This window comes from Streptomyces sp. NPDC048192 (assembly GCF_043202415.1).
Lineage (GTDB): Bacteria > Actinomycetota > Actinomycetes > Streptomycetales > Streptomycetaceae > Streptomyces.
Map to the genome: position 1 here is coordinate 1 of NZ_JBIDAL010000005.1, position 56,470 is coordinate 56,470.

General features: G+C 72.5%; 47 protein-coding genes and 2 pseudogenes (1 of these 49 cut by a window edge). 21 read left to right on the top strand and 28 right to left on the bottom strand.

Annotated elements, in window-relative coordinates; genetic code table 11:
* Window positions 1-399: 399 nt before the first annotated feature.
* Complete coding sequence (locus ACGFZN_RS10810) at window positions 400-1,407, bottom strand: stage II sporulation protein M (RefSeq protein WP_393858123.1); 1,008 nt, start codon at window positions 1,405-1,407, stop codon at window positions 400-402.
* Between the two features lie 143 nt (window positions 1,408-1,550).
* Between ACGFZN_RS10810 and ACGFZN_RS10815 the strand changes: the two genes are divergently transcribed.
* The gene (locus ACGFZN_RS10815) at window positions 1,551-2,570 is read left to right on the top strand and encodes an RDD family protein (protein ID WP_393858124.1); all 1,020 of its coding nucleotides are present in this window, start codon (window positions 1,551-1,553) and stop codon (window positions 2,568-2,570) included.
* 51 nt (window positions 2,571-2,621) lie between these two features.
* On the opposite strand, the gene ACGFZN_RS10820 is transcribed toward ACGFZN_RS10815, so the two are convergent.
* Window positions 2,622-3,236, bottom strand: a complete 615-nt coding sequence (locus tag ACGFZN_RS10820) for a hypothetical protein (protein WP_393858125.1) — start codon at window positions 3,234-3,236, stop codon at window positions 2,622-2,624.
* 201 nt (window positions 3,237-3,437) lie between these two features.
* Window positions 3,438-4,895 carry an adenosylhomocysteinase gene (gene ahcY / locus ACGFZN_RS10825; RefSeq protein ID WP_393858126.1) on the bottom strand — a complete coding sequence of 486 codons (1,458 nt, stop codon included), beginning with the start codon at window positions 4,893-4,895 and terminating at the stop codon, window positions 3,438-3,440.
* 360 nt (window positions 4,896-5,255) lie between these two features.
* On the opposite strand from ahcY, the gene lepB reads away from it, so the two are divergent.
* Entirely contained in the window at window positions 5,256-5,957 is a 702-nt protein-coding gene (lepB, locus tag ACGFZN_RS10830) for a signal peptidase I (RefSeq protein ID WP_393858127.1), read from the top strand.
* Between the two features lie 16 nt (window positions 5,958-5,973).
* On the opposite strand, the gene ACGFZN_RS10835 is transcribed toward lepB, so the two are convergent.
* The 6 genes from ACGFZN_RS10835 to ACGFZN_RS10860 form a co-directional block, all read right to left on the bottom strand.
* Entirely contained in the window at window positions 5,974-6,954 is a 981-nt protein-coding gene (locus ACGFZN_RS10835; protein ID WP_393858128.1) for a cation diffusion facilitator family transporter, read from the bottom strand.
* A 228-nt stretch (window positions 6,955-7,182) separates the two neighbouring features.
* Window positions 7,183-8,334, bottom strand: coding sequence for a mannose-6-phosphate isomerase, class I (gene manA, locus ACGFZN_RS10840; protein ID WP_393858129.1), 1,152 nt, complete (start codon window positions 8,332-8,334; stop codon window positions 7,183-7,185).
* 95 nt (window positions 8,335-8,429) lie between these two features.
* Window positions 8,430-9,557 carry an SIS domain-containing protein gene (locus ACGFZN_RS10845; RefSeq protein ID WP_393858130.1) on the bottom strand — a complete coding sequence of 376 codons (1,128 nt, stop codon included), beginning with the start codon at window positions 9,555-9,557 and terminating at the stop codon, window positions 8,430-8,432.
* A 67-nt stretch (window positions 9,558-9,624) separates the two neighbouring features.
* Window positions 9,625-9,795, bottom strand: a complete 171-nt coding sequence (locus tag ACGFZN_RS10850) for a Trm112 family protein (RefSeq protein ID WP_330339607.1) — start codon at window positions 9,793-9,795, stop codon at window positions 9,625-9,627.
* Window positions 9,796-10,291: 496 nt separating this feature from the next.
* Window positions 10,292-11,656 carry a phosphomannomutase/phosphoglucomutase gene (locus ACGFZN_RS10855; protein ID WP_393858131.1) on the bottom strand — a complete coding sequence of 455 codons (1,365 nt, stop codon included), beginning with the start codon at window positions 11,654-11,656 and terminating at the stop codon, window positions 10,292-10,294.
* A 150-nt stretch (window positions 11,657-11,806) separates the two neighbouring features.
* The gene (locus tag ACGFZN_RS10860; RefSeq protein WP_393858132.1) at window positions 11,807-12,229 is read right to left on the bottom strand and encodes a DUF3499 domain-containing protein; all 423 of its coding nucleotides are present in this window, start codon (window positions 12,227-12,229) and stop codon (window positions 11,807-11,809) included.
* 432 nt (window positions 12,230-12,661) lie between these two features.
* Between ACGFZN_RS10860 and ACGFZN_RS10865 the strand changes: the two genes are divergently transcribed.
* On the top strand, window positions 12,662-13,114 hold the full coding sequence (locus tag ACGFZN_RS10865; protein WP_330342906.1) for a metallopeptidase family protein: 453 nt from the start codon (window positions 12,662-12,664) through the stop codon (window positions 13,112-13,114).
* Between the two features lie 133 nt (window positions 13,115-13,247).
* On the opposite strand, the gene ACGFZN_RS10870 is transcribed toward ACGFZN_RS10865, so the two are convergent.
* From ACGFZN_RS10870 to ACGFZN_RS10880, 3 genes are all read right to left on the bottom strand, one after another.
* Window positions 13,248-14,774, bottom strand: a complete 1,527-nt coding sequence (locus ACGFZN_RS10870) for a DUF5719 family protein (protein ID WP_393858133.1) — start codon at window positions 14,772-14,774, stop codon at window positions 13,248-13,250.
* Window positions 14,771-18,484 carry a glycosyltransferase gene (locus ACGFZN_RS10875; protein WP_393858134.1) on the bottom strand — a complete coding sequence of 1,238 codons (3,714 nt, stop codon included), beginning with the start codon at window positions 18,482-18,484 and terminating at the stop codon, window positions 14,771-14,773. The genes ACGFZN_RS10870 and ACGFZN_RS10875 overlap by 4 nt, the downstream gene beginning before the upstream one ends.
* Window positions 18,485-18,677: 193 nt before the next feature.
* The gene (locus tag ACGFZN_RS10880) at window positions 18,678-18,941 is read right to left on the bottom strand and encodes a WhiB family transcriptional regulator (RefSeq protein ID WP_003975777.1); all 264 of its coding nucleotides are present in this window, start codon (window positions 18,939-18,941) and stop codon (window positions 18,678-18,680) included.
* A 608-nt stretch (window positions 18,942-19,549) separates the two neighbouring features.
* Between ACGFZN_RS10880 and ACGFZN_RS10885 the strand changes: the two genes are divergently transcribed.
* From ACGFZN_RS10885 to ACGFZN_RS10900, 4 genes are all read left to right on the top strand, one after another.
* A complete protein-coding gene (locus tag ACGFZN_RS10885) occupies window positions 19,550-20,044 on the top strand; it encodes a cysteine dioxygenase (RefSeq protein WP_393858135.1) in 495 nt (164 codons plus the stop codon).
* 34 nt (window positions 20,045-20,078) lie between these two features.
* Entirely contained in the window at window positions 20,079-21,038 is a 960-nt protein-coding gene (gene cofD, locus ACGFZN_RS10890; RefSeq protein ID WP_393858136.1) for a 2-phospho-L-lactate transferase, read from the top strand.
* A gap of 116 nt (window positions 21,039-21,154) precedes the next feature.
* Window positions 21,155-22,480, top strand: coding sequence for a coenzyme F420-0:L-glutamate ligase (locus ACGFZN_RS10895; protein ID WP_393858562.1), 1,326 nt, complete (start codon window positions 21,155-21,157; stop codon window positions 22,478-22,480).
* A gap of 89 nt (window positions 22,481-22,569) precedes the next feature.
* On the top strand, window positions 22,570-23,592 hold the full coding sequence (locus tag ACGFZN_RS10900; protein WP_393858137.1) for a DNA-3-methyladenine glycosylase family protein: 1,023 nt from the start codon (window positions 22,570-22,572) through the stop codon (window positions 23,590-23,592).
* Between the two features lie 109 nt (window positions 23,593-23,701).
* Here the strand turns inward: ACGFZN_RS10900 and ACGFZN_RS10905 are convergent, their stop codons facing one another.
* Together ACGFZN_RS10905 and ACGFZN_RS10910 are read right to left on the bottom strand one after the other, a co-directional pair.
* Entirely contained in the window at window positions 23,702-24,784 is a 1,083-nt protein-coding gene (locus tag ACGFZN_RS10905; RefSeq protein ID WP_393858138.1) for a sugar phosphate nucleotidyltransferase, read from the bottom strand.
* Window positions 24,785-24,970: 186 nt separating this feature from the next.
* Window positions 24,971-26,382, bottom strand: a pseudogene (locus tag ACGFZN_RS10910) (peptidoglycan recognition protein).
* Window positions 26,383-26,519: 137 nt separating this feature from the next.
* On the opposite strand from ACGFZN_RS10910, the gene ACGFZN_RS10915 reads away from it, so the two are divergent.
* The 4 genes from ACGFZN_RS10915 (at window position 26,520) to ACGFZN_RS10930 (ending at window position 32,313) form a co-directional block, all read left to right on the top strand.
* Complete coding sequence (locus ACGFZN_RS10915; protein WP_393858139.1) at window positions 26,520-27,275, top strand: TIGR03089 family protein; 756 nt, start codon at window positions 26,520-26,522, stop codon at window positions 27,273-27,275.
* Between the two features lie 136 nt (window positions 27,276-27,411).
* A complete protein-coding gene (locus ACGFZN_RS10920) occupies window positions 27,412-28,602 on the top strand; it encodes an LCP family protein (RefSeq protein WP_393858140.1) in 1,191 nt (396 codons plus the stop codon).
* 230 nt (window positions 28,603-28,832) lie between these two features.
* Window positions 28,833-30,584 carry an LCP family protein gene (locus tag ACGFZN_RS10925; protein ID WP_393858141.1) on the top strand — a complete coding sequence of 584 codons (1,752 nt, stop codon included), beginning with the start codon at window positions 28,833-28,835 and terminating at the stop codon, window positions 30,582-30,584.
* A gap of 82 nt (window positions 30,585-30,666) precedes the next feature.
* Window positions 30,667-32,313 (top strand): LCP family protein, encoded by a 1,647-nt coding sequence (locus tag ACGFZN_RS10930; protein WP_393858142.1) that lies wholly within the window; start codon window positions 30,667-30,669, stop codon window positions 32,311-32,313.
* Between the two features lie 36 nt (window positions 32,314-32,349).
* On the opposite strand, the gene ACGFZN_RS10935 is transcribed toward ACGFZN_RS10930, so the two are convergent.
* Window positions 32,350-33,378, bottom strand: a complete 1,029-nt coding sequence (locus ACGFZN_RS10935) for a glycosyltransferase family 2 protein (RefSeq protein ID WP_393858143.1) — start codon at window positions 33,376-33,378, stop codon at window positions 32,350-32,352.
* Window positions 33,379-33,626: 248 nt separating this feature from the next.
* Between ACGFZN_RS10935 and ACGFZN_RS10940 the strand changes: the two genes are divergently transcribed.
* Complete coding sequence (locus ACGFZN_RS10940) at window positions 33,627-35,012, top strand: LCP family protein (protein WP_393858563.1); 1,386 nt, start codon at window positions 33,627-33,629, stop codon at window positions 35,010-35,012.
* Between the two features lie 208 nt (window positions 35,013-35,220).
* Here ACGFZN_RS10940 and ACGFZN_RS10945 read toward each other — a convergent pair whose 3' ends face one another.
* Window positions 35,221-35,781 carry an acyl-CoA thioesterase gene (locus ACGFZN_RS10945; RefSeq protein ID WP_393858144.1) on the bottom strand — a complete coding sequence of 187 codons (561 nt, stop codon included), beginning with the start codon at window positions 35,779-35,781 and terminating at the stop codon, window positions 35,221-35,223.
* 119 nt (window positions 35,782-35,900) lie between these two features.
* On the opposite strand from ACGFZN_RS10945, the gene ACGFZN_RS10950 reads away from it, so the two are divergent.
* Window positions 35,901-37,229 (top strand): LCP family protein, encoded by a 1,329-nt coding sequence (locus tag ACGFZN_RS10950; RefSeq protein WP_393858145.1) that lies wholly within the window; start codon window positions 35,901-35,903, stop codon window positions 37,227-37,229.
* Window positions 37,230-37,296: 67 nt separating this feature from the next.
* On the opposite strand, the gene ACGFZN_RS10955 is transcribed toward ACGFZN_RS10950, so the two are convergent.
* Together ACGFZN_RS10955 and ACGFZN_RS10960 are read right to left on the bottom strand one after the other, a co-directional pair.
* Complete coding sequence (locus ACGFZN_RS10955) at window positions 37,297-37,659, bottom strand: four-helix bundle copper-binding protein (protein WP_393858146.1); 363 nt, start codon at window positions 37,657-37,659, stop codon at window positions 37,297-37,299.
* 163 nt (window positions 37,660-37,822) lie between these two features.
* The gene (locus ACGFZN_RS10960; protein WP_393858147.1) at window positions 37,823-38,980 is read right to left on the bottom strand and encodes an acyl-CoA dehydrogenase family protein; all 1,158 of its coding nucleotides are present in this window, start codon (window positions 38,978-38,980) and stop codon (window positions 37,823-37,825) included.
* 179 nt (window positions 38,981-39,159) lie between these two features.
* On the opposite strand from ACGFZN_RS10960, the gene ACGFZN_RS10965 reads away from it, so the two are divergent.
* Complete coding sequence (locus ACGFZN_RS10965) at window positions 39,160-40,503, top strand: UDP-glucose dehydrogenase family protein (RefSeq protein WP_393858148.1); 1,344 nt, start codon at window positions 39,160-39,162, stop codon at window positions 40,501-40,503.
* Between the two features lie 138 nt (window positions 40,504-40,641).
* Here ACGFZN_RS10965 and ACGFZN_RS10970 read toward each other — a convergent pair whose 3' ends face one another.
* Window positions 40,642-41,148 (bottom strand): CGNR zinc finger domain-containing protein, encoded by a 507-nt coding sequence (locus tag ACGFZN_RS10970; RefSeq protein ID WP_393858149.1) that lies wholly within the window; start codon window positions 41,146-41,148, stop codon window positions 40,642-40,644.
* 83 nt (window positions 41,149-41,231) lie between these two features.
* Here ACGFZN_RS10970 and ACGFZN_RS10975 point away from each other — a divergent pair, with 83 nt between their 5' ends.
* Together ACGFZN_RS10975 and ACGFZN_RS10980 are read left to right on the top strand one after the other, a co-directional pair.
* Entirely contained in the window at window positions 41,232-41,603 is a 372-nt protein-coding gene (locus tag ACGFZN_RS10975; RefSeq protein WP_393858150.1) for a VOC family protein, read from the top strand.
* A gap of 22 nt (window positions 41,604-41,625) precedes the next feature.
* Window positions 41,626-42,021 carry a VOC family protein gene (locus ACGFZN_RS10980; RefSeq protein WP_393858151.1) on the top strand — a complete coding sequence of 132 codons (396 nt, stop codon included), beginning with the start codon at window positions 41,626-41,628 and terminating at the stop codon, window positions 42,019-42,021.
* A 21-nt stretch (window positions 42,022-42,042) separates the two neighbouring features.
* On the opposite strand, the gene ACGFZN_RS10985 is transcribed toward ACGFZN_RS10980, so the two are convergent.
* Window positions 42,043-43,155: a dipeptidase gene (locus ACGFZN_RS10985; RefSeq protein ID WP_393858152.1), complete on the bottom strand. Its 1,113-nt coding sequence runs from the start codon at window positions 43,153-43,155 to the stop codon at window positions 42,043-42,045.
* A 266-nt stretch (window positions 43,156-43,421) separates the two neighbouring features.
* Here ACGFZN_RS10985 and ACGFZN_RS10990 point away from each other — a divergent pair.
* Window positions 43,422-43,646: pseudogene (locus ACGFZN_RS10990) on the top strand (alkene reductase); the annotation flags it as partial.
* On the opposite strand, the gene ACGFZN_RS10995 reads toward ACGFZN_RS10990, so the two are convergent.
* The 3 genes from ACGFZN_RS10995 to ACGFZN_RS11005 are packed head-to-tail and all read right to left on the bottom strand — an operon-like array spanning window position 43,595 to window position 46,436.
* Window positions 43,595-44,773, bottom strand: coding sequence for a dipeptidase (locus tag ACGFZN_RS10995; RefSeq protein WP_393858153.1), 1,179 nt, complete (start codon window positions 44,771-44,773; stop codon window positions 43,595-43,597). The pseudogene ACGFZN_RS10990 and the gene ACGFZN_RS10995 sit on opposite strands and share 52 nt — an antisense overlap.
* A gap of 5 nt (window positions 44,774-44,778) precedes the next feature.
* Window positions 44,779-45,300 carry a 5-(carboxyamino)imidazole ribonucleotide mutase gene (gene purE, locus ACGFZN_RS11000; protein WP_393858154.1) on the bottom strand — a complete coding sequence of 174 codons (522 nt, stop codon included), beginning with the start codon at window positions 45,298-45,300 and terminating at the stop codon, window positions 44,779-44,781.
* Window positions 45,297-46,436 carry a 5-(carboxyamino)imidazole ribonucleotide synthase gene (locus ACGFZN_RS11005; protein ID WP_393858155.1) on the bottom strand — a complete coding sequence of 380 codons (1,140 nt, stop codon included), beginning with the start codon at window positions 46,434-46,436 and terminating at the stop codon, window positions 45,297-45,299. The genes purE and ACGFZN_RS11005 overlap by 4 nt, the downstream gene beginning before the upstream one ends.
* Before the next feature lie 182 nt (window positions 46,437-46,618).
* Here ACGFZN_RS11005 and ACGFZN_RS11010 point away from each other — a divergent pair, with 182 nt between their 5' ends.
* Complete coding sequence (locus tag ACGFZN_RS11010) at window positions 46,619-47,119, top strand: GtrA family protein (RefSeq protein WP_393858156.1); 501 nt, start codon at window positions 46,619-46,621, stop codon at window positions 47,117-47,119.
* 10 nt (window positions 47,120-47,129) lie between these two features.
* Here the strand turns inward: ACGFZN_RS11010 and ACGFZN_RS11015 are convergent, their stop codons facing one another.
* A complete protein-coding gene (locus ACGFZN_RS11015) occupies window positions 47,130-48,404 on the bottom strand; it encodes an ATP-binding protein (RefSeq protein ID WP_393858157.1) in 1,275 nt (424 codons plus the stop codon).
* Window positions 48,405-48,455: 51 nt separating this feature from the next.
* Complete coding sequence (locus tag ACGFZN_RS11020) at window positions 48,456-49,133, bottom strand: response regulator transcription factor (protein WP_020940464.1); 678 nt, start codon at window positions 49,131-49,133, stop codon at window positions 48,456-48,458.
* Window positions 49,134-49,667: 534 nt separating this feature from the next.
* Between ACGFZN_RS11020 and ACGFZN_RS11025 the strand changes: the two genes are divergently transcribed.
* On the top strand, window positions 49,668-51,173 hold the full coding sequence (locus ACGFZN_RS11025) for a peptide MFS transporter (protein ID WP_393858158.1): 1,506 nt from the start codon (window positions 49,668-49,670) through the stop codon (window positions 51,171-51,173).
* 112 nt (window positions 51,174-51,285) lie between these two features.
* Here the strand turns inward: ACGFZN_RS11025 and serS are convergent, their stop codons facing one another.
* From serS to ACGFZN_RS11040, 3 genes are all read right to left on the bottom strand, one after another.
* A complete protein-coding gene (serS, locus tag ACGFZN_RS11030; protein WP_393858159.1) occupies window positions 51,286-52,569 on the bottom strand; it encodes a serine--tRNA ligase in 1,284 nt (427 codons plus the stop codon).
* A 424-nt stretch (window positions 52,570-52,993) separates the two neighbouring features.
* Window positions 52,994-53,563 carry an ATP-binding protein gene (locus ACGFZN_RS11035; RefSeq protein WP_393858160.1) on the bottom strand — a complete coding sequence of 190 codons (570 nt, stop codon included), beginning with the start codon at window positions 53,561-53,563 and terminating at the stop codon, window positions 52,994-52,996.
* A gap of 563 nt (window positions 53,564-54,126) precedes the next feature.
* Entirely contained in the window at window positions 54,127-54,504 is a 378-nt protein-coding gene (locus tag ACGFZN_RS11040; protein WP_393858161.1) for an STAS domain-containing protein, read from the bottom strand.
* A 244-nt stretch (window positions 54,505-54,748) separates the two neighbouring features.
* Here ACGFZN_RS11040 and ACGFZN_RS11045 point away from each other — a divergent pair, with 244 nt between their 5' ends.
* Together ACGFZN_RS11045 and ACGFZN_RS11050 are read left to right on the top strand one after the other, a co-directional pair.
* A complete protein-coding gene (locus tag ACGFZN_RS11045; RefSeq protein ID WP_393858564.1) occupies window positions 54,749-55,645 on the top strand; it encodes an RNA polymerase sigma factor SigF in 897 nt (298 codons plus the stop codon).
* Window positions 55,646-55,949: 304 nt separating this feature from the next.
* Window positions 55,950-56,470: the beginning of an RICIN domain-containing protein gene (locus ACGFZN_RS11050; protein WP_393858162.1), read on the top strand. 1,045 nt of this gene lie beyond the right edge of the window; the window shows 521 of its 1,566 coding nt (coding positions 1-521); its start codon is at window positions 55,950-55,952; its stop codon lies off the right edge, out of view.

A 56,470-nucleotide genomic window follows, 5' to 3' on the forward strand; every position in this document is an offset into this window, starting at 1 on the left:
TGTTGAGTTCTCAAGGAACGGTCGCTTCCTTCGTACTCACCCTCTCGGGCTTTCCTCCGGGCGCTTCCCTTCGGTGTTTCCGACTCTATCAGATCTTTCCGATCCGATTTCCTCGGTGCTTTCCAGGCTCCCGCGTTTGTCTCGCGGTTTCCTTTCCGGCGGATCCGACTTTATCAGAAGTTTTTGGCCGGTCAGACCGGCTGCTCATTTCTGAGTAATCGGGAGGTGCTTCTCCGAGATGTCGCTCTCGACGCTCTCTGGAAGCTCGTAGATTCTATCTGCGACCCGTGAGCTTGTCCAGCTCCAGGCAACTGTTTGAATCTACCTCCCCACGCCATCCGTGTCAACGGCTCTTGCGGGGCGAGAGGAGACTAGCAGCTCACAGGGCTGGAACGCACATCACGCGGCGGTCGGCACCGACGCGCTGCGGTCCACCGCCTCGACATCGCCGGTCTCACCTGCGCGGACCGCCCGGCCGCCGAGGACGTAGACGTACGCCAGGAAGACCACCTCGGCCAGGACGCCGATTCCGATGCGCGCCCAGGTGGGCAGGCCTGATGGCGTGACGAAGCCTTCGATGGCGCCGGAGACGAGAAGGACCAGGGTGAGGCCGATCGCCATGCCCACCGCAGCGCGCCCCTCCTGCGCGAGCGCGGTGCGCCGGGTGCGGGGGCCGGGGTCTATGAGGGTCCAGCCCAGGCGCAGTCCCGTACCGGCGGCGACGAAGACGGCGGTCAGCTCCAGCAGACCGTGCGGCAGGACCAGCCCGAGGAAGGTGTCGAGCCGGCCGGCGGAGGACATCAGGCCGATGCCGACGCCGAGGTTCAGCATGTTCTCGAAGAGGATCCACAGGACGGGCAGGCCGAGGAAGACGCCCAGGACCAAGCACATCGCGGCCGCCTGGGCATTGTTCGTCCACACCTGGGCGGCGAAGGCCGCAGCGGGGTGGCTGGAGTAGTACGTCTCGTACTCGCCACCTGGCCGGGTCAGCTCACGCAGCTGACTGGGCGCCGCGATCGACGCCTGTACGTCCGGGTGGGTTCCGATCCACCAGCCCAGGAGGATCGCGACGGCCGTGGAGACCAGTGCCGTGGGTACCCACCAGTGGCGGGCGCGGTAGACGGCGGCGGGGAAGCCCTGGCCCAGGAAGCGTGTGACGTCACGCCATGAGGCGCGGCGGGTGCCGGTGACGGCACTACGCGCGCGTGCCACGAGTTGGCTGAGCCGGCCCGTCAGCTGGGGGTCCGGGGCGCTGGACTGGATGAGGGACAGATGGGTGGCGGTGCGCTGGTAGAGGGCGACGAGTTCGTCTGCTTCGGCGCCGTTGAGGCGGCGCCGGCGGCGGAGCAGGGTGTCGAGGCGGTCCCATTCGGCTCGGTGCACGGAGACGAAGACGTCCAGGTCCATCGGGTCTGCCTGCTCCTCGGCTGGTCGTCGGCTGCTCGTGATCGATGGTCCCGATCGCGATCAGCTTGTAGTACTGCGGCGCGATGCGCTCACAGCTTGGCAGACTTGCGCTTCCGGGGGCAGATCGAGGGAGGACGGCGGGCGTGAGTGAGCTGGTGACGGGCGAGGCGGTGGCGCTCGAACTGCGGCCTGCGAAGCTGCCGAGCAGGGCGCTGGCCGTGCTGCTCGATCTGGCGGTGGCCGTGATCGCGTACGTCGTGGTGAGCATCGTCGTAGTGGTGTCGACCGCGTCGCTGGACGAGGCCGCCCAGGTGGCGCTGTCGATCGCGACCTTTCTGCTGGTGCTGGTCGGCGGGCCGATCGCGGTGGAAACCCTCAGCCATGGGCGTTCGCTGGGGAAGCTGGCCCTCGGGCTGCGGGTGGTGCGCGACGACGGCGGGCCCATCCGGTTCCGGCACGCCCTGGTGCGGGGTGCGATCGGCGTGGTCGAGATCCTGCTGACGTTCGGCGTGATCGCTTGCATCGCCTCGCTGCTGTCGGCGAGAGGCCGACGGCTCGGGGACGTGTTCGCGGGCACCCTGGTGGTGCGCGAGCGGATACCGGCCGGCCGGGCCGGCGTCGTCGCACCTCCGCCCGCCTGGCTGGCGGGGCGGTTCGCGGAGCTGGATCTGTCGGCGGTGCCGGACGGGCTGTGGCTCGCGGTCCGGCAGTACCTGACTCGGACGGGGCAGCTCGACCCGCAGGTCTCGATGGCGATGGCGCAGCGGCTGGCGGCCGACCTGGCCTCGCGCACGGGCGCCCCGGTGCCGCCGGATCTGCCGGCGGCCGCCTTCCTGGCCGCGGTCGTGCACGAACGGCAGTCGCGTGAGGCCCGGCAGGCGTACGGCACCGGCGGCTACGCCCCGCCGACGGCCTCGCTCGGCACACCGGCCGGGTATCAGCCCCCCGTCTCGGCGCAGCCGCCCTCCGCCCACCAGCCCCCTTCTTCCCCGTCACCGGCTCCCCCGGCGGGCGATCCGGCGCACTCCGCTCAGCCGGGCCGGCCGCAGGACTGGGCATGGCAGCCGGAGAACCCGCCTGCGCCGTCACCGGTGCCTCCCCGGCCTGAGCAGGGCGGTGCTCCGGTCGACCGGCCGGCCACCGGGTTCGTACCACCGGCGTAGGCGTTGCGTAGCACAGCACTGCTGTTCCCGGCTTCTCGGCGACTCCGGCGATCAGTCGAACGTCGACGGTGGTGACTCCAGGTCCTCCAGCTCGATTCCGGGGGCGGCCAGGACGACGTCGCCGGCAATGTGGACGGTGTGCCGTTCGCCGGTGTCCAGGGCTGTGACCTGGTATGCGTCCACGATCAGGGGCCCGTTGTCAGTGGCGTGTGCTTCGCTGTTCACCAAGGCCCAGGACTGGTCCACGGTGCGGGGGGCGAGGACCGGGTCGGTGAAGGCGACCAGGCGTACGCGGGTCGCGTCGGACGAGGGGGTGAGGCGCAGGAGACGGGCGGTGGCGACGAGGAACGCGGGGGACGTGCCGGTGAAGGCGTGGGCGCGCACATTGCCTTCGGTGGCATGCGTTCCGGTGGGGTCGGTTCGGACCCAGGTGACGCCGTCGAGGGCGGCGCCGCGGACCTGCCACTGCCCCGCGTGGAGTTCGAGGCGGATGGGGCGGCCCAGGTCGTCCAGGACGAGATCGACTGAGCCGCGTTGAGCGCCGGCGGGATCGGTCAGCCGGGAGACATAGCGCCAGCCGGACGAGCCGGGGGCGCACTGGAAGTGTTCTTCACCGAGGGGGGTGTGATCGTGCGGATCGTGGAGCGAATAGCGGCCGCGGGGCATGAAGGTCCTGGGGCTTGACGGGCTGAGGGTCCGGCCGGACTTCCGGTGGTCCCGTGCGGTTCCGGCGGGGCCGGGTCAACGGGGCAGGCCCCCGGCACGGGGGTGCGGGGGCCTGCCTCGGGGGTCTGCTGCCGGGGAGCGCGGCGGTGCACCGGTGCGCTCCCCGGCGGGCGGGACCAGGGACTCGCCGGAGTCGCCGGATCAGTAGCGGTAGTGGTCCGGCTTGTACGGGCCGTCGACGTCGACGCCGATGTACGCCGCCTGCTCCGGACGCAGCCGGGTCAGCTTGACGCCCAGGGCGTCCAGGTGGAGACGGGCGACCTTCTCGTCCAGGTGCTTGGGCAGCACGTAGACACCGATCGGGTACGCGTCGGGCTTGGTGAACAGCTCGATCTGGGCCAGCGTCTGGTCCGCGAAGGAGTTGGACATCACGAACGACGGGTGACCGGTGGCGTTGCCCAGGTTCAGCAGACGCCCCTCGGACAGCACGATGATCTTCTTGCCGTCCGGGAACGTCCAGGTGTGGACCTGCGGCTTGACCTCGTCCTTCACGATGCCCGGCACCTTCGCCAGACCCGCCATGTCGATCTCGTTGTCGAAGTGACCGATGTTGCCCACGATCGCCTGGTGCTTCATCTTCGCCATGTCCGAGGCGAGGATGATGTCCTTGTTGCCGGTGGTGGTGATGAAGATGTCGGCGGTCTCCACGACCTCGTCCAGGGTGGTGACCTGGTAGCCGTCCATCGCCGCCTGCAGCGCGCAGATCGGGTCGATCTCGGTGATGATCACGCGGGCGCCCTGGCCGCGCAGGGACTCCGCGCAGCCCTTGCCCACGTCGCCGTACCCGCACACCACGGCCGTCTTGCCGCCGATCAGCACGTCGGTGGCACGGTTGATGCCGTCCACCAGGGAGTGCCGGCAGCCGTACTTGTTGTCGAACTTCGACTTCGTCACCGAGTCGTTGACGTTGATCGCCGGGAAGAGCAGGGTGCCCTCGCGCTGCATCTCGTACAGCCGGTGAACACCGGTGGTGGTCTCCTCCGTCACGCCGCGGATCTCCGAGGCCAGCTGGGTCCACTTCTGGGGGTTCTCGCCCAGGGTGCGGTGCAGCAGCTGGAGGATGACGCGGTGCTCGTCGGACTCGGCGGTCTCCAGGGCGGGGACCTCACCGGCCTTCTCGTACTCGACGCCCTTGTGGACGAGGAGGGTGGCGTCGCCGCCGTCGTCCAGGATCATGTTCGGGCCGCCGGTGGCGCTGTCCGGCCAGGTCAGGGCCTGCTCCGTGCACCACCAGTACTCCTCCAGGGTCTCGCCCTTCCAGGCGAAGACCGGGATGCCCTGCGGGTTGTCGGGCGTGCCGTTCGGGCCGACGGCGATGGCGGCGGCCGCGTGGTCCTGGGTGGAGAAGATGTTGCACGAGGCCCAGCGGACCCGGGCGCCGAGGGCGACCAGGGTCTCGATGAGGACGGCGGTCTGCACGGTCATGTGCAGGGAGCCGGTGATGCGGGCGCCGGCGAGAGGCTGGGCCTCGGCGTACTCCTTGCGGATCGCCATCAGGCCGGGCATCTCGTGCTCGGCGAGGCTGATCTCCTTGCGGCCGAACTCGGCCAGCGAGAGGTCGGCGACCTTGAAGTCCTGTCGGTTGTCGACAGTCGTCATTGCGAGCTGCTCCTCGGTATTCGGGTCGAGGTGGGTACGGCTGGTCTGCGCGGCGGCGGACACACGAGTGCCCGAGAAGAGGACACTGGCATGCCCACGACGCGCAGCGCAGTCCGTCGGAGGCCCTCTCTCCCTCGGTCGGTCCGTACGGGACCGCCCGACCGCCATCAGCAGCGACGTCTGGCTCCGTCCCAAGCTACACCGGACCGCCCGGTCGGCCCCAGTCCGCCTCCGGCCGGTTCCGGCCGCCCGGGAGACGGCGCCGGAGACGGGTGTGCCCGCCGGGGGCTCACGTGCAGGGGCGGGCGGACGGCGTCTATCCTTCGCGCCCTTGGCGGAAAAGCATGGGGAGGGCACGGTATGGCGGGCAGACGGCCGGGACGGGGGCTGGGGATCTCGGCGCTCGTGGTGGGGCTGCTGGGACTGGCGCTGGGGATCGGCGGCTTCTTCTACGGGCGGGCCGCGTACGGGGTCTCGAGCGTGGGCGGTGACAGCATGCGCCCGTCGTACGGGCAGGGGGACCGGGTCGTCTGGGAGCGCGTCGACGGGAGCGAGGTCCGGCGCGGTGACGTCGTGGTGTTCACGCCGCCGGAGTCCTACGGGGTCGACGCGCCCCTCATGAAGCGTGTCGTCGGCGTGGGCGGGGACCGGGTGAGGTGCTGCACGCTCGTCGGCGGGCGGGAGCGGGTGACCGTGAACGGCAAGCCGGTCGAGGAGCCGTACGTGTACGGCGGTGACGCCGACGGCACGCACACGCCGTACGACGTGAAGGTCCCGCAGGGGCGGCTGTTCCTCCTCGGCGACTACCGCGCGAACTCCCAGGACTCGCGTTTCCACCTCGACGAGCAGGGCGGGACGGTGTCCGCGGACGCGGTGCGCGGCCGGGTGACGGACGACCGCACGGGTCCGGCGCTGCTGGGCACGGCCCTGCTGCTCGGTGGTGTGCTGGTCTTCGTCGGCGCAGGCCTGGGCATCGGCTTTCTCGCCGTACGGCGGCGGAAGGCGCCACCAGCGCCGCCGGTGCCGCCGATGCCCTGGCCGGCGCGGCCGATGGGGGGCTGAGGGGGCCGAAAGGCCCTCAGTGCCCGGCCGCGTGGGGGTTGGGGCCGCCCGGGGTGGCCTCCGGGTCCGGGCCCTTGGCGGCCTCGGCCTCGCTGTAGATGTCGGGTTCGAGGTAGATGACGCGGGCTATGGGCACGGCGGCGCGGATGCGGGCCTCGGCGGCGTCGATGGCGCTCGCGACCTCGGCGGCCGTGTCGTCGTGCCGGACGGCGATCTTGGCGGCTATCAGCAGCTCCTCGGGGCCGAGGTGGAGCGTGCGCATGTGGATGACGCGGGTGACGGTGTCGCCGTCGACCATCGCGCTCTCGATCTGCTTGACCACGTCGGCGCCGGCGGCCTCGCCGAGCAGCAGCGACTTGGTCTCCGCGGCCAGCACCAGGGCGATGCAGACGAGCAGGACGCCGATGCAGACCGTGCCGATGCCGTCCCAGACGCCGTCCCCGGTGAGCACGGCGAGACCGACGCCGAGCAGGGCGAGGACGAGGCCGATCAGCGCGCCGAAGTCCTCCAGCAGGACGACGGGCAGCTCGGGCGCCTTGGCGCGGCGGATGAACTGCGCCCACGACAGGCTGCCGCGCAGCTCGCTGGACTCCTTGATGGCCGTGCGGAAGGAGAAGCCCTCGGCGACGACCGCGAAGACCAGGACGCCCACCGGCCAGTACCAGTGCTCCAGTTCGTGCGGGTGGCTGATCTTCTCGTAGCCCTCGTAGACGGCGAACATGCCGCCGATGGAGAACAGGACGATGGAGACCAGGAAGGCGTAGATGAAGCGCTCGCGGCCGTAACCGAAGGGGTGCTGCGGGGTGGCCTCGCGCTCGGCGCGCTTGCCGCCGATGAGCAGCAGGAACTGGTTGCCGGAGTCGGCGAGCGAGTGGACGCCCTCGGCGAGCATCGAGGAGGAGCCGCTGAACGCGAACGCCACGAACTTCGACGCCGCGATCGCGAGGTTGGCCCCCAGTGCCGCCACGATCGCCCTGGTACCGCCTGACGCGCTCATGTGTTCGCGTTGTCCCTTCGCCTCTGGAGCCCCTCGGACCCCGCGGAGCCTGTCGAGCCCGCGGAGTCCTCCCTCGTACGGCCACGCCGTCCGGGCGCGTGCCCGGCTTTGCCCGGCCTTTGCCGGGGGCCATTCTTGCAGCCCGGCCGGGCATCGCCGCGTCAGGCGTCCACAACTCCGGTCATACGATCACACCGCCGGATATCCACAGCCGGGCCCCACGAGCCGTCACACGATCACCGTGGCGCGGAAGAGCGTGCCCGCGCCCGAGACCCGCGCCGTCTCGCCGGCCGGGACGAAGACCGACCGGCCGGGGCCGAGCTCGTGCTCGCCGGCCCGGACCGCGCCGGCGGTGCACAGCAGGATCTGCGGGGTGCCGAGGGTGAGGTCGCGGGAGGCGCCGCCCTCGGGCAGGACGTACCGGGACAGGCGGAACTCGTCGATCGGCGTGTCGTAGACCTCCTCGCCGGCCGGGGAGGCCTCCGGGCGCAGCACGCCCGGGTCGGTCGCCTGGAAACGGACGATCCGCAGGAGCTCGGGGACGTCGACGTGCTTGGGCGTCAGCCCGCAGCGCAGGACGTTGTCGGAGTTGGCCATGATCTCGACGCCGAGACCGTTCAGGTAGGCGTGCGGGACGCCGGCGCCAAGGAACAGGGCCTCACCGGGCTGCAGCCGGACGTGGTTCAGCAGCATGGCCGCGATGACGCCGGGGTCGCCCGGGTAGTGCTGGGCGATGGCGGCGTAGGGGGCGTGGTCGCCACCGAGGCGGGCGCAGGCCGCGCCGGTCTCGGCGACCGTCTGCGCCATCGCCTCCTGGTCGGCGGTGAGGATCGCGGTGAGGACCTCGCGCAGGGCCGCGTCCTCCGGCTGGGCGCGCAGCAGGTCGACGTACGGCTTGAGGGAGGCGACGTCGAGCGCTTCGAGCAGGTCGGCGGCCCGGGACGGGGCGCGGAAGCCGCACAGGCCGTCGAACTCGGTGAGCGCGCAGATCAGTTCGGGCTTGTGGTTGGCGTCCTTGTAGTTGCGGTGCGGGGCGTCGACCGGGATGCCGCGGCGCTCCTCGTCGGCGTACCCCTCCTGCGCCTGCTCCAGGTCGGGGTGCACCTGGAGGGAGAGGGGCGCGCCCGCGGCGAGGATCTTGAGCAGGAAGGGCAGCCGCGGGCCGAACTTCGCCACGGCCTCCTTGCCCAGCTCCGCCTCCGGGTCGGCGTCGATGACCTCGACGAGGCTGCCGCGCGCGGTCCGCGAAGGCGCGCCCGGGTGCGCGCCCATCCACATCTCGGCCTGCGGCTCACCGGTCGGCTCGACACCGAGCAGCTGCGGAATGGCGGTGGGGGAACCCCAGGCGTAGGGGCGGATGGTGTTGTCGAGGCGGTCCATGTGTCTTCTCTGTCTCGGTGACGACGGCTGCCCAGCGGGCGCGCGGTGCCGCGGGCGGTGCTGGGTGGGCGCGGGTGGTCCGGCCCGTAGCCAGATCAGGCCCTCGAAGCGAGCGCCAGGTAAACGGCGGCGAAATCCGTGACGGCGATCAGTTCCGCGAGGGTCTCCAGTTCGCCGCCCTCCTCCGGTTCGAGTTCGCTGATCGGCGTGTCGTGGCTGAGTGCCAGGTCACGGGCGGCAGGGGCGGCGGTGAGGCCGCTGATCGGGCGGTCGCGCAGGAGCACCACCCGCGCGTGCAGCGCGGGCGGCTCCTCGACGCGGTCGCGGAAGAAGTCGTCGGGGTCGGCGCTGGCGGCCAGCGGGCCGGCCAGCAGGGCGCTGTGCGCGGAGAGCGCCTCGGGGAGTTCGGCGACCAGAGAGGGGCGGCCGGAGAGTTCGGCGAGGGCGGCGGCGAAACGGCGTCCCGCGGGGCCCGCCGAGGTCCCTTCCGTCCACACGACGGGCAGCGCGTCGGCGAGTTCGGCGGCGAGGGTCTTGGCCGGGTTGCTGTAGGTGGCGATGGCGGGACCGCAGCGCTCCGCGACGTGGTCCAGGCGGTCGGCGACCTTCTGCAGGGCGTCCGGCGGAGCGCTGATCAGCCCGATCCGGTCGAGCAGCGCCAGCAGCGGGGTGAGCAGCGCCCACAACACGCCCGGGGAGGAAGCGGCGAGCGGTTCCTCCTGGTCGTACGGCGCCGTCGCCATCGGTACGAACATGCCGTGGGCGCCGGCGACCGCCTCCGCGAGGGGGGTGCCGGCCGGGGCGACGGCGACGACCGAACAGCCTCGGCGGTAGGCCTGTTCGGTGAGGAGGGTGAGGCTGGGCTCGGTCCCGTCCGGAGTGGCGATCAGGAGCAGGTCGACGGAGCCGGCCCAGCCCGGCAGTTCCCAGCGCAGGGCGCCGGCGGCCGGGGCGACACCGGACGGGGCCAGGCGGACCACGGGGCTGCCGGCGCCGGCCAGGGTGCCGAGCAGGTCGGCGGTGTGGGTGGCGGCGGCGCCGGGGCCGGCGATGAGGACGGCGCGGGGGCGGCCGTCGGGCTTCAGGTCGCCGACGCCGGCCTCTGCGGCGTGCCGGACGGCGGTGCGGACGCGGGCGCCGGCCTCGGCGGCACCGCGCAGCAGGCCTCGGCGGTCGGCCTCGGCGAGGCCCTCCGGGGTGTCGAGCAGCGATTCGTCCAGCATGGGGGCTCCGATCGCCGGGATCCTGTGCGGGTTTCTACGACGTTCGTCTACGACGCGGAGGGCGTCGTCACGCGGGGCGGCGGGCCTCGTCCACGAGGAGGACCGGGATGCCGTCGCGGACGGGGTAGGCGAGGCCGCAGTCCTGGCCGGTGCAGATCAGCTCGCTGTCCTGCTCCTTGAGGGAGGCGTGGCAGGCCGGGCAGGCGAGGATCTCCAGGAGGCCGGCTTCGAGCGGCATGGGGGTTCCCTTCGGGGTCGTTTCTCTGGCCGGTGGTCAGCGTACCGCCGGCGGGTGAGGTGGGCCGGGGTGGCGCCCAGGGGTGCGTCTTCTGGGTGGCTTAGGGGTGCGTCCCCTCGGCGCCGGGGGGTGTGCGGGCCGCCCTGGGCTGCGAGGGGGTGCGGGCGTGCGGGCCTTGGGGGGCCAAGGGGGTGCGCCCCTTAGGGGGCCGGGGCTGTGTCCCCAGGCCGCTCGGGCGGTGCGTACCCCCGGCCGCCCGGGCGGTGCCGGCCCCGGGCCGCCGGAGCCGCGCGTGCCCTGAGCGGCCAGGGGTGCGTACCCCGGGCTGCTGGGCGGCGCGTGCCTTGGGCCGCCAGGGCGGCGCTTGCCCTGAGCGGCCCGGGCGACGCGGGCGCTGACCTGCGGGTTCACCCGGCAGGGACGGTCGCGGCGAGGCAGCGGGCCGGAGTCGGCCGGCGGGAAGTGCCGGCCCGGTCCGGCGTGCCCCCGTGTTCGCTCACGCCCTGATGATCGCCAGCGCCTCGTCGCGGATCTTGGCCATCGTCGCCTCGTCCTTCGCCTCGGCGTTCAGGCGCAGGAGCGGCTCGGTGTTGGAGGGGCGGACGTTGAACCACCAGTCGGCGGCGGAGACCGTGAGGCCGTCGAGGTCGTCCAGGGTGACGCCGGCGCGGCCCTCGTACGCGGAGCGGATCGCGGCGAGGCGGTCGGCCTGGTCGGCGACGGTGGAGTTGATCTCACCGGAGCCGGCGTAGCGGTCGTACTGGGCGACGAGGGAGGACAGCGGGCCGTCCTGGCCGCCGAGCGCCGCGAGGACGTGCAGGGCGGCCAGCATGCCCGTGTCGGCGTTCCAGAAGTCCTTGAAGTAGTAGTGCGCGGAGTGCTCGCCGCCGAAGATCGCGCCGGTGCGGGCCATCTCGGCCTTGATGAAGGAGTGGCCGACGCGGGTGCGGACGGGGGTGCCGCCGTTCTCCTTCACGACCTCCGGGACCGTACGGGACGTGATCAGGTTGTGGATGATCGTGCCCTCGCCGCCGTGGCGGGCGAGTTCGCGGGCGGCGACCAGTGCGGTGATCGCGGACGGGGAGACCGGGTCGCCGTTCTCGTCCACGACGAAGCAGCGGTCGGCGTCGCCGTCGAAGGCGATCCCGAGGTCGGCGCCCTCCGCCGGGACCCGCTTCTGCAGGTCGACGAGGTTGGCCGGGTCGAGCGGGTTCGCCTCGTGGTTGGGGAAGGTGCCGTCCAGTTCGAAGTACATCGGCACGAGGGTCAGGGGCAGGCCGGCGAAGACCGAGGGGACCGTGTGGCCGCCCATGCCGTTGCCGGCGTCGACCACGACCTTCAGGGAGCGGATGGAGGTCAGGTCGACGAGCGAGCGGAGGTGCGCCGCGTAATCCTCCAACGTCTCGCGGGAGGACAGGGTTCCCGGCCGGTCGACCGGCTCGGGGGCCCCGGACTCCAGCCAGCGCTCGACCAGTTCGCGGATCTGAGCCAGGCCGGTGTCCTGGCCGACCGGGGCCGCGCCCGCGCGGCACAGCTTGATGCCGTTGTACTGGGCCGGGTTGTGCGAGGCGGTGAACATGGCGCCGGGCAGGTCCAGCGCACCCGAGGCGTAGTACAGCTGGTCGGTGGAGCACAGGCCGATCTCGATGACGTCGGCGCCGCGGTCGGCGGCGCCGCGCGCGAAGGCCCGGGACAGGCCGGGGGACGAGGGCCGCATGTCGTGGCCGACGACGATGGCCGCCGCGCCCGTCACCTCCGCGAAGGCGGCGCCGAAGAGCCCGGCCAGCGACTCGTCCCACTGGTCCGGAACCACTCCGCGTACGTCGTACGCCTTCACGATCTGCGACAGATCAGCAACCACGGCCAACCCTCCTGAAAGTCCTATGGGTGCCCACAAACTACCCGCCCGGGGTAAGGGCGTGTTGTGTGGACACCTGGTGGACACCTGGCCGTGACCGCCGGCCGTGACCGTCCGGGTGCGGGCCGGCGCTGAACGACTCCCTGCCCGGCCTCAGTTGTCCGGGGAGCGCAGGACGCGCAGATGGCCGCGGCGGGCGACTTCCATGGGGTCCGCCGTACGCGATCCGCCGCCGGCCCCGGCCGCGCGCTCCTGGGGGCGGGCCGCCTCGCGCACGGCGTTGGCGAGCGCCTCCAGGTCGTCGCCGCTGGGCCGGGCGGGAGCGGAGCCGTCGAGGAGGCGGACGACCTCCCAGCCACGGGGGGCGGTGAGGCGTTCGGAGTGCTCGGCGCACAGGTCGTAGCAGTGCGGCTCGGCGTAGGTGGCGAGCGGGCCGAGGACCGCCGTCGAGTCGGCGTAGACGTACGTCAGCGTCGCGACGGCGGGTCGGCCGCAGGCGGTGCGCGAACAGCGACGTACAGGGCTCACGACGTTGGACGGTACCGCACTCTTGAGCGGGCCGCGACGACTCTCCACCAGGTCACTCCACCGTGTCGTGCTGTGAAACGCCCCACACACCCCTTCGGGGCGTCCTTGCTGACCTGCGTGGACGGGGTCTCGGCGGGTTTTGGGCGGGACTCGATACGGTCATGAGTCGGCACAAACACCGTCAATTGCCTTGAGTTCGGCGGTCTTGGAGGGTTACGGAAACGAGCCAGACGTTGGCTGGAATGGTCATCCTGCGACACGATCCGGAGAGGCCCGGTCGAAACAAGGTGCGGCCGATCGGCGGTGGGCTGATCGGCGGGGATCTTGATCGGCCGAGGCGGGTCTTGATCGGCTGGGGGCGGGTCGGGTGCGGGACGGGCGGTGGCCGGCGGGTGGGTCGGGGCCGCTCGTCGGGTGGGCGTGGTGGTTGCCGTGTGGGGGCGGGCGGGGGGCGCGAGCGGGGATTACGCTTCCCCAGTGATGGACAACCGTGTACCGCCCCGTGCCGCCGGCCCCGGGCCCCGTCGCCGTGATCGTCACGGGCGGGGCATGCGGGGGCCGATCGCGCCGCCGCAGGTGCCGCTGGCGGCCAGCCGCGCCGATGTGTTCGCGGACCTGGTGCAGGACTCCGTGGACCGTCTCGAGCGGCGCTGGCCGCAGCTGGCCGACATCGATTTCCTCGTGCTGGAGGTGCCCCGGCTGGACGGGCGGGGCGAGCAGGCGTGGAACGACGAGGCCGTGCCGCTGGGCGGGGTCGTTCCGGCGCGGGACGGGCGGCGGGCGCGGGTGGTCGTGTACCGGCGGCCGGTGGAGATCCGGACCAAGGGGCGTGACGAGCGGGCCGCGCTGGTGCACGAGGTGGTCGTGGAGCAGGTGGCGGAGTTGCTGGGGCTGACTCCGGAGACCGTGGATCCTCGGTACGGGGAGGACTAGGGGCTCGGGCAGTGCGTGGGGGTTCCGCTTACCCGCGCCGGCGCAGCCGTCGGTGCCGGGGCGGCGGTGATCGGCACCCCCCTCTGGCCGCAGTCGCGCAGGCGTGCCTCGGGCTTGTCCTGTCGCGTCAGGCTTACTTCTGCAGCACCGACAGGTCCTCCGACGTCTTCGGTACCGCTACCAGGCCCCGGTCGTTCGGGAGGGGCTGGATGGTGAAGCCGGGGACTCCGGACTCGGTGGCGGAGAGGGTGCGGGAGGCGTAGACGGGGCCGCCGGAGACGGTTTCGACGGTGAGGGCGTAGGTGCCCTTCAGACCGGAGGGAACCGGGGCGGACACGTCCTGGGTGGTGCCGGACTTGATGGTGTACGTCTTGGTCGTCGCCGTACCGCCGTCGCTGCCCGCCGACGCCGTGACCTTGACCGTGGCCGTGGCGGTGGGCGCGGTCAGGGAGAGGGTCGTGCCCTTGGCGCTGTTGTCGGCCGAGGTCGCGCGTGTGCCGACGGGCGCGGTGGCCGGGATGAATGCCGTCTCCTGCTTGTCGCCCTTGCCGCGGACCACCCGCAGGGCCGCGACGACCGGCACCGACTGGTCCGTGGGGGTCAGGACGAGGGAGCCCGCCTCACCCCTGGTCACGTCGCCGAGGTCGGCCGTGGTCGTCATGCCGGACTTCACGTGCAGGGTGTCGTTGCCCGCCGGGGCGATGAGGCCGTCCGGCGAGGCCAGGCGGACCTTGAGGTCGGCGTCGTCGCCGCCGGGGGTGAAGGCGATCAGGCGCACGTCGGTGGCGTCCTTGGGGATGCCGGGCAGGACCAGGCTGCCGGCCGGGTCGGTGGACGCCGCCAGCCAGTCGCCGCCCGCCTTGTCGTCCAGGGCCTGCACCGACGCGCCGACCCGGCCGCTGCGCACGCTGACGTGCACGGTCAGGTCGGCCTGCTGTTCGTCGGTGAGCGTGGAGAGCAGGATCGGCTTGCTCGTGTGCGGCGGGACGGTCTGGTTCTCCCCCAGCGGGGACTTGATCGCGCCGTCCTTGCCGTACAGCTCGATGTCGACGACCGCGGCGGAGTCGTCGGGGTTGGTCAGGTGGAGGTAGTCGGTGCGGTCGGCGGAGGTGCCGGCGCCGGGGAACCAGAAATCGGTGTCCGCGCTGGTGCAGGTGACGCCCTGGAGGCCGCGGCCGGTGCCGGCGGCGACCTCGGTGGTCTCCTGGACGGTCCAGCCGGGCGCGAACTTGCCGCCGGCGGTGCCGATGAGCGCGGGCGCGTCGGCGCCGGAGGTGTCGCCGGTGACCGGGGTGCCGGGCGCCTTGGGGGTGAGCACCGGCTGGTCGGCCGTCTTCTTGCCGCCCTTGGGGCCCTTGGTGCCCTTGCCGGTCCCGGAGTTGTCCGTGCCGTCCGCGGACTGGCCGTCGGCCGCCTGGAGTCGGGCCGTGCCGGTGCTCGCCGTGCCCTGGGTGACGGGCGTGAACGACGTGTACGAGGTGTCGGCTATGTCCGAGACGCTTGGCGCCGGGCACAGCAGGCTCGTGCGTTCCACCGGGAGTTCGGCGGCCGCCTTGGGGGCGGAGGCGCCGGACGCGGTGGGGCCGGCGAACGCGGCGAACGCGGTGATGGCGGCCAGTGCGCCGGAGGCGGCGATGAGGGACAGGGTGGTGCGGTTCACTGCTGGCTCCCGTCGGGGCGCTCGCTGCCGGTGCCATGGGGGTGCTGGGCCGGATCGTAGCCCTGCTGGGCGTCGTAACCCTGCTGGGCGTCGTACCCCTGCTGGGTGTCGTACGCCGGGTGGTAGCCCTGCTGGTAGGCCGTCGGGTCGTACGGCACCGGGCCGCCTGTGCCGTCGTAGGCGTAGGGGTCGTACGGGCCGGGCTGCTGATAGGGGTCGGCCGGGTACGTCTGCTGGTCGTGGCCGGAGGGCTGGTAGGGGGCGCCGTCCTGGTACTGGTCGGCTCCGTAGGCCGGGTATCCGGCGTTCGCGTAGGGGTCCTGCTCCCACTCGCCGTACGCCTGCTGGTGCGGTACGGCGGCCGGAGCCTGCTCCGGCAGGGGCGGGGCCGTGGGCTGCTCACCGACCTGCTCGTCGGCGGCCTGCTCACCGGCCTGCTCCTCGGCCTGGGCGCGCAGGCGGCGGGCGCGGCGGCCCTCCCCGGCGGTGGCCTGTGCGGGCAGCGGCTCCTCCTCGGGGAGATCGTCGTCGACGTCGCGGCGGCGGCCGGGCAGCGCGAGGACCACCAGGACGACGGCGAGCGCGCCCTGGGCCCACAGCCAGGCGGTGTGGGTGATCGGGTCGTCGTAGGTGACGTCCAGCTTTCCGCCGTCGGCGGGCAGTTGGAAGCCCTGGGCCCAGCCGTCGACCGTGGTGCGGGTGAGCGGCTTGCCGTTCAGGGTGGCCGTCCAGCCGTCGGAGGCGGTGTCGGCGAGGCGCAGGACGCGGCCCGCGGAGCCGGCCGGGACGGTGGTGTGGATCTCCACCGGTCCGGCGCTGACCGGCTGGCCGGTGCCCGATCCTCCGGCGGGGACGATGGCCGCGCGGGAGACCTCCTGGTCGACGCGGTACAGGGCGCTGCCGTGCTGCTGGCTGAGCCGGGTCAGGCCGGGGGTGGTGTCGAGGACGCGGGTGATGTCGCGGGGCGCGCCCTGGCGGACGAGGACGTACCGCACGGCGAAGCCGCCGAGTTCGTCGGCCTGGTCGGCGCCGGAGCCGGCGACGAGGTTGGCGACGACCTTGTCCAGCCGGGTGTCCGCGCCGTCGGCGGCGCCGGCCTCGGCGTCGCCCATGCGGGCGCCGGAGCCGCGGACCAGGGTGTAGCGCACGCGCGCGGGGGAGTCGCTGTCCAGGATGAGGGTGCGGGCCCGGTCGCCGGTGGTGGAGTCCTCGGCGACGAAGGCGGGCACCTGGGTCGGGTCGCGGCGCTCCAGGGGGCCGTCGGCGCCGCGGATCATCCAGCCGGCGGCGACCAGCAGCGGGCCCGCGGCCGAGGCGAAGGCGATCAGGGCGGCGACGGGCTGGCGCCAGCCGAAGCTCTGCTCGGCCACACGCGCGCGTGCGCCGTCGGCGCCGAGGGCGGCGGCGGCCAGCAGGGCGATGCCGTAGACGAGGGTGGCCGGTCCGGCCCAGGCGGACCTGTTGGCGAGGACGGCGAAGACGAGGCCCAGCAGCGCGACGGCCCAGGCGGTGCGGACGGCCGGCCGGCGCTCGGAGCGCAGAAGCGCGGCGAGGGCGGCGAGGACGATGCCGATGAGCATCGGGCCGTGCACGGTGCCTGGGCCGCCGGGGCTGGCGCCGAGCAGGTCGAACGCGGTGGCGGCCGAGGGGCCGTAGGCCAGGCCCGCCTCCTTGAGGAAGCCGCCCGGGAACAGGGTCAGCGACCAGGGGGCGAGGACCAGCAGCGGGGTGCCGAGCTGGGCCAGGAAGCGCAGGGCGTGCGCGGTGAGGTCGCCGCGGCGCAGCACGAGCACGCCGATGCCGAGGATCAGCGCGATCGGCCAGACGATCGGCGTGAAGGCGGTGGTGATGGTCAGCAGCAGCGCGTACGCCCAGGTGGCGCGCCAACTGCCGCGTGCCCCGGAGCGGTTCGCGAGGCCGCTCGCGGCGACGCCGGCGCGCGCGATGAGCGGCAGCAGCACGGCGAGGACGGCGGTGCCGATGCGGCCGCCGGCCAGGGCGCCGGTGGTGGCGGGCAGGAACGCGTAGGCCACGGCGGCCCAGGCGCGCAGCAGCCGGGAGGCGACCAGCGGCCGGGAGGCGAAGTAGGCGGTGAATCCGGCGAGCGGCACGGAGGCCACCAGCAGGACGGTGACGGCGAGTCCGGTGGAGCCGAACAGGATCGTGGCGAAGGTGGCGACGATCGCGAGGTAGGGCGGGGCGGAGGAGGTGCCGCCCGCGCCGACCGGGTGCCAGCTGTCGGCGAAGCGGGACCACAGGTCGCCGGCGCCGGCCGGGGCGGGCAGCAGGGCGCCGCCGCCGAGGGCACCGCCGCCGAGCAGGCCGCGGCAGGCGACCAGGGAGATCAGCAGCAGGGCGAGGAAGAGCACGGGGCCGGGCCTGCGGGCGATCCGCTTGAGCCGGGCGAACTGCTCGATCTCCAGGAACTCGGCGTCGTCGCCGCCCGGCCCGGACTCGACGGCGCCGCCGTGCCGGCCGGCCGGGGAGGTGTCGTCGGAGCCGCTGGTGAAGTTCGCGGCGAGCTGTTCGGCGGTGGCCCGGATGGTGGCGCCGGGCGGCGGGAAGAGCCGGCGCAACTCGGCCTTGTCGATCTGCGGGCGGCCCCGGCGGCGCCGGGCGGCGATGATCCGCTCGGGGCGCAGCAGGGTGCCGAGCAGGCCGCGGATCTCGTCGACGGCCTGGCCGGGCACCTTGCCGACGAGGTAGGCGACGGTCCGCAGGAGCGTGCCGAGCACGAGCCGCAGGAACACCCACGGCAGGGCGGCCCCGCGGGTGTTGACGAGCAGGGTGTAGACGGCGCCGGCCTTGTCGACCTTGTGCGGGGAGGCGGCGGTGCGGCCGACGCAGTCGACGGCGCGGCGCTCGCGGGAGGCCGCCTCGGCGTGCCGGACGACGGCGTCGGGGGCGATCAGGACGCGGTGGCCGGCGGCGTGGGCGCGCCAGCACAGGTCGACGTCGTCGCGCATCAGGGGCAGCCGGCGGTCGAAGCCGCCGAGCTGTTCGAAGACGTCGCGGCGGACGAGCATGCCGGCGGTGGAGACGGAGAGCACGGTGCGCACGTGGTCGTGCTGGCCCTGGTCCTGTTCGCGGCGGTCCAGGCCGGTCCAGCGACGGCCGGAGTGGGCGATGGAGACGCCGACCTCCAGCAGCTGCCTGCGGTCGTACCAGCCGCGCAGCTTGGGGCCGACGACCGCCACGTCGTCGCGGCCCAGCTCCAGTTCGTTGTCGACGACCCGCAGCAGTTCGGCGAGGGCATCGGGTTCGGGGGCGCAGTCGTCGTGCAGCAACCAGAGCCACTGGATGGGCTCGCCGTACGGCAGTTCGGGCAGGTCGTACGCGTCGTCGCGCCATGTGCGCGTCACGGGGTCCCAGCCGCTGGGGCGCTTGAGGTACGGCAGCTCTTCGGGGGTGAGCACCGGTGCGGTGCGGCAGGCCTCCTCGACGGCCTGGCCGAAGCCGGTGCGGCGGGCGAGGTGCAGGACGTTCGCGTCGCCGAGGGACTCGGTGAGCAGCCGGGCGGAGTCGTCCGCGCTGCCGGTGTCGGCGGCGACCGCGTACTGCACGGGGCGCTCCTGGCCGAGCAGCCCGGCGAGGGCGTCGGGCAGCCAGCGGGCGCCGTCGTGGGAGACGAGGACCGCGGTCACCACATGGCGCGGGAACTCAGGTGTGGCGGCGCCGGCTTGGGCTGCCGTTCGGCTGTGCACGGACATCGAGGTACGGGCCCCGGTTCGATGGACTGCGGTGGACGCCTGCGCCCTCTCGGGAGCCGAGGGGACAGCGGGGCGTCTCGGACGAGCGACCACACTATCGGCTGGCCATGACGACGGCCCGCCGCCTGTGGATAACCCACCGGCGACGGGCCGTTCGTGACGTTTTGGTGTGGATCCGCGTCCGGGTGCGTGCTCAGACGGCGGCCTTCTTGAGCCGGCGGCGCTCCCGCTCGGACAGGCCGCCCCAGATGCCGAAGCGCTCGTCGTTGGCGAGGGCGTACTCGAGGCACTCGGAGCGGACCTCGCAGGCGAGGCAGACCTTCTTCGCCTCTCTGGTGGAACCGCCCTTCTCGGGGAAGAAGGACTCGGGGTCGGTCTGGGCGCACAGCGCGCGCTCCTGCCAGCCGAGTTCCTCGTCCGCGTCGTCGACCAGCAGTTGCTGCACCAGCTCGGTCATGTGCGCCCCTCGTCTGTCTTTCGCGTCCCCGTGTGTAGCCGTCGCTACCGATTTCGGCTGAACGACACGAGTGAAATTACAAGTGTGCTGCTCCGGGCGAGTCAAGCCGAGATCTGCTATTGGGCCCGTTATTCACTCTGCGGAACCAAGGCCGTGCGGAAAGTGTTCAAATCGCCATATACCTTGACACGCAGGCGAGGCCCGGGAGGGCGGCCGAACCTCGTACAGACCTCTGTACGAAGAAAGACGTCCCCGCGTTCGATCGCGTTGCACGAGGCTTGAACGCTCGGTTGTGCGCCATGTGTCCCGGGTTCCCGATGAACAAACCTTTCACCTCCCAGATGAACCGGAAGAGGTGAAACCTGTCCCACATGGCGGGCCCGAAGTTGACAGCTCAGGTGTGAACCGATGTCCTAGTGGGCATGCTCGCGCACTCGGCACCCACCTCGACCCGCACCGCCGGGTCCCTCGGTGCTGCCCTGTGCCGCTGTAGCTGTTGTCGCTGCTCCAGCTGTTGAGCCGTACCCGCTCCAGCTGTCCGCCGAGCCGTCCCGGGCCCGGCGCGCGTTCCCTCCGACCTTCTTGCACCGAGGAACCAGGCACCCCCCATGAACAGCGACAACGACCTCCAGATCGCCGGCGACATCCTCGAGGTCCCGCACCTGCTCCAGCCGCCGCGCGAGCACCCGGTGACCGTGGCCGAGTTCGCCGGGCTCGCCCGCTCGATCGCCGCCGACCGCTCCCAGTGGGCCCACCTCGTCCGCTACGACGCGACCACCCGCTGGTACCACCGGCTGCGCACCGGACCCGGATACGAGGTGTGGCTGCTGTCCTGGGTGCCGGGGCAGGGCAGCGGGCTGCACGACCACGGCCGCTCCTCCGGCGTCCTCACCGTCCTGGAGGGCATCCTCACCGAGCGCACCGAACGTGCCACGCGCGCGTTGGCGGCGGGCGCGCAGCGGGTGTTCGCGCCGGGGTACGTCCACGAGGTCGTCAACGACGCCCTGGAGCCCGCGGTCAGCCTGCACGTGTACCACCCGGGCCTGACCGCGATGCCGATGCACACGGCCCCGCACTGCGAGGCTCGTCCGGTGACCGCCTGACGCGTTGTCGTACCCGCCTGCAAGACTTGGGGCCATGCGCATTGTGGTTCTGGCAGGCGGCATCGGTGGTGCCCGGTTCCTGCGCGGCCTGAAGCGGGCCGTGCCGGACGCGGACGTCACGGTGATCGGCAACACCGGCGACGACATCCACCTCTTCGGGCTGAAGGTCTGCCCGGACCTGGACACGGTGATGTACACGCTGGGCGGCGGCATCAACGAGGAACAGGGCTGGGGGCGGCAGGACGAGACGTTCCATCTGAAGGAGGAGCTGGCGGCCTACGGAGTCGGGCCGGACTGGTTCGGCCTCGGCGACCGGGACTTCGCCACGCACATCGTGCGCACGCAGATGCTCGGCGCGGGCTATCCGCTCAGCGCCGTCACCGAGGCGCTGTGCGACCGCTGGAAGCCGGGTGTGAAGCTGATCCCGATGACCGACGACCGCGTGGAGACGCACGTGGCCGTCGAGGTCGACGGCGAGCGCAAGGCGGTCCATTTCCAGGAGTACTGGGTACGGCTGCGGGCCTCCGTCCCCGCCGAGGCCGTGGTCCCGGTGGGCGCCGAGCAGGCCAAGCCGGCGCCCGGTGTGCTGGAGGCCATCGCCGAGGCGGACGTCATCCTCTTCCCGCCGTCCAACCCGGTCGTGTCCATCGGCACCATCCTCGCCGTGCCCGGCGTCCGGGAGGCCATCGCGGACGCGGGCGTGCCCGTGATCGGCCTGTCTCCCATCGTCGGGGACGCACCGGTGCGCGGCATGGCCGACAAGGTGCTCGCCGCGATCGGCGTGGAGTCCACGGCCGCCGCGGTCGCCGAGCACTACGGCTCCGGACTGCTGGACGGCTGGCTGGTCGACACCGTGGACGCGGCCGCGGTCGAGCGGATCGAGGCGGACGGCATCCGCTGCCGGGCCGTACCGCTGATGATGACCGACGTCGAGGCGGCCGCGCAGATGGCGCGGGAGGCCCTGGCACTGGCCGAGGAGGTGCGGGGAGCGTGAGCGCGGCGGCTTCCGGCGCGGACGCTGAAGTGGCGGCAGCCGGCTCCGGGACGGCCACGGCGACGGCCGGCCGGGAGGCGCCGGATGCCGCGGTGCCCGGCGCGGGGACGACCGCCGTGGGGGCGTCCGGGCCGGGGCCCGGTGAGTGCGCCGGGTTCCGGGTCTGGGCGGTGGAGGGGATTCCCGAGGTGCGGGCCGGGGACGATCTCGCCAAGCTGATCGCCGCCGCCGAGCCGGGACTGGCCGACGGGGACGTGCTGCTCGTCACCTCCAAGATCGTCTCCAAGGCGGAGGGGCGGATCGTACGGGCGGCCGACCGGGAGGCGGCCATCGACGCCGAGACCGTCCGGGTCGTGGCCCGGCGCGGCGCGCTGCGCATCGTGGAGAACCGGCAGGGCCTGGTCATGGCCGCCGCCGGGGTCGACGCCTCCAACACCCCCGCCGGGACGGTGCTGTTGCTGCCCGAGGACCCGGACGCGTCCGCGCGCGCGATCCGCGACGGCCTGCGCGCGGCCCTCGGCGTCGACGTGGGCGTGCTCGTCACCGACACCTTCGGACGGCCCTGGCGCGCGGGGCTCACGGACGTGGCGATCGGCGCGGCCGGAGTGCGCGTGCTGGACGACCTGCGCGGCGGCACGGACGCGTACGGCAATCCGCTGAGCGCGACCGTCGTCGCCACGGCGGACGAACTGGCCGCCGCGGGCGACCTGGTGAAGGGCAAGGCGGCCGGGCGGCCCGTCGCCGTGGTGCGCGGCCTGCCGCAGCTGCTGGCCGCCGGGGACGGAGAGGGCGCACGGGCGCTGCTGCGGACCGCGCGGGACGACATGTTCCGCCTCGGCACGTCGGAGGCGGTCCGCGAGGCGGTGACCCAGCGGCGTACGGTGCGGGCGTTCACCGACGAGCCCGTGGACCCCGGCGCGATACGGCGCGCGGTGGCCGCGGCGGTCACCGCGCCCGCCCCGCACCACACCACTCCCTGGCGGTTCGTGCTGCTGGAGTCGGCGGAGTCCCGGACCCGGCTGCTGGACGCCATGCGGGAGGCGTGGATCGCCGACCTGCGCCGGGACGGCAAGAGCGAGGAGTCCATCGCGAAGCGGGTCCGGCGCGGCGACGTGCTGCGCCGTGCGCCGTATCTGATCGTGCCGTGCCTCGCCATGGACGGCTCGCACCACTACGGGGACGCGCGGCGGGACGGCGCCGAGCGGGAGATGTTCGTCGTCGCGATGGGCGCCGGCGTGCAGAACCTGCTGGTCGCGCTGGCCGGGGAGCGGCTGGGCTCGGCGTGGGTGTCGTCCACGATGTTCTGCCGGGACGTGGTGCGCGAGGTGCTGGAACTGCCCGCGGACTGGGTTCCCATGGGCGCGGTGGCGGTCGGGCATCCGGCCGAGGAGCCGAGACCGCGACCGGAGCGGGACGCGGCGGCGTTCGTCGAGGTGCGGTGAGCCCGGCCACCCGCTCCCCCGTGAGCGCCTAGTCTCATAGGGACGGCACCGGCGGCACCGGCTCCTCCGAGACCCCACAGGACCCCTTCGTGGCAGGACGTTTCGCTCAGCGCCCCACGCGTACGACCGTGCGCGGGGGCCATGCCGGCGTGCCCACGGGCGCCGCGGCCGGGATACCGCGGCAGGCTTCGGCGCCGCCGCGGGTACGGCGGTGGGTGCCGGACGGGCCGCTCGACCTCGGGCTGGTGCTCGGACCGCTGCGGCGCGGGCCCGCCGACCCCACCTTCCGGGCGACCGCCGACGGATCGGTGTGGCGGGCCTGCCGCACGCCCGCCGGGCCGGGCACGCTGCGGGTGCGGGCGTACCGCGGTGAGGTGCTCGGCGAGGCGTGGGGGCCGGGGGCGGAGTGGCTGCTGGACCGGTTGCCCGAGTGGCTCGGCGCGGCCGACGAGCCGGAGGCGTTCGTGCCCCGGCACCGGGTGGTGGCGCTGGCGCGGCACCGGCGGCCGGGGCTGCGGCTGACGCGGACCGGGCTGGTGCTGGAGTCCCTGATCCCGTCGGTGCTGGAGCAGAAGGTGACGACCGACGAGGCGTACCGGGCGTGGCGGCTGCTGGTACGGCGGTTCGGGGAGCCGGCGCCGGGGCCCGCGGGGGCGTCCGAGCGGCCGATGTTCGTGATGCCGGCGCCGCGGACCTGGGCGTTGATCCCGTCCTGGGAGTGGCATCGGGCCGGGGTCGACGACAAGCGGGCGTCGACGGTTCTGCGGGCCGTGCGGGTCGCCGCGCGGCTGGAGCAGGCGGTGGGGATGCCGGCGGCCGAGGCGCGGGCGCGGCTGGAGGTCGTGCCCGGGGTGGGGCCGTGGACGTCGGCGGAGGTCGTGCAGCGCAGCCATGGGGCGGCGGACGCGGTGACCGTGGGTGACCTGCATCTGCCGGGGATCGTGGGGTGGGCTCTCGCGGGGGACCGGGACGCCGACGACGAGGTGATGCTGCGGTTGCTGGAGCCCTATGCCGGGCAGCGGCACCGGGCGGTCCGGTTGATCCTGCTGAGCGGGCTGGCCCCGGCCCGGCGGGCGCCGAAGATGCCTCGGGTGGACATCGGGCTGCTGTGAAGGCGCGGGCGCGGGCCGGCGTTTCGGCTGCGGGAGTCGTCGCTCGCGGGATGAGCCCTGCACGGAGGCGGCAGCCCCCGTGCAGGCCGGGTCCCGGGGAGCGATGTGGTCACTGGTCCGACGAGAAGCGGACCGCGCCCGCCGGGATGTGGGCGTCGCACCAGACCCGCACGCCCTCGCGGAGTTCGTTGTCGGCGCCGACGACCGCGCCGTCGCCGATGACCGTGCCGGTGAGGACGGTGCGTTCGCCGACGCGGGCCCTCGTGCCGATGAGGGAGTCGGTGATGACGGCCCCGGGCTCGATGACCGCGCCCGGCAGGATCGTGGAGCCGGACACCCGCGCGCCCTCGGCCACGAACGCGCCCTCGCCGACCACCGTGCCGCCCGTCAGCTTGGCGTCCGGCGCCACCGTGGCCGTGGGCAGGATCAGGCGGTCGCCGCAGCGGCCGGGGACGGCCGGGGACGGGGCGCGGCCCAGCACCAGGTCCGCGGAGCCCCGGACGAAGGCCGCGGGGGTGCCCAGGTCCAGCCAGTAGGTGGAGTCGACCATGCCCTGGAGGTGGGCGCCGGCCGACAGCAGGCCGGGGAACGTCTCGCGTTCCACCGACACCGGCCGGCCCAGCGGGATGGTGTCGATCACCGAGCGGCGGAAGACGTAGGCCCCCGCGTTGATCTGGTCGGTGACGATCTCCTCCGGCGTCTGCGGCTTCTCCAGGAAGGCGAGGACACGGCCGGTCTCGTCCGTGGGGACCAGACCGTAGGCGCGCGGGTCCGTGACCTTGGTGAGGTGCAGCGACACGTCCGCGCCCACGCGCTCGTGCGTGTCCACCAGCGCCCTGATGTCCAGGCCCGTCAGGATGTCGCCGTTGAAGATCAGCACCGGCTCGTCGGGCCCGGAGTGCAGACGCGAGGCGACGTTGCGGATGGCGCCGCCCGTGCCGAGGGGTTCCTCCTCCGTCACGTACTCGATGTGCAGCCCCAGGGAGGAGCCGTCGCCGAAGTACGGCTCGAACACCTCGGCCAGATAGCTGGTGGCGAGGACGATGTGGTCCACGCCGGCGGCTTTGGCGCGCGCCAGCTGGTGCGTGAGGAACGGCACCCCGGCGGCCGGGACCATGGGCTTGGGCGTGTGCACCGTGAGCGGTCGCAGCCGGGTGCCTTTGCCGCCGACCAGGAGGATCGCTTCTGTCACCTGTCGTCTCTGCTTCCTGCCGGGACCGGCCGAACTACTCGTTTCACTCGTTTCGGCCGGTCAGTGTATGCAGACCGTAGCGGCGGCATCCGTGACAACCACCCGGTTTCCCCCGAGATCGGTGAGAGAACGGTGTGAGTGCGGCGAGCCCCCGACGACGGCACCGGACGAGCACCCCCGGCCGGCTCAGCGCCCCTGGTAGCGCGCCGCGCCGGAACGGGCCGCACCGAGCCTGGCGTAAAGCGACGCGCCGGGGCAGTCGGTGGCGAACCCGTCCCGATGGCCGGAGATCACGTTCAGTCGTACCTTCTTACCTTTCGGGTAGAGGTTGCCACCGCCCGACGTGAGATATGTCGTGCCGCGCGGGTCGGCGCCGGAGAGCCCGAGCTTCCACGCGACGAGCCGGGCGAGGGCCGTCACCGCGGCGCGGGGCGGCTTCGCCGTGCCGTAACTGCCGATCACGGCGATGCCCGTGCTGCTGCTGTTGAAGCCCGAGGTGTGCGCGCCGAGGACCGCCTTCGCCACACCGCCGGCGCGGCCCTCGTAGATGGTTCCGCACTTGTCGACGAGGAAGTTGTAGCCGATGTCCCGCCAGCCCATGCTCTTGACGTGGTAGCGCTGGATACCGCGGATGACGGAGGGGGCCTCGGCGCAGGTGTAGTCGTCGCCCGAGGCGGTGTGGTGCACGAAGGCCGCCTCGGCCTTCTTCGTGTAGCCGAACCCGGCTTCGCGCAGTGACTCGTCGGCGCCCCAGCCGAGACGCGTCACGATCGCCGGACGCGGCCCGATGCACGGCGTCCCCCGCGACGGCCCCTGCAGACGGGCGAGTTCGCGCTCGGTCGCCGCCCTGTCCAGCTCCGGGATCCGGGTGGCGCCGAAGGGGGCGGTGTCGGTGTCGGCGGCCGATGACGCGCGCGCCGCCTCCGAGAGCCGCCCGGCGCCGGGCGCGTCGGCCGGCCCGCCCTCGGGCGGCGGCGTCTCGCCGGGGTCGACCAGCTCCAGACGCAGTCCGGCGGGCAACGCAGTCCGGCGGGCAACGCGGGCCGCGGGGGATCCGGTACGGCCGTACGACCGCCCCGCGCATCCGTGCCACCCCGGCGGGCGCCACCCGCACCGACCGCGCGCACGCGGACGTCCACGCCGTCCGAGTCGCCCACCCACAGCGGCGCGGTCGCGCCCCGCACCCGGCGGGTGTCCCGTTCCGCCGTGCCCGGGTCGGGGCCGTGGTCGGCGTTGTGGGTGTCGACGTCCTGCCAGCCTGACCACCGCCCCGTCCGCGCCGACCGGGTCCGCACCTGGACCCGGCCGTGCAGTGCGGCGTCCGGATCGTCCCAGACGACCCCGACCAGCGAGAAGTGCTCACCGCCCGCCCGGACCAGGCCCTGCACCGGGGCGGTGCCGCGCAGGCGCTCCCGGGAGAGGGGGACGAGGGGCAGCGAGCGGGTGCCGCCCGGGGCGCCGGGCTGCGCGGGGCGGGCGGGGACGGCAGGCGCGGGGAGGGTGAGCAGCGGAACCGCGAGGGCCGCGGCGCAGGCGACCCCGATCGAGGACACGGCGAACGCCGGGACGCCGGTGGTCGAAGTGAGGAATCCACGCATGGCGATGATCTTGGATATAGTCGTACAAAATGCCCAACAGGGAGGTGCTGCGGCGAACTGACGGAGTGTCGGGAGCCGCTGCGCCGTACCGGTGGTCCCGCCGCGCCCCGCACCGGTCCGCGCGTACCCTGTCCCGGGTGAACGCCACCGATCGCACCCCCGCCGACCTGCTGGCTTCCGCGCTCGCCGCGGACCCCGGCCGCCCGCTGGTGACCTTCTACGACGACGCCACGGGCGAACGCGTCGAACTGTCCGTGGCCACCTTCGCCAACTGGGTGGCCAAGACCGCCAACCTCCTCCAGGGCGACCTGTCCGCCGGACCCGGTGACCGGGTGGCGCTGCTGCTGCCCGCGCACTGGCAGACGGCCGTGTGGCTGCTGGCCTGCTCCTCGGTGGGCGCGGTGGCGGACCTGGGCGGGGACCCGGCGGCCGCGGACGTCGTCGTCAGCGGGCCGGACGCGCTGGACGCGGCGCGAGCCTGCCGGGGGGAGCGGGTGGCGCTGGCGCTGCGGCCGCTGGGCGGGCGGTTCCCGCAGACCCCCGAGGGCTTCGTGGACTACGCCGTGGAGGTGCCGGGGCAGGGGGACCGGTTCGTGCCGTTCGCCCCCGTGGACCCCGAGGAGCCCGCGCTGATCGTCGCCGGGGCCGGGTTCAGCGGGACCGAGGTCGTCGAGCGGGCGCTCGCGGACGCGCCGTCGCTCGATCTGACGGGGCCCGGATCGAGGCTGCTGTCGGGGCTGCCGTACGACACCTGGGAGGGGGTCAGCGCCGGACTGCTGTCGCCGCTGGCCGTCGGGGGGTCCGTGGTGCTCTGCCGGCATCTGGAGCTGCTCGGTGAGGAGGCCCTCGCCAAGCGCGTCGACAGCGAGCGGGTCACGTCGGTGCGCCGCTGACGGGACCTGTCCCCGGCGCTCCGGGCAGGCACGGTTCCCCCGGTCGGAGTAGCTGAAGGCGCTGCCGGCCCAGTCCCCCGCCATGGTCGTAAGAGCAGGACGCGACGCTCGTACGCCTCAAGGGGGTGCCCCGGCCGTGGCCGACAGCGCAGGCAAGGCCCTCGGTCCCGGTGCGGGGGCCTCGGCCACCGGCCACGGGCTGGTGCGGCGGCGCCGCCGGCGGTGGGCGCGGGGGGCGGCGCTCGGGCTGGCCGCGCTGGCCGTGGCGGGCGTCGCGGGCGGCTGGGCGGTGTACGCCCGGCTCAGCGACAACATCACCGCCGATGACGCGGCCGCCCGCGAACTGCAGCGGTACGAGCAGGAGCGGCCCACCGAGCTGGTGCGGGGCGCGCAGAACATCCTGCTGATCGGGTCGGACACCCGCGCCGGGAGCGGCAACGGCGCGTACGGGCGGGATCTGGGCAGCGAGCGGTCGGACACGACGATCCTGCTGCATCTGGCGGCGAACCGGCGCAGCGCCACCGCCGTGTCCCTGCCGAGGGACCTGATGGTGGACATACCCGGCTGCCGGCAGAAGGACGGCAGCCGCAGCCGGCCGGTGTTCGCCATGTTCAACCACGCCTTCCAGGTCGGCGGTTCGGCGTGCACGATCCGCACTGTCGAGAAGCTGACGGGCATTCGGGTCGACCATCACGTGGTCGTGGACTTCAGCGGGTTCAAGGAGATGGTCGACGCCGTCGACGGCGTGCAGGTGTGCCTGAAGGAGCCCATGGACGACAAGGCGGCCCTGCTGAAACTGCCCGCGGGCAAGGTCACGCTCGACGGGGAGCAGGCGCTCGGGTACGTGCGGGCCCGCAAGTCGGTCGGCGACGGCAGCGACACCGAGCGGATGGAACGCCAGCAGCGGTTCCTCGCGGCGCTCGTGAACAAGATGCAGAGCAACCACGTGCTGCTGAACCCGGCGAAGCTGTATCCGGTGCTGGACGCGGCGACCTCCTCGCTGACCACCGATCCGGCGCTGGCGAGTCTGCGCGGCATGTACCAACTGGTGCGTGGGCTGCGCGACATCCCCATCGAACGGGTGCAGTTCCTGACCGTGCCGCGGGAGTCGTACGTCTACGACGCCAACCGTGACCAACTCGTGGAGCCGGAGGCGCAGAAGCTGTTCGGCCGGCTGCGCGCGGACCAGCCCGTGGCGGTGGCCCCGCGGGCGCCGAAGCCGGCCGCGGAGACGGACGGGAAGGGCGGCAGCCCGGCCGCCGGCCGTGCCCCCTCCCCCACGCCGACGTTCCGCGGGAACACGGCCGCCGAACGCACCTGCGCGTGATCCGCACGGCGGAACACCGCACGCGCGTCCATGAAAATGAGCCGGATTGCCCAGGTGTAGGCACGCGGAATTTGTCACCGGCGTCGCTGGACGCTGAACTGGGCGGATAGTGTGAGCGATCCGGTGCACCCGGCCGCGAGGTCCGTCCTGGGGTCGTGCACTGTTTCACCGAGACCCGAGCGCCTTTGAGGGGGAAGGCGCCGCGTTCCCGACGGAGGATTCGGACAACCGTGGACGCGCAAGGCCGTGGGCGGGCGGACGACATCGACCCCGCAGACCAGTGGGTGCTCAATCCGAACACCGGCGAATACGAACTGCGACTGAGCCCTTCCGCAACGCAGTCACCGGTTCCCGGTCCCCGCAGACCGGCCGCCCGGGAGGAGGCCGGCGCACCGCCCCGCCGTAACGACTCGGCACCCGACGGAGCGCGCCCGGTGCGCGGCGGTGACGTACCCCCGCCGCGGTCGGCCCGGCGCCGGGGCGGCGAACCGGAGACCCCGCAGGGGCGCAGGGCCGCCCGACGGCCGGTGAAGAAGAAGTCGAAGGCCAAGAAGGCCTTGGCATGGACGGCCGGCGGCACGGCGTTCGTGCTGGTCGCCATCGGCGCCGCCGGCTATCTGTACATCAAGCACCTGAACGACAACATCACGTCCGTGTCGGACGACGGGGCGGGCACCGGTGGCTTCCGCAAGGACGAGGCGATCAACATCCTGCTGATCGGCACCGACAAGCGCACCGGCAAGGGCAACGAGGGCTACGGCGACCCGGGCAGTGTCGGGCACGCCGACACCACCATCCTGCTGCACGTCTCCAAGGACCGGTCCAACGCCACCGCGCTGAGCATTCCGCGCGACCTCATCACGAACGTCCCGGACTGCCCGACCAAGCAGGCCGACGGCACCGAGAAGGTCATCGCGGGCACCCAGAACGTGCGTTTCAACACCAGCCTGGGACAGGACGGCCGTACCCCGAGCTGCACCATGCGGACCGTGACCGAACTGACCGGGATCAAACCCGACGACTTCATGGTCGCCGACTTCAATGCGGTGAAGACGCTGACGGATGTGGTGGGTGGCGTCGAGGTCTGCCTCGGCAAGGACATCGACGACCCGGACTCGCATCTGAAACTGTCCAAGGGCATGCACACGATCCGGGGTGAGCAGGCACTGGCGTTCGTGCGGACCCGGCACTCGGTGGGCTTCGGCGGCGACCTGAGCCGGATCGGGCTGCAACAGCAGTTCCTGAGCGCGCTGATGCGCAAGCTGAAGGGCAACTCCACCCTGAGCAGCCCCACGAAGATGCTGAACCTCGCGGAGGCGGGCACCAAGGCCCTCACCGTGGACGACAAGCTGGACAGCATCGGCAAGCTCAAGGACCTGGGGCTCGAACTGGGCAAGCTCAATCTCAAGAACCTGACCTTCACGACCGTGCCGGTCAAGGACAACCCGGCGGACGGTACCGTCCACAAGACGGTGCTCCTCGATCCGGCGCTGGCCCCGCAGGTCTTCGAGGCGATCAGGAACGACATCTCCTTCACCGAGGTGAAGAAGAAGCAGAAGGCGGCGAAGGACGCGCAGGCCGCGCGCCTGAAGGGGAGCAGGTCCGCGCCCTCCGACGTGCGGGTGCGGATCCTCAACGGCGGCGCCCAGCCGGGCAGCGCGCAGGAGACCCTCGACTGGCTGCAGAACCAGGAGGGCGTGCTGAAGTCGGAGAACGCGGGCAACGCGCCGGCGCAGCTGAGCAAGACCACGCTGGAGTACGCCCCCGACCAGGCGGCGCAGGCACGGGAGCTGGCCCACCTCATGGGCCTGCCCGGCTCGGCGCTCAAGCCCGGCAAGAGCGTGACCAACTCCCAGGGGCTGCCCGCGATGACGCTGACCCTGGGCAAGGACTTCAAGGGCGCCGGGGTCTCACTCACTCCGCCGTCGAAGGCGCCGGACGTCGCGAAATCCACGGCGGACAAGGTGCAGTGCGCCTCGTAGGTAACCCCGCGGGCCTGTCGTGCGTCTAACCGGTCGTGGGGAGGCCCTGTTTCATGGGCACGGGTAGGGGAGGGCAGGACGATTGGCGCAGAGTGATGTACGGGGGCAGGATCCTGCGGTCGGCGACAGAACGCCGCCCGCACCGCGGTACCCGGCGACGCCGGCAGGGTCCGGCCGGCACGGCGGAGGGCGGCGCAGAGGCGGCTCCGACGCCGAGCGGCCGCGGCGCAGACGGCGCGCGCTGCGCTGGTCTGCGACCGTGCTGTCGGTGGTGATATTCGGCACTGCATGTGCCGGTTATCTGTACTACCAGCATCTGAACGCCAACATCCGCAAGGGTGAGCGCAGCAGCGCCGACGACTCCAAGGCGTACAGGACTCCGGCGAACGCGGCCGGACAGAGGCCGGTGAACATCCTGCTGATCGGCTCCGACAGCCGGAACTCCGCAGAGGATCTGAAGCTCGGCGGCAGCAAGAGCAGCGTCGGTGCTCCCCCGCTCGCCGACGTACAGATGCTCATCCACGTGTCCGCGGACCGCAGGAGCGCCGCCATGGTGAGCATCCCCCGGGACACCCGCGTGCACATCCCCAAGTGCACGGACCCCAAGACCGGCAAGACGTACCCGGAGACCGACGACATCATCAACACCACCCTGGCCCGGGGCGGGGCCGGCTGCACGCTGGCCACCTGGGAGAACCTCACCGGGGTCTACATCGACCACTGGATGATGATCGACTTCGCAGGTGTGGTGAACATGGCTGACGCCATCGGAGGCGTCGAGGTCTGTGTGAAGCAGAACGTGTGGGACCACCCGACGCCGGCCCAACCCGGCGGCTCCGGGCTGAAGCTGAGGGCCGGAACCCACAAGGTCTACGGCGAGCAGGCCCTGCAGTGGCTGCGCACGCGGCACGCCTGGGGCAGCGATCCTCTGCGGGCCCGCGCCCAGCACATGTACCTCAACTCGATGGTCCGCACCCTGAAGCACCAGAACGTCTTCACGGACAGCGGGCGGCTGATGGACCTGGCCGAGGCGGCCACCAAGTCGCTCCAGGTCTCCCAGGAGATCGGCACGGTCAAGAAGCTGTACGACCTGGCCATGGAACTGAAGTCGGTGCCGACGAACCGCATCACGTCGATGACGATGCCGAACGTCAAGGACTCGCAGAACAGCGAGCACGTCGTGCCCGACGAGGCCAACGCCGACAGAGTGTGGCAGATGCTCCGCGACGACGTGCCGTTCGACAAGAACGGCAAGCCGTCGGCCACGAAGCAGGCGGCGAGCAAGACCCCGGCGACCAAGTCGCCCTCCACGGACCCGGGGCGGCTGGGGGTGCTGGTGCGCAACGCCACCCGGACCTCCACGCAGGCGCCGGTCGGCGGCCGGGCGAACGACGTCAGCCAGGTGCTGGCGCAGAAGGGGTACACACGGGCGGCCGCCGACACCTCGGGGACGTTTTCGGAGCGGAGCACGGTCGTGCAGTACCCGAGCGCGGACCTGCAGGGTGACGCCCAGGCCGTGGCGACGGCCCTCGGCATCCCGCTCAGCGCGGTGAAGCAGTCCACCGACGTCTCGGGAGTCACGGTGGTCGTGGGCGCGGACTGGCGCAGCGGCGCGAGCTATCCCAAGCCGTCCGAGCCGAAGGCCGGTGACGTGCCCCACGGCTCTGACGCCATCAACGGTGCGGACACCAGCACGTGCATGGACGTGTACAAGCCCTATCGGTGGTGACCGGCACCGGGGCCCCGGCGACGGGGCCCCGCCGGATCAGCGGGCGCCGACCACCGCCGGCCGCCGCGACGCGATGACTTTCTTCGCCAGCGACCGCGGGCTGGTCAGGAAGCCCCAGCCCCAGGACATGTGCATGGTGGCCAGGGCCACCGGGATCTGCAGCCGGGCCTTCGGCGGCAGGCCCCGGCCCGCCGGGAGCGAGCCCGCGGCGATCGCCGCCAGATAGCCGCCGGGGACGAGGAAGGCCCACGGGGTGAGCGCCGCGCCGGCCACGATCCCGGCCGCTATCGCGCACACCGCCGTCGGCGGTGCCAGGTAGCGCAGGTTGATGGAGCCCGAGTGGTAGCGGGCCACGACGTGCCGCCAGCGGCCGTAGTCCTTGTACTGCTTGGCCAGCGCCCGCACGCTCGGCCGCGGCCGGTACGACACCTTCAGCTCCGGCGAGAACCAGATCAGCCCGCCCGCCTCCCGGATCCGGAAGTTCAGCTCCCAGTCCTGGGCGCGGATGAACTCCTCGTTGTAACCGCCCTGCCGCTCCAGGGCCTCGCGGCGGAAGACGCCGAGGTAGACGGTCTCGGCGGGCCCGGCCTCGCCGCCGGTGTGGAAGGCCGCGTTGCCGACGCCGATCCGCGAGGTCATCGCGGCGGCGACCGCGCGCTCCCAGTCGTTCTCGCCCTCGGCGTGCATGATGCCGCCGACGTTCTGCGCGCCGGTCTCCTCCAGCAGCCGCACAGCGGTCGCGATGTAGTTCGGCGAGAGCATGCCGTGGCCGTCGACGCGGACCACGATCGGGTGCCGGGAGGCCTTGATCGCCGCGTTCAGCGCCGCGGGCGTCCGGCCGGTCGGGTTGGGGACGGTGTGCACGCGCGCGTCTTCCGCCACGAGCTGGGCCGCGATCTCGTCCGTGCGGTCCGTGGACGGACCGAGGGCGATCACGACCTCCATCTCGCCGGCGTACTCCTGCGCGAGGATCGCTTGGACGGCCCCGCGCAGATGCCGTTCCTCGTTGAGGACGGGCATGATCACGGAAACTGCGGGGTGTCGCACGTCGGGCTTGGCGTTCATAGGGGCCTCACGTTACCGCGAACGGGGGACACCGGTGCGCGCCGCCGGGGCCAAGGGCCGGGCTGGAGATCGTATCGGCCTACCGTGCTCACGGATCCCACGTACGGCGTCGTCCGGAGGTGTCCCCCTTGGCCAGCCCGCCCCGGTCCCCCGCGCGTCCGCGCCGACCGCAGCAGCCCCACCGTGTGCCGCGCCCGCCCGAGCGGCCGGTGCGGTCCGTACGGCCGCCCCGGCGGCCCCGCTGGGCCATGCGGGCGGTGAGCACGCTGTCGGTCGTGGTGCTCGCCTCGGCCGGGATCGGGCACGCGGTGATCAGCAGCCTGGACGCGGGGATCGCCCGGGTCGACGCCTTCAAGGACATGAAGAACCGGCCGCAGGCGGGCCACGGCATGAACATCCTGCTGGTCGGCACCGACGGCCGGGACAAGATCACCGAGCAGGAGCGGCGGCGGTACCGGCTGGGCGGGGCGCCCTGCCACTGCACCGACACGATGATGATCGTGCACGTCTCGGAGAACCGGGACCGGGCCACCGTGGTGAGCCTGCCGCGCGACTCCTACGCCGAGGTGCCCGCGAGCACCGACCCGGCCACCCGCAGACAGCACCCGGCGCACCCCATCAGGCTGAACGCGGCCTACTCCGAGGGCGGCCCCCAGCTGACCGTCCGCACGGTCGAGAGCATGACCCATCTGAAGATCGACCACTATCTGGAGGTCGACTTCACCAGCTTCATGAGGACCGTGGACGTCCTCGGCGGGGTCAGCGTCTGTACGACGACGCCGCTGAAGGACTCCTACAGCGGGCTCGATCTCTCCCCGGGCCGGCACACCCTCAACGGGGGGCAGGCCCTGCAGTACGTGCGGGCCCGGCACGTCGACGCCACCAGCGACCTGGGCCGGATGCGGCGGCAGCAGCGGTTCCTGGCCGCGCTGATCGAGCGGGCCACCTCCTCCGGGGTGCTGCTGAACCCGATGCGGTTCCGGGACGTGACCCGGGCGGTGCTCGGCTCGGTCCGCGCCGACGAGGGCTTCGGCACCGACGAGCTGCTCGACCTCGGCCGCGCCATGCGGGACTTCTCCCCTTCGTCGTCCGAGTTCACCACCGTGCCCATCGGGCAGATGAACTACGCCGTCAAGGGCATCGGCTCGACCCTGAAGTGGGACCAGGCCAAGGCGAGCCGGCTGTTCGCGGCCCTGCGCGACGACAAGCCGCTCACCGCGCCGCCGCCCGCGCATCCCCCGCAGGGCCGCGCGCAGCCTCCGGCGCCGGTCGAGGTGGACCCGCGGCAGATCCAGGTCCAGGTGGCGAACGGCACCGCCACGATGGGGCTCGCCAAACGCGTCGACGCCGCCCTCGCGGCGGCCGGCTTCGCCACCACCCGTCAGCCGGTGACCGCCCCCGCCCATGTGCCGCACACGGTGATCTCCTACGACCCCCGCTGGGACCGCTCCGCCCGCGCGCTGGCCACCGCCCTCCCCGGCGCCCAGCTGCGCGCCGTACCGGGCCAGGGGCCGCTGCTGAAGGTGACCGCGGGCGCCGACTTCAAGGACGTGCGCAAGGTGCGCTTCGAGGACCCCGCCCAGCCCCAGCAGGCGGCCGTCCGGGGCAACGAGGTGACCTGCGCCGGCGCCTAGCCTAGGGCCCTTCTGACAATGCCCGTCTGCCGCGCGACGCCATGCACGCACTCTCGCCGCACCAGCGGCACTCCCCCAGCCTTCGGCCGGGGGAACCCCAGAGCACGCACCTACGGCATGCATCAGCTGCTTCGCAGCGGGCGCGCGGCCGCCCTTCGGGCAACGACGCGAATGGTCAGACAGGCCCTGGCCCACTGGGCGCGCCCGGTCAGTCGTCGAAACCCTCCGCCGCCCGCTTCTCGCGCAGCTCGCGGATGGCGCGGCGGCGGGCCAGGCGGTGGGTGCGGCGGATCTGGGCCTCCTGGTAGCGGCGGCGGTCCCGGTCGGTCTCCGGGATCACCGGCGGCACCCGGCGCGGCTTGCCGTCGGCGTCGACGGCGGCGAAGACCAGGTAGGCCGAGCCGACCTGGGTGGCCGGGGTCGACTCGTTCCAGCGCTCGGCGAGGACCCGCACGCCGACCTCCATGGAGGTCCGGCCGGTCCAGTTCACCTGCGCCTTCACATGGACCAGGTCGCCGACGCGCACCGGCTCCAGGAAGACCATCTCGTCCATGGACGCGGTGACGGCCGGACCGCCGGAGTGCCGGCCGGCCACGGCGCCCGCCGCGTCGTCGACCAGCTTCATGATCACACCGCCGTGCACCGTGCCCAGCAGGTTGGTGTCGTTGTGGGTCATGATGTGGCTGAGGGTGGTGCGCGAGGCGGACGTCGGCTTGCCCGGGATGTCCGGCTCCGTGTCCCGTTCCACGTCCGTGGCCTGGTCTGTCATGCCCTCCACCTTATGCCGAAGCGGCAATCGCGGAATTTGTGTCGGCTTCGCAACAGCGCCGCTGTGATTTTCCGACAGCCCTTGTACGCCTCATACCGGCGCCCTGCACACTGGGGCGCATGAATGACTGGCCCGAGGGATGGTCCGACGACAACCGCGGCCCGCGCTACGGACGCGGCAGTGCCGGCGCACAGCCGGAGGGCGCCCGCGTGATGCGTCAGGTGCGGCGCGGCCCGGCGGTACCGCCCGGTCAGCGCTCCTACGGCGACCCCGGCCCGGCGGCGCCGCCGTACGGGGCCGCCGGCGTCCCGCAGCAGCCGTCCTATGTCGACGGCCAGGGCTACGGCGACGGCGCCGGTTACGACAGCGGCTACAACACCGGGCAGGTGTACGGCGGCGGGCGGCGCGGCGGCGGCTTCGTGCCGAACGACAACGACCCGGACCCGGAGCTGGACCGGTACCGGCCGCGCCCGAACTGGCGGCGCCGCATCAAGTGGACCGTGATCACGCTGGCGACCGTGCTGGTCGTCACCTCCGTCGGCACCTACTTCTGGGCCGACTCCAAGCTGCGCCGCGAGGTCGACCTGTCCAAGGTCATCGACCGGCCGGCGTCCGGCTCCGGCACGAACTACCTGATCGTCGGCTCGGACAGCCGTGAGGGCATGTCCAAGGCGGACGAGAAGAAGCTGCACACCGGGGGCGCCGAGGGCAAGCGCACGGACTCGATGATGATCCTGCACGTCGGCGACAACGGCGACACGCTGGTATCGCTGCCGCGCGACTCGGACGTCGTCGTCCCGTCGTACAAGGGCTCGACCTCCGGGAAGGTCTACCCGGCGCAGGGCCGGCACGCGAAGCTCAACGCCACCTACGCCGAGGACGGCCCGACGCTGCTGGTCCGCACGATCGAGGCCAACACCGGGCTGCACATCGACCACTACGTGGAGATCGGCTTCCAGGGCTTCGCCAACATCGTGGACGCCGTCGGCGGTGTCACCATCGACATCGACAAGGGCTTCAAGGACTCCTACTCGGGCGCCGACTTCAAGGCCGGCAAGCAGAAGCTGAACGGCGCGCAGGCCCTCGCCTTCGTCCGCACCCGGCACGCGTTCGCCGCCTCCGACCTGCAGCGCACCAAGAACCAGCAGAAGTTCCTGTCGGCCCTCGCCCACCAGGTGGCCACCCCGTCCACGGTCCTCAACCCGTTCAAGCTCTACCCGACCATGGGAGCGGGCCTGGACTCCCTGATCGTCGACAAGGACATGTCCCTGTGGGACCTGGCCTCGATGTTCTGGGCCATGAAGGGCGTCCAGGGCGGCGGCGGCACGTCCATGAACATGCCGATCTCCGGCTCCGTCGGCGGCAACCTGGTCTGGGACAAGGCGAAGGTCAAGACCCTGGTGAACGAGCTGAACAACGACCAGAAGGTCACCGTCTCCGGCTCCTGACACCGAGAGCGGCAAGACTGTCGAGGGCGTCCCCGCGGGCGCCCTCGACCTGTTCGCCCGCGAGGGCTCACATACCGGCCCCCGCCATCGCCCGGCAGGTCTCCGCGCAGCGGCGACACGCCTCCGCGCAGCGCATCATCTGCTGGTCGTCGGGCATGGTCATACACGCCTCGGCGCACATCTCGCACACCTTGGCGCACATCGTGCACATCTCGGCGGACATGGGCGAGCGCCGCATCATCATGTCGGCGCACATGCGGGTCATCTCGGAGCAGTCCATCAGCGCCCGCATGACCTGCATCTGCTGCTGGCCGCCCTTCTGCATGCAGGAGCTCATGGTCTCCTCGCACATGCTGTGGCAGTTCATGCAGGCCTCGATGCAGTCCTGCATCTGCTGCGTCAGGGCCGGCATCATCTGGGACTGGGTCATGGCTCCTCCTGGGAACCCGGGGGCCCGGGGCGGACCCCGTGTGCTTCCGTCCTACGACGGCCCGGCCCCGCGCGCATGTGACCGACCGGTCGTAAGGTGCCCCGGACGAGCGACGAAGGGCGCCCCGCAGGGCGCCCTTCACCGGCGGTCAACCACCGTGCCGCTACGGCAGGTTGCGGGCCATGACGATCCGCTGGACCTGGTTGGTGCCCTCGTAGATCTGGGTGATCTTCGCGTCGCGCATCATGCGCTCCACCGGGTAGTCGCGGGTGTAGCCGTAGCCGCCGAGGAGCTGGACGGCGTCCGTGGTGACCTCCATCGCCACGTCCGAGGCGAAGCACTTGGCGGCGGCGCCCAGGTAGGTGAGGTCGGCGTCGCCGCGCTCGGAGGCGGCGGCCGCCTGGTAGGTGAGGGCGCGGGCCGCGGAGATCTTCATCGACATGTCGGCGAGCATGAACTGGATGCCCTGGAAGTCGGCGATCGGCTTGCCGAACTGCTTGCGCTCCTGGACGTAGCCCTTGGCGTAGTCGAAGGCGCCCTGCGCGCAGCCCAGCGCCTGGGCGGCGATGGTGATGCGGGTGTGGTCCAGGGTCTTCATCGCGGTCGCGAAGCCGGTGCCCTCCTCGCCGATCATGCGGTCGGCGGGTATGCGCACGTTGTCGAAGTAGACCTCGCGGGTCGGGGAGCCCTTGATGCCGAGCTTCTTCTCGGGGGCGCCGAAGGAGACGCCCTCGTCGGACTTCTCGACGACGAAGGCGGAGATGCCCTTGGTGCGCTTGGCCGGGTCGGTCACCGCCATGACGGTGTAGTACTCGGAGACGCCCGCGTTGGTGATCCAGCGCTTGACGCCGTTGAGGACCCAGTGGTCGCCGTCGCGGACCGCCTTGGTCTTCATGCCGCCCGCGTCGGAGCCCGCCTCCGGCTCGGAGAGGCAGTACGAGAACATCGCGTCGCCCTTGGCCAGCGGGGCCAGGTACTTCTTCTTCAGCTCCTCGGAGCCGGAGAGGATCACCGGGAGCGAGCCGAGCTTGTTCACCGCGGGGATGAGGGAGGAGGAGACGCAGGCGTGGGCCACCTCCTCGATCACGATGACCGTGGCGAGCGCGTCGGCGCCGGCGCCGCCGTACTCCTCGGGGACGTGCACGGCGTGCAGGTCGTTGGCGACCAGGGCGTCGAGGGCCTCCTGCGGGAAGCGGGCCTCCTCGTCCACCGCCGCGGCGTACGGCGCGATCTTCGCCTCGACCAGGGAGCGGACGGCGTCCCGGAGCATGTCGTGCTCCTCGGACGGGCGGTACAGGTCGAAGTCAGCCGATCCGGCCACGGACTCACGCTCCAAAGACGCAGTGATACTGACGCTAATTACCGTTAAGTAACTCAAATTTTAGAGGGCCGCCCGGAGGACGCCTACGTGACCTACACGACAGCGGGGAAATTGCCCGCCGAGCGGCCCGACTATGCTCAGGGGCCGCAGCCCCGACGTACCCGAGCTGGAGCACATCCATGAGCCTGAAGATCACCGTGATCGGCACCGGCTACCTCGGCGCCACGCACGCCGCGGCCATGGCCGAGCTCGGCTTCGAGGTGCTGGGACTCGACGTCGTACCGGAGAAGATCGCCCTGCTGGAGCGCGGCGAGACCCCGATGTACGAGCCGGGGCTCGAGGAGCTGCTGCGCCGGCATGTGGCGGGCTTCGACGGGTCGACCGGGCGGCTGCGGTTCACCACCGACTGGGCCGAGGCCGGCGCCTTCGGCGATGTGCACTTCGTGTGCGTCAACACCCCGCAGCGGCACGGGGACTACGCGGCCGACATGTCGTACGTCGACTCCGCGATCGCCTCCCTCGCCCCGCATCTGCGCGGCCCGGCCCTGGTCGTCGGCAAGTCGACGGTGCCGGTGGGCACGGCGGACCGGCTGGCGGACTACCTCGCCGCGCACGCCCCGGCGGGCGGCGACGCCGAACTGGCCTGGAACCCGGAGTTCCTGCGCGAGGGCTTCGCCGTGCACGACACCCTGCACCCGGACCGGATCGTGGCCGGCGTGCGCAGCGAACGCGCCGAGAAGCTGCTGCGGGAGGTGTACGCGACCCCGCTCGGCGAGGGCACGCCGTTCGTCGTCACCGACTTCCCGACCGCCGAGCTGGTGAAGACGGCCGCGAACTCCTTCCTCGCCACGAAGATCTCCTTCATCAACGCGATGGCGGAGGTGTGCGAGGCCGCGGGCGGTGACGTGGCGAAGCTGGCGGAGGCCATCGGGTACGACGACCGGATCGGGAAGAAGTTCCTGCGCGCCGGGATCGGTTTCGGCGGCGGCTGCCTGCCGAAGGACATCCGGGCGTTCATGGCGCGCGCCGGTGAGCTGGGCGCGGACCAGGCGCTGACGTTCCTGCGCGAGATCGACTCCATCAACATGCGCCGGCGCGGCCAGATGGTGGAGATGACCCGCGAGGCGCTCGGCGGGGGCTCGTTCCTCGGCAAGCGGGTCGCGGTGCTCGGCGCCACGTTCAAGCCCGACTCGGACGACGTCCGCGACTCGCCCGCGCTGAACGTGGCCGGGCAGATCCATCTGCAGGGCGGCCAGGTCACGGTGTACGACCCGAAGGGCATGGACAACGCCCGCAGGGTCTTCCCGACGCTCGGGTACGCCGGCTCCGCGCTGGAGGCGGTGCGCTCGGCGGACGTCGTCCTGCACCTGACCGAGTGGCGGGAGTTCCGCGAGCTGGACCCGGCGGCGCTCGGCGAGGTCGCGACGGCCCGGGTGATCCTGGACGGCCGCAACGCGCTCGACCCGGAGCTGTGGCGCCGGGCGGGCTGGACGTACCGGGCGATGGGCCGCCCGACGGCCTGACGCGCGTGCGACGGCGCGGGCGCTCGGCGTAACGGATTCACGGCGTAACGGACTCACGGCGTACGGCGACGCCGGTTCGGCCGAGGCTCAGTCGGCCGAACCGGCGTCTGTCCGCATTCTGCACCAAGACCCTGTGGGTCAGGGCCGCTTCGCCCGGTAGCGGCGCATCTTCGCGCGCGCCCCGCACACCTGCATCGAGCACCAGCGGCCCCGCCCGGCGGGGCTGCGGTCGTAGTACGCCCAGTGGCAGTCGGCGGCCTCGCAGGCCTTCAGCCGCATCCAGGTGCCCTGAGCCACCCCCTCGGCCACGGCGGCGGCGACCCGGTCGAGCAGCGGCGCGTCCGGGGCGGGGGCGAGCGCGGCCGAGCCGTCCTCGGGGTCGACGCTGACGTACAGCGGGGCGCGGGCCAGCAGTTCGCCGAGCGGGGTCACCGCGCGGTGCGGCCGGTGCCCGGCGTGCGCCAGCAGCGCGGCCCGCAGCGACTCGCGCAGGTCCAGCGCCGCGGCCAGAGCGTCCTCGGGGACGCCGAAGCGGGCGCGCCCGTCGGCCGTGTCGAGCGCGTCGGCGCCGGTCTCCAGGTCCAGGGTGTTGACCAGGGACTCCACCAGCCCGAGCGCTCCAGGGGCGGCCGATCTCTCGCTCATGCTTGCGACGTTACCTCCCATGGGGGAGCATGCAGTAACCGTTACCGGTTACCCGTCTTCAGAGGTAACCCGAGGAGGTAGTCATGGCTCTCGCCAAGCTCGGTGTCGTGGTGCTGGACTGTCCCGATCCCCGTGCGCTGGCCGGCTTCTACGCCGCGGTGCTGGGCGGCACGGTGGAGGCGAACTCCGACGACAGCGGCGAGTGGGTGGACCTGAAGGTGCCCGGCGGACCGGCGCTGGCCTTCCAGGAGGCGCCGGGGTACGTGCCGCCGCGCTGGCCCGCCGCCGACCACTCGCAGCACTTCCACCTGGACCTGGTGGTGGAGGACCTGGACGCGGCCGAGAAGGGGGTGCTGGAGCTGGGCGCGAAGCCGCTGGACGCCGACGATCGCGAGCGCACGTTCCGTGTGTACGCCGACCCGGCCGGGCACCCGTTCTGCCTGTGCGCCTGCTGAGCGCTTCCCGAAGGAGGATTCCATGACGTCGTCCGTCGCCCGGTTCCGTTCCGTCGTCCTCGACTGCCCCGATCCGCACGCGCTGGCCGCCTTCTACGCCGCGGTGGCCGGGGGCACCCCCCGGGCGGAGGACGACGACTGGGTCGTGCTGGAGGTGCCGGACGGCCCGCGGCTGGCCTTCCAGCGGGCCGAGGGGCACACCCCGCCGGAGTGGCCGCGCGCCGACCGCAACGGCCAGCAGTTCCACCTGGACTTCGACGCGGGCCCCACCTGGGCGGACGTCGACGCGGCCCATGAGCGGGTGCTCGCGCTCGGCGCCCGGCCGCTGGACCTCGAAGACCGCGAGAAGAAGGACTTCCAGGTGTACGCCGACCCGGCCGGGCATCCGTTCTGCCTGTGCCGGATCGAGCACCCCTGACCCGAGGGGCCGGGGCAACGGCTAGGGGGCGGCGTCCAGTTCCGTGAGGGTCGCGGAGGGCGCCGCCCGGCGCTGCTGTGCGGCGCGGGCCGCGGAGTCCGCGCTGCGCAGCACCCGCTGGACGTTGCCCCAGGCCAGCAGGGCCAGCTCCGGCTCGGACCAGCCGCGCCGCAGGAGCTCGGCGATCAGGTGGGGGTAGCGGGAGGCGTCGGCGAGATCGCGGGGGTGGGCGGCGCCGGAGTCGTAGGTGCCGGACAGGCCCACGCACTCGGGGCCGGCCACCTCGCGGACGTGGTCGAGGTGGTCGGCGACGTCGTGGACCGTCGGCCCGGTCTGCTCGGCGGTCAGCGGCACCATGCACAGTCCCCTGGCCGCGCCCAGGGCGGCGAGCAGTTCGTCGGGCAGATTGGCGGGGTGCGATCGCAGGGCGCGGGCCGCGGAGCGGGTGCACAGCACCGGGGACTTCGACAGCGCGACGACCCGCTCGGCGGTGGCGGCCGCGGCCCCGGAGACGTCGGCGAGGACGCCGAGCCGGTTCATCTCGCGGACCACCTCCTCGCCGAACCGGGTGAGCCCCTGCTCCCCCGCCCAGGCCGTGCCCGCGAGCGTGAGCACGCGCAGGCCGAGGGCGTGCAGGATGCGCAGGACGCCGAGGGAGCCGTCGAGCGCGGTGGCGTGGGCGGGGCCGAGCAGCACGGCGACCCTGCCGCGGTTGCGGGCGTCGATGATCTGCCCGGCGGTGCGCACCAGGCGCAACCCCTCCGGGTGGGCCTCGACCACCGAGCGCGCCTGGTCCACCTGCTCCAGGGTCGCGGCCGTGGCGCGAGCGCCGCCGGGGCCCTCCGGCAGGTGCAGCGACCAGAACAGCGCGCCCACGTGACCTTCGCGCAGCCGGGGGACGTCGGTGTCGACGGCCGCCTCGCCGAGTTCGAGGTCGTACCGGGGCAGATGGCGCAGCGCCCGGGGCAGTCCGCTGTAGCCGTCGGCGACCGGGTGCGCGGCGAGGAGGGCGTGGGCCCGCTCCAGGCAGGCGCGCCCCTCCTCGTCCCGGTCCGCGGGGAACGGGTCGTCCGGCAGGGCCTCGTCCTCGGCGACCTCGGTCGTGGCGGGGATGTCGTCCTGGAGGTCGGCCATGGCGGGCTCCGTACGTCGTCGTGGCTCACGTCGGTCGTGAGCTGCGTCGTGGTGGGGCGTATCGCCACGGTCGCACGGGGAGGACGGGAACCTCCCGGTGAGTGGGGCGTTCGGGGGTACGGCCGGGTCAGGCGTCCCGGGCCGTGCGGATGACCTCGTCCAGGGTCTCCCGGACGGGGGCTCCCCCCGCTCGAGCGCAGCCGAGAGTGGGGGGAGGCGCAGATCGGCGATCATGCCTGACCACCGGGGCCGTCACCGGGGCCGTCCGGGAGATGCTGGCGGCCGGCGCCGAGCTGGTGGCGCTCGGCCGGCCGTTCCTCGCCAACCCGGACCTGGTCGCCCGGCTGCGGCTGGGCGCACCGCTCAACCCGGTCCGGGACCGGTACTTCATGTACGTGGGCGGGGCGGAGGGCTACAACGACTACCCCGCCCTGGACGGTCAGCCGTCCAGCGACTCGATGGTGGCGACGGACGGCGCGCGCGTGGCCTGAAGGTCACGGGCCACGTCCTCGGCCGCGCCCAGCACCCGGACCGCGTTCTGCCAGGTCAGCTTGGCCAGGTCGGCCCTGGACCAGCCGCGGTCGAGGAGTTCGGCGAGGAGGTTGGGGTAGCCGGAGACGTCGCCGAGGCCGTCGGGGGTGAAGGCGGTGCCGTCGTAGTCGCCGCCGATGCCCAGGTGGTCGACGCCGGCGACCTCGCGCATGTGGTCCAGGTGGTCGGCGACCGTGGACACCGTGGCGACGGGGCGCGGGTGGCGCTCCTCGAAGGCGCGGTGGAGCTTCATCGCCTCGGGGCTGGTGTCCAGGTGGTGCAGACCGTGGGCGCGCAGGTTCTCGTCGGCCGCGGCGGTCCAGTCGACGGCCGCCTGGAGGACGAACTTCGGCACGAACGTCACCATCGCGACACCGCCGTTGGCCGGCAGCCGCTCCAGGACGTCGTCGGGGATGTTGCGCGGGTGGTCGCAGACCGCGCGGGCGGAGGAGTGGGAGAAGACCACCGGCGCCTCGGAGGTGTCGAGCGCGTCGCGCATGGTCGCCGGCGCCACGTGCGAGAGGTCGACCAGCATGCCGAGCCGGTTCATCTCGCGGACGACCTCGCGGCCGAACGCGGTCAGGCCGCCGGCCCGGGGCTCGTCGGTCGCGGAGTCCGCCCAGTCCACGTTGGAGTTGTGGGTGAGCGTCATGTAGCGCACGCCGAGCGCGTACAGGCCGCGCAGGGTGCCCAGCGAGTTGGCGATGGAGTGGCCGCCCTCGGCGCCCATCAGGGAGGCGATACGGCCCTCGCCGCGGGCCGTCTCCATGTCGGCGGCGGTCAGTGCGGGGGCCAGGTCGGCCGGGTAGCGGGCCAGCATCCGCCGGACGCAGTCGATCTGCTCCAGCGTCGCCGCGACCGGCTCCGGCTGCTCGGCCGGCACGTACACCGACCAGTACTGGGCGCCGACCCCGCCCTCGCGCAGCCGCGGGATGTCGGTGTGCAGGTGCGCGTGCTGGTGGCCGGCGATGTCCAGCTTGTCCAGGTCGTAGCCGGTCGCCTTGCGCAGCGCCCAGGGCAGGTCGTTGTGGCCGTCGACGACCGGGAACTCCCGCAGCAGCTCCCGGGCCGTCTCGGCGGACGTCATCGCCGTCACTTCCCGAAGCCGAAGCGGCCCTGGCCCTCGACCTTGGAGCGCAGCCGCTTGCCCTTCTCGGTGGCCTGGTCGTTCAGCTCCTGCTGGAAGTCGCGCATCCGGTGCAGCAGGTCCTCGTCGTGCGCGGCGAGGATGCGGGCCGCGAGGAGCCCGGCGTTGCGGGCGCCGGCGACGGAGACGGTGGCCACGGGCACGCCGGCCGGCATCTGCACGATGGAGAGCAGCGAGTCCATGCCGTCGAGGTACTTCAGCGGGACCGGCACGCCGATGACCGGCAGCGGGGTGACGGAGGCCAGCATGCCGGGCAGGTGGGCGGCGCCCCCGGCCCCGGCGATGATCACCTTCAGGCCGCGGTCGGCGGCCTGCTCGCCGTACGTGATCATCTCGCGCGGCATGCGGTGCGCGGAGACGACGTCGACCTCGTAGGCGATCTCGAACTCGTCCAGGGCCTTGGCGGCGGCCTCCATGACGGGCCAGTCGGAGTCCGACCCCATGACGATGCCAACAACGGGGCTCATTCGGTGATGGTGCCTCTCAGGTAGCCGGCTGCGTGGCGGGCGCGCTCCAGCACGTCGTCCAGGTCGTCGCCGTAAGTGTTGACGTGTCCGACCTTGCGGCCGGGCTTCACGTCCTTGCCGTACATGTGGATCTTGAGCTTGGGGTCGCGGGCCATGCAGTGCAAGTAGGCGGAGTACATGTCCGGGAAGTCGCCGCCCAGCACGTTCACCATGACGGTCCACCTGGCGCGCGGGCGCGGGTCGCCGAGCGGGAGGTCGAGGACCGCGCGGATGTGGTTGGCGAACTGGGAGGTGATCGCGCCGTCCATGCTCCAGTGGCCGGAGTTGTGCGGGCGCATCGCCAGCTCGTTGACGAGGATGCGGCCGTCGCGGGTCTGGAACAGCTCCACCGCGAGGTGCCCGACGACGCCCAGCTCCTTGGCGATGGTCAGGGCCATCTGCTCGGCCTCCAGCGCCAGGGACTCCTCCAGGCCCGGGGCCGGGGCTATGACCGTGTCGCACACGCCGTTGACCTGCTGCGACTCCACCACCGGGTAGGCGACGGCCTGGCCGTGCGGGGAGCGCACGACGTTGGCGGCGAGCTCGCGGACGTAGTCGACCTTCTCCTCGGCGAGGACGGGCACGCCGGCCTTGAAGGGCTCGGCGGCCTCCTCGGCGCTGTCCACGACCCACACGCCCTTGCCGTCGTAGCCGCCGCGCACGGTCTTCAGGACCACGGGGAAGCCGTCGCCCTCGGCCGCGAACCGGGCCACGTCGTCGGGGTCGGCGACGATGCGGTGCCTGGGGCAGGGGATGCCGATCGCGTCGAGCTTCGCGCGCATCACGCCCTTGTCCTGGGCGTGCACCAGCGCGTCGGGGCCCGGGCGCACGGGGATGCCGTCCGCCTCCAGGGCCCTGAGGTGCTCGGTGGGCACGTGCTCGTGATCGAAGGTGATCACGTCGCAGCCGCGCGCGAACTCGCGCAGCGTGTCCAGATCGCGATAGTCGCCGACGACGACATCGTTCACGACCTGCGCCGCGGAGTCCTGAGGGGTGTCACTGAGAAGCTTGAACCTGATGCCCAGCGGGATGCCCGCCTCGTGCGTCATACGCGCGAGCTGGCCTCCGCCGATCATGCCGACTACCGGGAACGTCACACCCCTAGCGTATCGGCCACGCCGACAGGACCGGACAACGTCCCCCGCATGGCCTCTTACCAGTCGCTTTCCCCTCTCTTTCCGATCTGTTTCCTGGTATTGCCCTTGTGCGCAGGCGGCGGAGGGTTCGCGTGGATAGCATGGCGGGGCTGACGAAACCTACCGACGGGAGCTGCACAGCCATGGAACCTCGTTCCTCGGGGCTGCAACGGCTCGTACGCGAGGTGGCCAAGTTCGGCACCGTCGGCGTTGCGGGCATCTTCGTCAACCTCGGCGTGTTCAACCTGGTCCGCCACGTCTCCGACCTCCCGGTGGTGCGCGCCAGCATCATCGCCACCGTGGTCGCGATCGCCTTCAACTACGTCGGCTTCCGCTACTGGACGTACCGGGACCGCGACAAGGGCGGGCGCACCAAGGAGCTCTCGCTCTTCCTCTTCTTCAGCGCGATCGGCCTGGTCATCGAGAACGGCGTGCTCTACCTGGCGACCTACGGCTTCGGCTGGGACAGCCCGCTGCAGAGCAACGTCTTCAAGTTCGTGGGCATCGGCGTCGCGACCCTGTTCCGCTTCTGGTCGTACCGCACCTGGGTGTTCCGGGTGCAGCCGAGCCACGAGGCGGAGTCGATCCTGGTCGCCGAGTCGAAGCGGCCCCACCCCGAGCACAAGTCCCAGCGCGTCCCGTAGGCGCCGCGCCTCAGCGGACCGTGGGCGGCTGTTCCTCCCCCGGCTTGCGGGCCGGCGGGGTGCGGGACAGGAACAGGCCGAACACCGGCGGCTGGGCCTGGAGCAGCTCCAGGCGCCCCCCGTCGGCCTCCGCCAGGTCGCGGGCGACGGCGAGGCCGATCCCCGTGGAGTTGCGGCCGCTGATGGTCCGCTCGAAGATCCGCGCGCCGAGGTCGGCCGGGACGCCGGGGCCCTCGTCGGTGACCTCGACCACGGCCTGGTTGCCGGTGACGCGAGTGCGCAGCGCGACCGTGCCGCCGCCGTGCATGAGGGAGTTCTCGATCAGCGCCGCCAGCACCTGGGCCACCGCCCCGGGCGTGCCGACGGCCTGCAGATGCCGCTTGCCGGAGCTGACGATGGCCCGGCCGGCGCTGCGGTAGGCCGGGCGCCACTCGGCGAGCTGCTGCTGGATGACCTCGTCCAGGTCGAAGGTGACGGCGGAGCCGGTGCGCGGGTCGCGGGAGTTCGTCAGCAGCCGCTCGACCACGTCGGTGAGCCGCTCGACCTGGGTGAGCGCGACGTTCGCCTCTTCCTTCACGATGTCCGGGTCGTCCGTGAGGGTGATCTCCTCCAGCCGCATCGAGAGGGCCGTCAGCGGGGTGCGCAGCTGGTGGGAGGCGTCGGCGGCCAGGCGCCGCTCGGCGGTCAGCATGCGGCCGATCCGCTCGGCGGAGGCGTCCAGCACATCGGCGACCCGGTCCAGCTCGGGGACGCCGTAGCGCTTGTGCCGGGGGCGGGGGTCACCGGAGCCGAGCCGTTCGGCGGTCTCGGCGAGGTCGGTCAGCGGGGAGGCGAGCCGGTTGGCCTGCCGTACGGCGAGCAGGACGGCCGCGACCACCGCGAGCAGCGCCACCAGGCCGATGATCAGCAGGGTGCGGCCGACCTCGCGGGTCACGGCGGAGCGCGGCTCCTGAACGGTGACGGTCTCGCCCTCCTCGCCGCGCTGCATGGCATGGATCACGTCGCCGTGCGGCCGGGTGCCGATCTCGATCGGCGGCTTGCCGGGCATGCGGATGACCGCGAACTGCTCCCGGCTGACCGGATTGCGCAGCACCTCCGCGTTGACGTTCTCCGAGGCGAGGATCCTGCTGTCCACGATGCTGGCCAGCCGGATCGCCTCGGATTCCACCCGCTCCTGGGCGCTGTTGCTGATCGTCCGCGATTCGACGATCACCAGGGAGATGCCGAAGACGGCGATCACCACCAGGACGACGGCGAGGGTGGACTGGATGAGACGTCGGCGCATGTTCCGTTACCTGAGGTGGTCGCTGGGTCCCGGGAGGGTCCCGGGCGGGGCTCAGCTCTTCTCGAAGCGGAAGCCGACCCCGCGCACCGTGGCGATGTAACGGGGGTTCGCCGCGTCGTCGCCGAGCTTCTTGCGCAGCCAGGAGATGTGCATGTCCAGGGTCTTGGTGGAGGACCACCACGTGGTGTCCCAGACCTCGCGCATCAGCTGGTCGCGCGTGACGACCCGGCCGGCGTCCCGCACCAGCACCCGCAGCAGGTCGAACTCCTTGGCGGTGAGCTGGAGTTCCTCGTCGCCCATCCACGCCCGGTGCGACTCGACGTCGATCCGCACCCCGTGCGTCGCGGGCGGCTGCTGGGGTTCGGCGGCGCCGCGCCTGAGCAGCGCCCGCACCCGGGCGAGCAGTTCGGCGAGCCGGAAGGGCTTGGTGACGTAGTCGTCGGCGCCCGCGTCCAGGCCGACGACGGTGTCCACCTCGTCGGCCCGCGCGGTCAGGATGAGGATCGGCACGGTGTGGCCGTCGGCCCGCAGCCGGCGGGCGACCTCCAGGCCGTCCATGCCCGGCAGGCCCAGGTCCAGTACGACCAGATCGACGCCGCCCTGCATTCCGGCGTCGAGTGCGGTGGGTCCGTCCTCGCGCACCTCGACCTCGTAACCTTCCCGGCGCAGGGCGCGGGCCAGCGGCTCCGAGATGGACGCGTCGTCCTCGGCGAGCAGTACACGGGTCATGAGGTGATGGTAGACCGCCTGCGCACGGTGCTGGGGTGTGATCGGTTTCAGGTTCTCTTACCTTCGCGCGCCGGTGGGGCGCCGCCGGTACGGACCATCGCTATGGGGATGCGATCCTGGGAAGGACCTTCGATTGCGGTCCTGTGGTTCCTGCGACACCTGTGATCCGTGTCTCAAGTCCTTCCATATCAGGCAGTGTCCTGCCTTACAGTGACCTGAACGCCTGGAGTACACCAGGGGACCTTCGGCGGGCACGTGGGCTGAAGGTCTCTTTTGTGTGCGGGCTGATCACGATCAGTCTTGATAGGAACGACCTCTGGCCGGGCTCCGCAGCGCATCGCCGCGCGACGGGGCGTGGATCCCGGTGGTCGCCGTCCACCGCCTCCGCGACCCGGAGTCGGACCCCCCAGGGCGTGGGGGCGGGCGGCCGACCCCGGTGCCGGCCGCCCCCCACGGGCGCGCAACTCCCCCAACTCTCGGCTCCGCTCGAGCCGGGGGACCCCCACCGCGCGCCCCGACCAGCAAGGAACGACCATGGCGTCCAGCCTGACGAAGGACTCGGTCCGCCCGGGCACCCCCGGAGCCGAGAAGACCTTCTTCGGCCACCCCCGCGGCCTGGCCACACTCTTCATGACCGAGATGTGGGAGCGCTTCTCCTACTACGGCATGAGGGCTCTGCTCCCGCTGTACCTGGTGGCCCCGGGCGGCCTCCACATGAGCGCGGGCACCGCGACCGCGATCTACTCGGTGTACGTGTCGCTCGTGTACCTGCTCGCCCTGCCGGGCGGCTGGGTCGCCGACCGCTTCCTCGGCCCCCGCAGGACGGTCGCCGTCTCGGGCCTGATCATCATGCTCGGCCACCTGTGCCTGGCCCTGCCCGCGGCCGCGAGCTTCTTCGTCGGCCTGGGTCTGGTCGCCATCGGTTCGGGCCTGCTGAAGGCCAACATCTCCACGATGGTCGGCCACCTCTACAAGGGCCCGGACGACCCGCGCCGCGACGGTGGCTTCACCCTCTTCTACATCGGCATCAACCTGGGCGCCTTCGCCGCGCCGCTGGTCATCGGCACCGTCGGCGAGAACGTCAACTGGCACCTGGGCTTCGCGCTGGCCGCGCTCGGCATGGCGCTGGGTCTGGCCCAGTACCTGCTCGGCGGCCGCCACCTGAGCCCGGAGAGCAGCGAGGTCCCGACCCCGCTCAGCCCCCAGGAGAAGGCCGCCACCCTGCGCAAGGGCCTGATCTGGCTGGTCATCGCGGCCGTCTTCTACGGCCTGGTGGGCGGCACCGGTCACTTCACCCTGAACTGGGCGCTGATCCCGCTGACGCTCATCGGCCTGATCGTGCCGATCCTGGTCATCGCGCGGATGCTGCGCGACAAGGACCTGGACTCGACCGAGAAGTCGAAGGTGCGGGCGTACGTCTGGTTCTTCGTCGCCGCCGCCGTGTTCTGGATGATCTACGACCAGGGCGGTTCGACCCTGTCGCTGTTCGCGGACAGCTCGGCCAAGAACTCGATCGCGGGCTGGACGTTCCCGGTCTCCTGGTACCAGTCGGTCAACCCGGTCATGATCATGGCGCTGGCGCCGGTCTTCGCCTGGCTGTGGCTGTGGCTGAACCGCCGCGGCAAGGAGCCGAGCACGATCGTGAAGTTCGCCTCCGGCCTGGTGCTGATCGGCGCGTCGTTCTTCCTCTTCCTCGCCCCGCTGTCGATCGCCGATGGCGGTCACAAGGCCGCGGCGCTGTGGCTGGTCGCGATCTACTTCGTGCAGACCGTCGGTGAGCTGACGCTGTCGCCGGTGGGTCTGTCCGTGACGACGAAGATGGCGCCGAAGAAGTACGCCTCGCAGATGATGGGCGTCTGGTTCCTCGCGGTCACCGCGGGCGACTCCATCACCGCGCTGATGTCGAACCCGGCCGTCGGCGGGGTCAACCTCGACAAGATGGGCTACGTGGCCCTGGAGGCGGTGCTCGCCGTCCTCGCCGGCGCGGCGGTGTGGATGTACCGCAAGAAGGTCAACAAGCTGATGGGCGACGTGCGCTAGCCGTCCGGCCCCGGCCTGCGAAGGGCCACCGCGTCCCGGGGACGCGGTGGCCCTTCGCGCATGCCGTGCACGGCCCGCGCGCCCTGCCGCAGTGCAGGCCGGGTCCGGGCCGTCACGGCCTGCGCAGCACCTCCGGCAGGCCCCGGCGCCGCAGCACCTCGGGCACGGCCACGGTGCCGTCGGGCCGCTGGTGCTGTTCCAGGAGCGCCGGCACCAGACGGCTGGTGGCCAGGCCCGAGGCGTTCAGGGTGTGCACGTACGCCGTCCGGCCGCCGTCCGCCGGGCGGTACCGGATGCCCCCGCGCCGGGCCTGGTAGTCGCGGGCGTTCGACACCGAGCTGACCTCCGCGTAGGCGCCCAGGCTGGGCAGCCAGACCTCGACGTCGTACGTCCTGGCCTGCGCCGGGCTGGTGTCCCCGGCGGCGAGCCGGGTGACCCGGTAGTGCAGGCCCAGCTCGGCCACCAGGTGCTCGGCGGCGGCGAGCAGTTCGAGCTGGGCGGCGTCCGAGTCGGCGGGCCGGGTCAGCTGGAACAGTTCCACCTTGTTGAACTGGTGGCCGCGCAGGGTGCCCCGCTCGGCGGTGCGGTAGCCGCCCGCCTCCTTGCGGTAACAGGGCGTGTACGCCACGTACTTGACGGGCAGCTCGGCCTCGTCGAGGGTCTCGCCGTGGTGCAGGGCGGCGAGCGCGGTCTCGGCGGTGGGCAGCAGGAACCGCTCGGGGCGGCCGTCCGGCGTGCGGTCCGTGACGAACACGTCGTCCGCGAACTTCGGGAACTGGCCCGCGGTGTAGCCGGCCTGCCAGGTGAGCAGATGGGGCGGCAGCACGAAGGTGTGGCCCGCCGCACGGTGGGTGTCCAGGAAGTGGTTGAGCAGCGCCCACTCCAGGGCAGCGCCCTGGTCCCGGTACACCCAGTTCCCGCTGCCGGCGAGGGCCGCACCGCGCCGGTGGTCGACCAGGCCCAGCTCCTCGGTGAGCCGGACGTGATCACGGGGCGCGTATCCGAACTCCGGGGGCGCGCCCTCGGTGCGCACCACCTCGTTGTGCTCCTTGCCGCCCGCGGGCACGTCCGGCTCGGGCAGGTTCGGCAGGCCGTCGAGGAACGCGCGGTGCTCGGCGTCCAGCCCGCCGTGCGCGGCGGCCGTCTCGGCGACCCGGTCGGCCAGGTCCGCGGCCGCCGCGAGGAGTTCGTCCGCCGGTTCGCCCGCACGGCGGCGGGCCGCGATGCCGGCCGAGACCCGGCGCCGTTCGCCGCGCAGCCGCTCCAGGGCCGTACGGGTCTCGCGCAGCCGCCGGTCGAGGGCGAGGAAGGAGTCGAGGTCCACGTCAAGGCCGCGTTTGGCGAGGCCCTCGCGGACGCGTTCGGGATGCTGCCGGATGAGGGTGACGTCAAGCATGGTGCTGCCCAACTGGTCGGCGGGGCGGCACGGTCCGCCCCGGGTCGGTTCCCTCGGGGCGTGGGCGAGAGGGTGCTCGCGGTGCCACCACGCCTTCGCCGTCGTACGACGGCCTCGTCGGGCCCGATGACGGGGGCCGGCCGGCGGGGCATTTCCTCCCCGCACTCGGGAGGGGATTCACTCCGGGGTGCGAGGCCGCCTTCACAGCGACCGGCGGCTCTCTCGGCTCGCTGGGCCCCGGGCTACTCGTCTCCGTCAGCGCGTTGCACTCAGGGTAGGCACCGCCGTGTCCGCGCGAAACCGGATTTCCGCGCGGCACGTCGAGAAGTGCGCGTCGCGCGGCATGCCGAGAAGCGCGTTGTGCGGCACGCCGAGCGCTTATTCGACTGCTTGTGTCCGACGGGCTCCGGGGAACCCGATCGGCCTAAGCCGGGGCGCCCAGTTCCGCCCACACCGTCTTTCCCGGCCGGTCGGCGGTGCGGACGACGCCCCAGTCCAGGCAGAGCCGCTGGACGATGAACATGCCGTGGCCGCCGGGGCGGCCGGCGCGGTGCGGGGTGCGGGGGGCCGGCTGGCCGGTGCCGCGGTCGGAGACCTCCACCCGGATCACCTTGTTGTCGCAGGCCAGGAGGAGTTCGTCGGGGCCCTCGGCGTGCAGGCAGGCGTTGGTGACGAGTTCCGAGACGACGAGCAGTACGTCCTCGGCGGCGGCCCGCTGGTCGGCGCCGGAGGCGGGCAGCCAGCCCCACGCGTACAGCGCCTGGCGGGTGAAGTCGCGGGCCAGCGGGACGACGCCGCTCTCGCCCCGCAGGCTGATTCTGCGGTGCTGAGGGCCCCGGGTGTCGCGGGTGCCGCCGGCGGACCCGGACGGCACGGACGGCGCGGCCGCCCCCGTGGGCCCGCCCGCCGTCGGCGCACTCCCCTCGGACCCCCCGGAAGCGCCGCTGGGCTCCGGGCCGCGGTCGCCCGGCGGGTAAGGCCGGGTGGTGCTCATCAGCGCTTCACCTCACCGATTCACCAGTTCACGATGGAAAGTCCGGCGCCGGTCCGCGCCGAGCGGCCGTACGTCGTCGGTCTGTCCGTCTTCTTCCGTCTTCCGTCTGTCCGTCGTCCACAGGCCGGTGCCGACCCGCCGCCCGTCCGCGGGTCCCTCGTGGCGCCCGCCGGTGGTCCGTACTCCCGCGCGCCGCCGGTCCGGCCCGCTCGTCCGGTCGCGGTCCCGCTCGCCGTCCGGCGCGCCGGTCCTGCCGGTGCTGGCCGCCGGGGCCGGTCCCGGCGTCCGGTCCTGCCGTCCCGTCCGCCCCGGCCGGCCCGGTGCACGGCCCGGCCGTCCGCCGATCGTCCGTGCGGGGTGTCCCGCTCGACCGTCCGTCGCACGCGCGCCCCGTCCCGTGGTGTGGCCGGTCCCGGGGTCCTCCGGGCCGGCGGTCGTCAGGGGGTGTCCCGCCTTCTCCTGCCCTCTCCTGCCCGGACGATCCGGCACGACACCCCTGTTTTCGGCGTGACGGGTGCGATCGCTCACGGCATACCGCGCGCGGGAGGGCGGGCCGGCGGGGCTCAGTCGCCGCCTTCGGCCAAGGCCGCCTCCACGGAGTCGTGCACGGTGAAGACCGCCTCCGCCCCGGTGATCTCGAACACGCGGGCGACGACCGGCTGCATCCCGGCCAGGTGGACCCCGCCGCCGGCGGCCTCCGCCTTCAGCCGGGCCCCGAGCAGGACGTTCAGCCCCGTGGAGTCGCAGAACTCCAGGCGGGTGCAGTCCACGACAAGGCGCGAGAAGCCCTTGTCCAAGAGGTCGTCGAGGGGCTCACGCAAAAGATCGGCGGTGTGGTGATCGAGCTCACCCGCCGGTGTCACAACGGCGCTGGAGCCCTCTTCCCGCACCTCCACCAGAAGCCGGCCCGACTGTGCGCTGCCGACCGTCCCGTGGTCCATGCCGTCTCTCTCCCGAGGTCGTGGACGCTGACTGCTCTCGAACACTACGCCCTCCAAGCGAACTCCGGCACCCGAAGAACCTCACAGAAACGGACATAACTGGACAGAACGCACTTGCGATCGGTTCGGTCGACCGGGTAGGGCTAGTAGGACACGTATCCCTACACGCCGGCTTCGGAGGCGCCGCACACCGCACGCAGGCACTGGCTTCGGCAGCCGTATGCCGAGAACGATGGAGGACACCATGTCACCCCGGCTCGACGCATCGCATACCCCGATCGCGACGTCGACACCCCCACCGGAACAGCTGGATCATCCCATCGACGCCCTCGACCCCGTCGAGGGACTCCCGGAGATCCCCCCGTACGACGAGATCGGCCCGGTCGACGCGCGGGCCCTGTCCAAGACCCTCTTCGAGCGCCTCGAGTCGCTGGAGGAAGGCACGCACGAGTACTCGTACGTCCGCAACACCCTCGTCGAGCTCAACCTCGCCCTCGTCAAGTTCGCCGCCTCCCGCTTCCGCTCCCGCAGCGAGCCGATGGAGGACATCATCCAGGTCGGCACCATCGGCCTGATCAAGGCGATCGACCGTTTCGAACTCGCGCGCGGAGTGGAGTTCCCCACTTTCGCGATGCCGACCATCATCGGTGAGATCAAGCGGTTCTTCCGTGACACCTCGTGGTCCGTGCGGGTTCCGCGCCGGCTGCAGGAGCTGCGCCTGGACCTGGCCAAGGCCGGGGACGAGCTGGCCCAGCGGCTGGACCGGGCCCCGACCGTCGCGGAGCTGGCCGAGAAGCTCGGCATCTCCAACGACGAGGTCATCGAGGGCATGGCCGCCTCGAACGCCTACACCGCCTCCTCGCTGGACGCCCAGCCCGAGGAGGACGAGACCGAGGGCGCCCTCGCGGACCGCATCGGGTACGAGGACCACGGCCTCGAGGGCATCGAGTACGTGGAGTCGCTCAAGCCGCTCATCGCCGAACTCCCGCCGCGGGACCGGAGGATCCTCTCCCTGCGTTTCGTGGCGAACATGACCCAGTCGGAGATCGGCGAGGAACTCGGCATCTCCCAGATGCACGTGTCCCGTCTGCTGTCGCGCACGCTGGCACGGCTGCGCAAGGGTCTGACGATCGAGGAGTGACCTCCCCGTCCCGTCCGCGGTGACATCCTGCGCAGCGGCCCGGCCCACCATGCCGGGCCGCTGCGCTGTCCCGTGGTCGCCCACCTCTCCGATTGGCGCGGGTATCCCCGAATGCGCTTGCCATACCCGGCTCTTGCACCCGGTTCCGGCCAACTCGGCCCGTGATCCCAACCGTTATCTGGTTACCCGCGGAAACCTCTTTTCCCGGCCACTCCCCTCGACCACTATGGCCCCCCAAACCGGCTGGTATGCCGGGCCGGGACCGCAACGGCGCGGTCACCCGGTGGTGCGAGGAGGCTGAACGATGGCTCAGGGGGACGGAGCCGGTCCGGACGGCGCCGAGGCGGCTGCGGAGCACGCGGGCGCCGAACTCCAGGACGCCCCGGACGCCCGGCTGACCGAACTGCTGCGCTCCCCCACGGCCACGGCGTACCCCGCCCTGCAGGAGCTGCGCCGCCGGCACCTCCCGGCGGTCCTCGGCTACGCCCGGCTGTGCGCGGCGAGCGAGTCCGCCGCCCGCCGGCTGGCAGCGGAGACCGTCACCACGGCCGCCCGCGAGACGGCCCGGGGCGTCGATCCGGCCGTACCGCTGCGCCACCGGCTCCTGCTGCTGGCCGGCCGGGCGGCGGCGGCCTGGGCACGGGACGAGCGCTCCGCCGGACTCGACCCCGCACTGCTGCTCGTCCTGAACACCTCCGGCCTGCCCGAGGGTCCCGTCCCGCCGCTCCTGCCCGCCTTCCGCTCGCTGCCCTCCCGCGCCCAGGGCCTGCTCTGGTACGGCGTGCTGGAGCGCGAGCCGGAGGACCGGACCGCCGCCTTCCTGGG

Coding starts and splice junctions, on each gene's coding strand:
- ACGFZN_RS10875 (WP_393858134.1), bottom strand. CDS start 18,484: ATGTCCGTGCACAGCCGAACGGCAGCCCAAGCCGGCGCCGCCACACCT.
- ACGFZN_RS11010 (WP_393858156.1), top strand. CDS start 46,619: ATGGAACCTCGTTCCTCGGGGCTGCAACGGCTCGTACGCGAGGTGGCC.
- ACGFZN_RS10985 (WP_393858152.1), bottom strand. CDS start 43,155: ATGGCCGACCTCCAGGACGACATCCCCGCCACGACCGAGGTCGCCGAG.
- ACGFZN_RS10970 (WP_393858149.1), bottom strand. CDS start 41,148: ATGAGCGAGAGATCGGCCGCCCCTGGAGCGCTCGGGCTGGTGGAGTCC.
- ACGFZN_RS10945 (WP_393858144.1), bottom strand. CDS start 35,781: ATGACAGACCAGGCCACGGACGTGGAACGGGACACGGAGCCGGACATC.
- ACGFZN_RS11025 (WP_393858158.1), top strand. CDS start 49,668: ATGGCGTCCAGCCTGACGAAGGACTCGGTCCGCCCGGGCACCCCCGGA.
- ACGFZN_RS10850 (WP_330339607.1), bottom strand. CDS start 9,795: ATGCCGCTCGAAGCCGGCCTCCTGGAGATCCTCGCCTGCCCGGCCTGC.
- ACGFZN_RS10835 (WP_393858128.1), bottom strand. CDS start 6,954: ATGAGCGCGTCAGGCGGTACCAGGGCGATCGTGGCGGCACTGGGGGCC.
- ACGFZN_RS11045 (WP_393858564.1), top strand. CDS start 54,749: ATGTCACCCCGGCTCGACGCATCGCATACCCCGATCGCGACGTCGACA.
- ACGFZN_RS10820 (WP_393858125.1), bottom strand. CDS start 3,236: ATGCCCCGCGGCCGCTATTCGCTCCACGATCCGCACGATCACACCCCC.
- ACGFZN_RS11015 (WP_393858157.1), bottom strand. CDS start 48,404: ATGCGCCGACGTCTCATCCAGTCCACCCTCGCCGTCGTCCTGGTGGTG.
- ACGFZN_RS10880 (WP_003975777.1), bottom strand. CDS start 18,941: ATGACCGAGCTGGTGCAGCAACTGCTGGTCGACGACGCGGACGAGGAA.
- ACGFZN_RS11020 (WP_020940464.1), bottom strand. CDS start 49,133: ATGACCCGTGTACTGCTCGCCGAGGACGACGCGTCCATCTCGGAGCCG.
- ACGFZN_RS10885 (WP_393858135.1), top strand. CDS start 19,550: ATGAACAGCGACAACGACCTCCAGATCGCCGGCGACATCCTCGAGGTC.
- ACGFZN_RS10980 (WP_393858151.1), top strand. CDS start 41,626: ATGACGTCGTCCGTCGCCCGGTTCCGTTCCGTCGTCCTCGACTGCCCC.
- ACGFZN_RS10865 (WP_330342906.1), top strand. CDS start 12,662: ATGGACAACCGTGTACCGCCCCGTGCCGCCGGCCCCGGGCCCCGTCGC.
- ACGFZN_RS10935 (WP_393858143.1), bottom strand. CDS start 33,378: ATGAACGCCAAGCCCGACGTGCGACACCCCGCAGTTTCCGTGATCATG.
- lepB (WP_393858127.1), top strand. CDS start 5,256: ATGGCGGGCAGACGGCCGGGACGGGGGCTGGGGATCTCGGCGCTCGTG.
- ACGFZN_RS10950 (WP_393858145.1), top strand. CDS start 35,901: ATGAATGACTGGCCCGAGGGATGGTCCGACGACAACCGCGGCCCGCGC.
- ACGFZN_RS10845 (WP_393858130.1), bottom strand. CDS start 9,557: ATGCTGGACGAATCGCTGCTCGACACCCCGGAGGGCCTCGCCGAGGCC.
- purE (WP_393858154.1), bottom strand. CDS start 45,300: ATGAGCCCCGTTGTTGGCATCGTCATGGGGTCGGACTCCGACTGGCCC.
- ahcY (WP_393858126.1), bottom strand. CDS start 4,895: ATGACGACTGTCGACAACCGACAGGACTTCAAGGTCGCCGACCTCTCG.
- cofD (WP_393858136.1), top strand. CDS start 20,079: ATGCGCATTGTGGTTCTGGCAGGCGGCATCGGTGGTGCCCGGTTCCTG.
- ACGFZN_RS10975 (WP_393858150.1), top strand. CDS start 41,232: ATGGCTCTCGCCAAGCTCGGTGTCGTGGTGCTGGACTGTCCCGATCCC.
- manA (WP_393858129.1), bottom strand. CDS start 8,334: ATGGACCGCCTCGACAACACCATCCGCCCCTACGCCTGGGGTTCCCCC.
- serS (WP_393858159.1), bottom strand. CDS start 52,569: ATGCTTGACGTCACCCTCATCCGGCAGCATCCCGAACGCGTCCGCGAG.
- ACGFZN_RS11035 (WP_393858160.1), bottom strand. CDS start 53,563: ATGAGCACCACCCGGCCTTACCCGCCGGGCGACCGCGGCCCGGAGCCC.
- ACGFZN_RS11040 (WP_393858161.1), bottom strand. CDS start 54,504: ATGGACCACGGGACGGTCGGCAGCGCACAGTCGGGCCGGCTTCTGGTG.
- ACGFZN_RS10940 (WP_393858563.1), top strand. CDS start 33,627: ATGCGGGCGGTGAGCACGCTGTCGGTCGTGGTGCTCGCCTCGGCCGGG.
- ACGFZN_RS10995 (WP_393858153.1), bottom strand. CDS start 44,773: ATGACGTCCGCCGAGACGGCCCGGGAGCTGCTGCGGGAGTTCCCGGTC.
- ACGFZN_RS10955 (WP_393858146.1), bottom strand. CDS start 37,659: ATGACCCAGTCCCAGATGATGCCGGCCCTGACGCAGCAGATGCAGGAC.
- ACGFZN_RS10810 (WP_393858123.1), bottom strand. CDS start 1,407: ATGGACCTGGACGTCTTCGTCTCCGTGCACCGAGCCGAATGGGACCGC.
- ACGFZN_RS10965 (WP_393858148.1), top strand. CDS start 39,160: ATGAGCCTGAAGATCACCGTGATCGGCACCGGCTACCTCGGCGCCACG.